This window comes from Sphingopyxis panaciterrae, assembly GCF_011762125.1.
Lineage (GTDB): Bacteria > Pseudomonadota > Alphaproteobacteria > Sphingomonadales > Sphingomonadaceae > Sphingopyxis > Sphingopyxis panaciterrae.
On sequence record NZ_JAASQN010000002.1, the window covers coordinates 800,932 to 858,602 of the forward strand.

The 57,671-nt window shown below is 61.4% G+C and carries 48 protein-coding genes and 2 pseudogenes (2 of these 50 only partly in view); 28 read left to right on the forward strand and 22 right to left on the reverse strand.

All coding sequences use genetic code 11. The annotated features are described in order from the left end of the window. Positions 1-798: the 5' portion of an amidohydrolase family protein gene (locus FHR22_RS11270; protein ID WP_166942111.1), read on the reverse strand. 330 nt of this gene lie to the left of the window's left edge; 798 of the gene's 1,128 nt are visible here — the first part of the coding sequence; the start codon lies at positions 796-798; the stop codon falls past the left edge of the window. 83 nt (positions 799-881) lie between these two features. Next, positions 882-1,328, reverse strand: a complete 447-nt coding sequence (locus FHR22_RS11275) for a hypothetical protein (protein WP_166942114.1) — start codon at positions 1,326-1,328, stop codon at positions 882-884. Positions 1,329-1,706: 378 nt separating this feature from the next. Here FHR22_RS11275 and FHR22_RS11280 point away from each other — a divergent pair, with 378 nt between their 5' ends. The 7 genes from FHR22_RS11280 to FHR22_RS11310 are packed head-to-tail and all read left to right on the forward strand — an operon-like array spanning position 1,707 to position 8,168. Beyond that, on the forward strand, positions 1,707-2,204 hold the full coding sequence (locus FHR22_RS11280) for a MaoC family dehydratase (protein ID WP_166942117.1): 498 nt from the start codon (positions 1,707-1,709) through the stop codon (positions 2,202-2,204). After that, the gene (locus FHR22_RS11285; RefSeq protein WP_166942120.1) at positions 2,201-3,355 is read left to right on the forward strand and encodes an acyl-CoA dehydrogenase family protein; all 1,155 of its coding nucleotides are present in this window, start codon (positions 2,201-2,203) and stop codon (positions 3,353-3,355) included. The genes FHR22_RS11280 and FHR22_RS11285 overlap by 4 nt, the downstream gene beginning before the upstream one ends. Then, positions 3,352-3,825 carry a MaoC family dehydratase gene (locus FHR22_RS11290; RefSeq protein WP_166942123.1) on the forward strand — a complete coding sequence of 158 codons (474 nt, stop codon included), beginning with the start codon at positions 3,352-3,354 and terminating at the stop codon, positions 3,823-3,825. Before FHR22_RS11285 ends, FHR22_RS11290 begins: the two co-directional genes overlap by 4 nt. Next, positions 3,825-5,048, forward strand: a complete 1,224-nt coding sequence (locus tag FHR22_RS11295; RefSeq protein ID WP_166942126.1) for a CaiB/BaiF CoA transferase family protein — start codon at positions 3,825-3,827, stop codon at positions 5,046-5,048. The genes FHR22_RS11290 and FHR22_RS11295 overlap by 1 nt, the downstream gene beginning before the upstream one ends. An 8-nt stretch (positions 5,049-5,056) precedes the next feature. Further along, positions 5,057-5,971 carry an HpcH/HpaI aldolase/citrate lyase family protein gene (locus FHR22_RS11300; protein WP_166942129.1) on the forward strand — a complete coding sequence of 305 codons (915 nt, stop codon included), beginning with the start codon at positions 5,057-5,059 and terminating at the stop codon, positions 5,969-5,971. 51 nt (positions 5,972-6,022) lie between these two features. Next, positions 6,023-7,366, forward strand: a complete 1,344-nt coding sequence (locus FHR22_RS11305; RefSeq protein WP_166942132.1) for an MmgE/PrpD family protein — start codon at positions 6,023-6,025, stop codon at positions 7,364-7,366. Positions 7,367-7,415: 49 nt separating this feature from the next. Continuing rightward, positions 7,416-8,168 carry an IclR family transcriptional regulator gene (locus FHR22_RS11310; protein WP_166942135.1) on the forward strand — a complete coding sequence of 251 codons (753 nt, stop codon included), beginning with the start codon at positions 7,416-7,418 and terminating at the stop codon, positions 8,166-8,168. Positions 8,169-8,202: 34 nt separating this feature from the next. Here the strand turns inward: FHR22_RS11310 and FHR22_RS11315 are convergent, their stop codons facing one another. The 3 genes from FHR22_RS11315 to FHR22_RS11325 form a co-directional block, all read right to left on the reverse strand. Continuing rightward, positions 8,203-9,024 (reverse strand): SDR family NAD(P)-dependent oxidoreductase, encoded by an 822-nt coding sequence (locus tag FHR22_RS11315; protein ID WP_166942138.1) that lies wholly within the window; start codon positions 9,022-9,024, stop codon positions 8,203-8,205. A gap of 161 nt (positions 9,025-9,185) precedes the next feature. Beyond that, a complete protein-coding gene (locus FHR22_RS11320) occupies positions 9,186-10,196 on the reverse strand; it encodes an aromatic ring-hydroxylating oxygenase subunit alpha (RefSeq protein WP_166942141.1) in 1,011 nt (336 codons plus the stop codon). Between the two features lie 206 nt (positions 10,197-10,402). Beyond that, positions 10,403-11,203, reverse strand: a complete 801-nt coding sequence (locus FHR22_RS11325; protein WP_166942144.1) for an enoyl-CoA hydratase-related protein — start codon at positions 11,201-11,203, stop codon at positions 10,403-10,405. Between the two features lie 241 nt (positions 11,204-11,444). Between FHR22_RS11325 and FHR22_RS11330 the strand changes: the two genes are divergently transcribed. The 7 genes from FHR22_RS11330 to FHR22_RS11360 all read left to right on the forward strand — a co-directional run bounded on the left by FHR22_RS11330 (position 11,445) and on the right by FHR22_RS11360 (position 19,505). Beyond that, the gene (locus FHR22_RS11330; RefSeq protein ID WP_166942147.1) at positions 11,445-12,617 is read left to right on the forward strand and encodes an acetyl-CoA C-acetyltransferase; all 1,173 of its coding nucleotides are present in this window, start codon (positions 11,445-11,447) and stop codon (positions 12,615-12,617) included. Positions 12,618-12,832: 215 nt separating this feature from the next. Further along, positions 12,833-13,594 carry an enoyl-CoA hydratase-related protein gene (locus FHR22_RS11335; RefSeq protein WP_166942150.1) on the forward strand — a complete coding sequence of 254 codons (762 nt, stop codon included), beginning with the start codon at positions 12,833-12,835 and terminating at the stop codon, positions 13,592-13,594. A 109-nt stretch (positions 13,595-13,703) separates the two neighbouring features. Next, positions 13,704-15,344 carry an AMP-binding protein gene (locus FHR22_RS11340; protein WP_166942155.1) on the forward strand — a complete coding sequence of 547 codons (1,641 nt, stop codon included), beginning with the start codon at positions 13,704-13,706 and terminating at the stop codon, positions 15,342-15,344. Between the two features lie 30 nt (positions 15,345-15,374). Then, entirely contained in the window at positions 15,375-16,520 is a 1,146-nt protein-coding gene (locus tag FHR22_RS11345) for an acyl-CoA dehydrogenase family protein (RefSeq protein WP_166942158.1), read from the forward strand. Next, positions 16,520-17,464: an acyl-CoA dehydrogenase family protein gene (locus FHR22_RS11350; protein WP_166942161.1), complete on the forward strand. Its 945-nt coding sequence runs from the start codon at positions 16,520-16,522 to the stop codon at positions 17,462-17,464. Before FHR22_RS11345 ends, FHR22_RS11350 begins: the two co-directional genes overlap by 1 nt. Positions 17,465-17,593: 129 nt before the next feature. Further along, positions 17,594-18,868 (forward strand): aminotransferase class I/II-fold pyridoxal phosphate-dependent enzyme, encoded by a 1,275-nt coding sequence (locus tag FHR22_RS11355; RefSeq protein WP_166942164.1) that lies wholly within the window; start codon positions 17,594-17,596, stop codon positions 18,866-18,868. Next, a complete protein-coding gene (locus FHR22_RS11360; protein WP_208417623.1) occupies positions 18,861-19,505 on the forward strand; it encodes an RraA family protein in 645 nt (214 codons plus the stop codon). The genes FHR22_RS11355 and FHR22_RS11360 overlap by 8 nt, the downstream gene beginning before the upstream one ends. 90 nt (positions 19,506-19,595) lie before the next feature. Here the strand turns inward: FHR22_RS11360 and FHR22_RS11365 are convergent, their stop codons facing one another. Both FHR22_RS11365 and FHR22_RS11370 read right to left on the reverse strand, forming a co-directional pair. Further along, positions 19,596-20,480, reverse strand: a complete 885-nt coding sequence (locus FHR22_RS11365; RefSeq protein ID WP_166942170.1) for a crotonase/enoyl-CoA hydratase family protein — start codon at positions 20,478-20,480, stop codon at positions 19,596-19,598. A gap of 48 nt (positions 20,481-20,528) precedes the next feature. Continuing rightward, positions 20,529-21,548, reverse strand: a complete 1,020-nt coding sequence (locus tag FHR22_RS11370; protein ID WP_166942173.1) for a bile acid:sodium symporter family protein — start codon at positions 21,546-21,548, stop codon at positions 20,529-20,531. A gap of 83 nt (positions 21,549-21,631) precedes the next feature. On the opposite strand from FHR22_RS11370, the gene FHR22_RS11375 reads away from it, so the two are divergent. Together FHR22_RS11375 and FHR22_RS11380 are read left to right on the forward strand one after the other, a co-directional pair. Further along, positions 21,632-22,558 (forward strand): LysR family transcriptional regulator, encoded by a 927-nt coding sequence (locus FHR22_RS11375; RefSeq protein ID WP_166942175.1) that lies wholly within the window; start codon positions 21,632-21,634, stop codon positions 22,556-22,558. Then, positions 22,548-23,717 (forward strand): phosphotransferase, encoded by a 1,170-nt coding sequence (locus tag FHR22_RS11380; RefSeq protein WP_166942178.1) that lies wholly within the window; start codon positions 22,548-22,550, stop codon positions 23,715-23,717. Before FHR22_RS11375 ends, FHR22_RS11380 begins: the two co-directional genes overlap by 11 nt. Positions 23,718-23,899: 182 nt before the next feature. On the opposite strand, the gene FHR22_RS11385 is transcribed toward FHR22_RS11380, so the two are convergent. The 5 genes and pseudogenes from FHR22_RS11385 to FHR22_RS11400 form a co-directional block, all read right to left on the reverse strand. After that, a complete protein-coding gene (locus FHR22_RS11385) occupies positions 23,900-25,576 on the reverse strand; it encodes a TonB-dependent receptor (RefSeq protein ID WP_243853652.1) in 1,677 nt (558 codons plus the stop codon). A gap of 255 nt (positions 25,577-25,831) precedes the next feature. Then, a pseudogene (locus FHR22_RS22770) lies at positions 25,832-26,287 on the reverse strand (TonB-dependent receptor plug domain-containing protein); the annotation flags it as partial. Between the two features lie 134 nt (positions 26,288-26,421). Next, a complete protein-coding gene (locus tag FHR22_RS11390; protein WP_166942184.1) occupies positions 26,422-27,375 on the reverse strand; it encodes an HpcH/HpaI aldolase/citrate lyase family protein in 954 nt (317 codons plus the stop codon). A 390-nt stretch (positions 27,376-27,765) separates the two neighbouring features. Then, on the reverse strand, positions 27,766-28,266 hold the full coding sequence (locus FHR22_RS11395; RefSeq protein ID WP_166942187.1) for a hypothetical protein: 501 nt from the start codon (positions 28,264-28,266) through the stop codon (positions 27,766-27,768). Then, positions 28,253-29,452 (reverse strand): FAD-dependent monooxygenase, encoded by a 1,200-nt coding sequence (locus tag FHR22_RS11400; RefSeq protein ID WP_166942190.1) that lies wholly within the window; start codon positions 29,450-29,452, stop codon positions 28,253-28,255. The genes FHR22_RS11395 and FHR22_RS11400 overlap by 14 nt, the downstream gene beginning before the upstream one ends. Before the next feature lie 183 nt (positions 29,453-29,635). On the opposite strand from FHR22_RS11400, the gene FHR22_RS11405 reads away from it, so the two are divergent. The 4 genes from FHR22_RS11405 (at position 29,636) to FHR22_RS11420 (ending at position 33,779) form a co-directional block, all read left to right on the forward strand. Beyond that, positions 29,636-30,268: a TetR/AcrR family transcriptional regulator gene (locus FHR22_RS11405; RefSeq protein ID WP_166942193.1), complete on the forward strand. Its 633-nt coding sequence runs from the start codon at positions 29,636-29,638 to the stop codon at positions 30,266-30,268. A 166-nt stretch (positions 30,269-30,434) separates the two neighbouring features. After that, the gene (locus FHR22_RS11410) at positions 30,435-30,857 is read left to right on the forward strand and encodes a VOC family protein (protein ID WP_166942196.1); all 423 of its coding nucleotides are present in this window, start codon (positions 30,435-30,437) and stop codon (positions 30,855-30,857) included. A 5-nt stretch (positions 30,858-30,862) separates the two neighbouring features. Continuing rightward, complete coding sequence (locus FHR22_RS11415; protein WP_166942199.1) at positions 30,863-32,476, forward strand: gamma-glutamyltransferase family protein; 1,614 nt, start codon at positions 30,863-30,865, stop codon at positions 32,474-32,476. A 52-nt stretch (positions 32,477-32,528) separates the two neighbouring features. Beyond that, the gene (locus tag FHR22_RS11420) at positions 32,529-33,779 is read left to right on the forward strand and encodes an MFS transporter (RefSeq protein WP_166942202.1); all 1,251 of its coding nucleotides are present in this window, start codon (positions 32,529-32,531) and stop codon (positions 33,777-33,779) included. A gap of 687 nt (positions 33,780-34,466) precedes the next feature. Here FHR22_RS11420 and FHR22_RS11425 read toward each other — a convergent pair. Beyond that, complete coding sequence (locus FHR22_RS11425) at positions 34,467-35,618, reverse strand: FAD-dependent monooxygenase (protein ID WP_166942205.1); 1,152 nt, start codon at positions 35,616-35,618, stop codon at positions 34,467-34,469. A gap of 83 nt (positions 35,619-35,701) precedes the next feature. On the opposite strand from FHR22_RS11425, the gene FHR22_RS11430 reads away from it, so the two are divergent. The 3 genes from FHR22_RS11430 to FHR22_RS11440 all read left to right on the forward strand — a co-directional run bounded on the left by FHR22_RS11430 (position 35,702) and on the right by FHR22_RS11440 (position 38,505). Beyond that, positions 35,702-36,370, forward strand: coding sequence for a TetR/AcrR family transcriptional regulator (locus FHR22_RS11430; RefSeq protein WP_166942207.1), 669 nt, complete (start codon positions 35,702-35,704; stop codon positions 36,368-36,370). A 448-nt stretch (positions 36,371-36,818) separates the two neighbouring features. After that, positions 36,819-37,673, forward strand: a complete 855-nt coding sequence (locus FHR22_RS11435) for a fumarylacetoacetate hydrolase family protein (RefSeq protein ID WP_166942209.1) — start codon at positions 36,819-36,821, stop codon at positions 37,671-37,673. A 22-nt stretch (positions 37,674-37,695) separates the two neighbouring features. Continuing rightward, entirely contained in the window at positions 37,696-38,505 is an 810-nt protein-coding gene (locus FHR22_RS11440) for a TetR/AcrR family transcriptional regulator (RefSeq protein ID WP_243853654.1), read from the forward strand. 129 nt (positions 38,506-38,634) lie between these two features. On the opposite strand, the gene FHR22_RS22660 is transcribed toward FHR22_RS11440, so the two are convergent. Continuing rightward, positions 38,635-39,822 carry an acyl-CoA dehydrogenase family protein gene (locus FHR22_RS22660; RefSeq protein ID WP_166942211.1) on the reverse strand — a complete coding sequence of 396 codons (1,188 nt, stop codon included), beginning with the start codon at positions 39,820-39,822 and terminating at the stop codon, positions 38,635-38,637. Positions 39,823-40,201: 379 nt separating this feature from the next. On the opposite strand from FHR22_RS22660, the gene FHR22_RS11450 reads away from it, so the two are divergent. Beyond that, the gene (locus FHR22_RS11450) at positions 40,202-40,642 is read left to right on the forward strand and encodes a nuclear transport factor 2 family protein (protein ID WP_166942213.1); all 441 of its coding nucleotides are present in this window, start codon (positions 40,202-40,204) and stop codon (positions 40,640-40,642) included. A 70-nt stretch (positions 40,643-40,712) separates the two neighbouring features. Here FHR22_RS11450 and FHR22_RS11455 read toward each other — a convergent pair whose 3' ends face one another. Continuing rightward, complete coding sequence (locus FHR22_RS11455; RefSeq protein ID WP_166942215.1) at positions 40,713-41,675, reverse strand: LysR family transcriptional regulator; 963 nt, start codon at positions 41,673-41,675, stop codon at positions 40,713-40,715. Positions 41,676-42,010: 335 nt separating this feature from the next. Here FHR22_RS11455 and FHR22_RS11460 point away from each other — a divergent pair. After that, a pseudogene (locus tag FHR22_RS11460) lies at positions 42,011-44,352 on the forward strand (transketolase). Position 44,353: 1 nt separating this feature from the next. Then, a complete protein-coding gene (locus FHR22_RS11465; protein WP_166942217.1) occupies positions 44,354-45,613 on the forward strand; it encodes a 2-oxo acid dehydrogenase subunit E2 in 1,260 nt (419 codons plus the stop codon). Between the two features lie 240 nt (positions 45,614-45,853). Here FHR22_RS11465 and FHR22_RS11470 read toward each other — a convergent pair whose 3' ends face one another. From FHR22_RS11470 to FHR22_RS11480, 3 genes are all read right to left on the reverse strand, one after another. Beyond that, a complete protein-coding gene (locus FHR22_RS11470) occupies positions 45,854-46,339 on the reverse strand; it encodes a flavin reductase family protein (protein ID WP_166942219.1) in 486 nt (161 codons plus the stop codon). 124 nt (positions 46,340-46,463) lie between these two features. Then, positions 46,464-47,117 (reverse strand): NAD(P)-dependent oxidoreductase, encoded by a 654-nt coding sequence (locus tag FHR22_RS11475; RefSeq protein WP_208417624.1) that lies wholly within the window; start codon positions 47,115-47,117, stop codon positions 46,464-46,466. Between the two features lie 279 nt (positions 47,118-47,396). Then, positions 47,397-49,856, reverse strand: coding sequence for a TonB-dependent receptor (locus tag FHR22_RS11480; RefSeq protein ID WP_166942222.1), 2,460 nt, complete (start codon positions 49,854-49,856; stop codon positions 47,397-47,399). Positions 49,857-50,221: 365 nt separating this feature from the next. On the opposite strand from FHR22_RS11480, the gene FHR22_RS11485 reads away from it, so the two are divergent. Next, positions 50,222-51,922: an FAD-dependent oxidoreductase gene (locus tag FHR22_RS11485; protein WP_243853655.1), complete on the forward strand. Its 1,701-nt coding sequence runs from the start codon at positions 50,222-50,224 to the stop codon at positions 51,920-51,922. A gap of 78 nt (positions 51,923-52,000) precedes the next feature. Here the strand turns inward: FHR22_RS11485 and FHR22_RS11490 are convergent, their stop codons facing one another. The 4 genes from FHR22_RS11490 to FHR22_RS11505 all read right to left on the reverse strand — a co-directional run bounded on the left by FHR22_RS11490 (position 52,001) and on the right by FHR22_RS11505 (position 56,651). Further along, a complete protein-coding gene (locus FHR22_RS11490; protein ID WP_166942225.1) occupies positions 52,001-53,167 on the reverse strand; it encodes a serine hydrolase domain-containing protein in 1,167 nt (388 codons plus the stop codon). A gap of 160 nt (positions 53,168-53,327) precedes the next feature. After that, the gene (locus tag FHR22_RS11495) at positions 53,328-54,530 is read right to left on the reverse strand and encodes an aromatic ring-hydroxylating oxygenase subunit alpha (RefSeq protein WP_208417625.1); all 1,203 of its coding nucleotides are present in this window, start codon (positions 54,528-54,530) and stop codon (positions 53,328-53,330) included. Positions 54,531-54,616: 86 nt separating this feature from the next. Continuing rightward, a complete protein-coding gene (locus FHR22_RS11500) occupies positions 54,617-55,522 on the reverse strand; it encodes a VOC family protein (RefSeq protein ID WP_166942231.1) in 906 nt (301 codons plus the stop codon). Positions 55,523-55,547: 25 nt separating this feature from the next. Further along, positions 55,548-56,651: an amidohydrolase family protein gene (locus FHR22_RS11505; RefSeq protein ID WP_208417626.1), complete on the reverse strand. Its 1,104-nt coding sequence runs from the start codon at positions 56,649-56,651 to the stop codon at positions 55,548-55,550. 590 nt (positions 56,652-57,241) lie between these two features. Between FHR22_RS11505 and FHR22_RS11510 the strand changes: the two genes are divergently transcribed. Further along, on the forward strand, positions 57,242-57,671 hold the beginning of the coding sequence (locus FHR22_RS11510) for an amidohydrolase family protein (RefSeq protein ID WP_166942237.1). 614 nt of this gene lie beyond the right edge of the window; only the first 430 of its 1,044 coding nucleotides appear in the window; it begins with the start codon at positions 57,242-57,244; its stop codon lies beyond the right edge, outside the window.

Below are 57,671 nucleotides of genomic sequence, written 5' to 3' on the forward strand. Positions count from 1 at the left end.
GGCCTCATTCTCCGCCGAGATGAACTTGAGCTTCGGGTGGCGCTCGAAGACGCCTCCGAAGATCATGTTCAGCATCGGCTTCACGAACACCTCATATTTCAGCGGCGACTTGGTCGGATTGCGGCCGCCCGAGGCCTGGATGAGGTTGGTCTTCTTGTTGCGCTCGCGCGCGGTGCCGGCATGGATGTTGACCGACATGTCGTTGGCGACCGCCGCCTCCCACAAAAGGTCCATGCCGCGCTCGTGATATTGCGGCACGCCCTCGCCCGCGACCGTCGGGATCATCACCCCGACAAAGCCCAGCTTCTTCGCGCGCTCCAGTTCCTGCACCGCCAGCGCCGGATCGTCGTTGGCGCGCATCGCGATGCCCTTGAACCGGTTGGGATGCGCCGCACAGAACTCCGCCAGCCAGTCGTTATACGCACGCAGCAGCGCCCATTTGAACTCGGCGTCGTCGATCCCGTAAAAGCCGAGGCCAAAGGTCGGGTACATCACCTCGCCCCAGATCGTGTCGCGGTCGATCTCCTTGATCCGCGCATCGGGGTCATAAGCCGACGGCGGGATATCCTCTTCCCAGCGCCCCGTCTGGCGCACTTCGCTGTTGCCGCGAAACACGCCCGCCGCCGTGCCGATCGGCGGCATCTCGATATCCTCGCACACCAGGCGGTCGCTGCCGTCGTCGTTGCGCACCAGACGCGGCGCCCGGTCCCGATACTCCGCCGGCAAACGCTCCTGCCACAAAAACCACGGCTCGATCACGTGCGAATCCGACGATATGATCTTGTAATCACTGCTCATAATTCTACCTCTGCCAGTTGGATAATGCCTCTCCGCCGATCGCGGATGGTCATGAAATCACGGTATAAATTCACAGTTCGGCGCTATTGCTTGAGCAGCCCGCCGTGCACTTCGTCCCAATAGGCCATCTCGTCGGGCTCGTCGTAATCGGGCTTGGCGCCGTGATGATCGCCGAACAGTTCGATAAAGATGCATCCGCCACCGGTGACGACGGCGTCGCCATAGTTGGTGCCCGAGGGGACGATTTTCGCCTGGCCGGGGCGCAGCCAGATCCCGTCCATGTACATCGCGCCTTGCACGACCAGATTGATCGCGTCGCAGGAATGCGAATGGCGCCCTCGCAAGGGATCGCCAGGCCCTTCGTTCAGCCAGACGAGCGCCGCGACGGGCGCGTCCTTGTCGCCATCGGGTCCCAATGAAATCGTGCAGGTTCGCGCGTTCAACCCGCGCTTCGACCATGGCAGATCCGGATCGCTGACATTGGAATACCAGCCGCGTCCTTCTTTTTTGGCTTTCTCGATTTCGCTCACCGAACCCTACTCCCGGTACATGGACGTTACATCGGTGCGATGCTCATCCCTATCTGGACCTGGCCGCATCCTGCTGGCCTCGGGCATCTGTAGAACCAATTGCCCCGTTTCGTCAGGGGGACGCCGGCGAAATTAGATATGTGATGGCGGACGAATCAAAGCCATCGATCCTAATATCGCGCAATCCGTCGCCACCCTTAGAGAAAAGACGCCGATCCACGTCAGTGGACTAGCGATAATAGTGTAATTCAATCTCGTTCTCGAACTGTCACAGAGATCACTCCATCACATACATGATCTTATTCCGCCTCGGGTTACAGGCGAGAATTACATGATAGATGGCAAATCACTGGTTGATTCTTATGAAAGTGACGGCGGATGAGCGACAGCGCGACGCATATAAAAGACTTTCCGATACGGCTGCGGGGCCATTCATTCGACGACTTTGCCGTCGACATGGTGTTCGATCACCATTGGGGCCGCACGATCGAACAGTCGGACAATATCCTGTTCTCGCTGACGACGCTCCAGTTCAATCCCCTCTTCTTCAATCGCGAATATGCCAGGGCCGATGGCCACGCGGATATTGTCGTCGCTCCGATGCTGGTTTTCGCGACGGTGTTTGGCCTGTCGGTCGAGGACCTGAGCGAACGCGGCGGCGCGTTTCTGGGCGTCGACGACCTGTCGTTCGAAGCGCCGGTGCATGTCGGAGATACGCTCACCGCGCGCTCGACCGTGCGAGCGCTGCGCCCGTCGAAGAGCGATGCCAACTACGGCATCGCCACCTGGCTGACCGAAGGCTTCAACCAGCGCGGCGACCGCGTGATCGTCTTCACGAGAAGCAATCTCGTACCTCGCAGGGATGCCAGCTTATGAGCTTCTCGCTAACCGACGAGCAATCGATGATCCAGAGCGCGGCGCGCGACTTCGCGATGAACGAAGTGCTGCCGATCGCCAATGAATATGATCCCGAACGGCGCGACATCCCGCAGTCGCTGCTCGCCAAACTTTCGGAAATGGGCTTTTTCGGCATCACCATTCCGCAGGAATATGGCGGGCTGGGGCTTGGCTGCCTTGAATATTGCCTCGTCACCGAAGAATTGTCGCGGGCGTGGATGAGCGTCAGCAGCATCATTCGCCCGATGCTCGGCTATCAGGCGATGACCGAAGCGCAGAAGCGCACTTACCTCCCCAAGATGGCGACCGGGGAAATGCTCTTCGCCTTTTCGATGTCCGAGCCCGGCACGGGATCCGATATATCGGGCCTGTCGACGCGGGCGGAGCGTGACGGCGATGACTGGCTGATCACGGGCAATAAATATTGGTGCACCAACGCCGACGGTTCCGACGCAATTCTTGTGCTCGCCCGAACCGAGTCGGTTGACAAGGCGAAGCCACATCAGGGCATTTCGGCTTTCGTGGTCGAAAAACCGCGCGGCGAACTGCCCCAGGGTTGTGCCGGCGCGCCGATCCCCAAAATCGGATATTTCGGGTGGAAGACCTGGGAACTGGCGCTCGACCAGTGCCGCGTGCCGCACGCCAATATGGTGAGCGAGCCCGGACGTGCTTTCTACCTCGCGACCAGCGGTCTCGAAGTCGCCCGCGCGCACACCGCCGCACGGGCGATCGGCCTGGCCCGCGGCGGGCTTGAAGATGCGATGCGATACGCGCTCGAGCGCGTGCAGTTTGGCCGGCCGATCGGCGAATTTCAGGCAATCCGCTTCAAGATCGCGCAGATGGCCACCGATATCGAGGCGGCGCGCCAACTGCTCTATTCGGTGTGCAGCAAGATCGATACCGGCGTCCGCTGCGATGTCGAGGCGGCGATGGTGAAGCTGTTCGCGACCGAGATGGCGGAACGTGTGACGTCGGAGGCGCTGCAGATTCACGGCGGCGCCGGATATACGACGCACCATGCCGTCGAACGCTATTGGCGCGACGCGCGCCTTACCAAGATTTTCGAGGGCACGTCGGAGATTCAGCTCCGCGTGATCTCTGACCGCCTGTTGGGGAAGCCAGCCGCATGACCATCGTAACACTTACCAGTCCCGACAGCTATTTCGAGGACTTCGCACCCGGCCAGCGCATGCGCCACGTCCGCGGAAAAACGATCGGCGAGAATGAGACTGTCATTCTGGCGCATCTGACGATGAATACCGCGCAGGGTCATTTCAATGCGCACGACATGGCGGTTTCCAAGTTCGGGAGGCGCATCACCTATGGCGGCGTGACCGCATCGATCGTTGTCGGCCTCGCCAGCGAGGACACATCGGAAAACGCGCTGACGGACGTGGCGCTCGACAAATTGCGGCTCAAAACACCCGTCGTCGAAGGTGACACGCTCTACAGCGCGACCGAGGTCTTGTCTTGCGGCCCATCCGACCGGGCCGATGCGGGGCTTGTCACCTTCAAGCACTACGGCTTCAATCAGCGCGACGAGTTGGTGTGCGAGGTCGAGCGCACCGTCCTTCTGCGCCGCCGCCCGAACGCGGCCTGATGCAGCCCTTTCCGCCAGGCGCTTTGGACGGCGTAAGGGTGATCGACCTCACCCAAGTGCTGGCGGGTCCGTTCTGCACGCAGATCCTGGCGGACCACGGCGCGGAGGTCCTGAAGGTCGAGCCGCTCAGGGGCGACGAGACGCGCAGGCTCGGCCCCTATCGCGCCGACGACGAATTACGCGCGATCAGCGGCTATTATCAGAGCGTCAACCGCAACAAGAAAAGCATCGCGCTCGACCTGAAATCTCCCGAGGGCCGCCAGGTTCTGCTTGACCTTATCGATGGCGCCGATGCGGTGGTCGAAAATTCGCGCGGCGGCGTGATGGAGCGGCTTGACCTCTCTTATGAGCTGTTGTCGTCGCGTAATCCCAAGCTCGTATACGCGGCAATCCGCGGCTTTGGCGACCCGCGCTCGGGCGAAAGCCCCTACGCCGCTTGGCCGGCCTTCGACATCGTGGGACAGGCGATGGGCGGGATGATGGGGATCACGGGTCCGGACGCCGACACGCCCATCAAGGTGGGGCCCGGCGTCGGCGATCTCATTCCGGGTCTGTTCGCCGTCATCGGCATCGTGATGGCGTTGATGAACGCCAGGCAGTCGGGTGCCGGGCAGTTCGTCGATGTCAGCATGGTGGACTGCGTCCTTGCGACCAGCGAACGCATCATCAACCAGTATAGCTATACTGGCCGCATCCCCTGCCCCGAAGGCAACAGGCACCCGCTCTTATGTCCCTATGGTGTCGTGCGCGCGGCGGATGGCTGGCTGACGCTGAGCGCACCGACCGATGCCTTCTGGCGCAAGCTGCTGACGCTGATCGCGCGGCACGATCTGGTGGACGATGCGCGATATGCGGCCAATGAGGCCCGACTCGCCAGGCAGGACGAAGTCTATGCGCTCGTCGAGGAGTTTACGCGTACGAAAACCAAGGCCGAACTGACCGAATTGTTCGGCGGTGTCATTCCCTTCGGCCCGATCTACGACGTGTCGGACATTTTCGCCGATCCGCATTTCCGCATTCGTGACATGCTCGTCGATGTCGACCAGCCGGGCTCGGCCACGCCTGTCACCGTCGCAGGTGTGCCGATCAAAATGAGCCTGACGCCGGGCCGCGTCCGGCACAGGGCTCCCCTGCTCGGCGAACATACGCGCGAGATACTCCGGACCGCCGGCTACGCCGGCGCTGCCGCCGACCGCCTCTTCCACAACAATATCGTCAAATAGGAACCATCATGACCTACCAGCGCCCTGTCCGTCGCCGCCGCGTGCAGCTTGCCGTTCCGGCCTCCAGCGAAAAGATGCTCGCCAAGGCGGCAGCGTCAAATGCCGATCATGTCTTTCTCGACCTCGAAGATGCGGTGACGCCGCGCGAGAAGGTGTCGGCCCGCGCAAAAGTGATCGATGCGCTGAACAACCTCGACTGGGGCGACAAGACGCGGTGCGTGCGGATCAACGATCTCGGCACCGAATGGTGTTATGAGGACATCATCCAGGTGGCCGAGCAGGCGCATGACCATCTCGACACGATCATGCTGCCCAAGGCGCGCTGCGCGTCCGATCTGCTGTTTGTCGATACGCTGCTGTCGCAGATCGAGAAGCGGCTGAAACTCGAAAAGAAGATCGGGCTCGAAGTCCTGATCGAGGAAGTCGACGGTATGCGCAACGTGAACGAGATTGCGTTCGCCACGCCGCGCCTGGAAGCCCTGATCTTCGGTTTCGGCGATTATTCGGCATCGATGGGGATGGATCCGGTCATCCTTTATGGAAAGAGCAGTTATCCCGGCGACCCGTGGCATTACGGCCGGTGGCAGCTGGCGATTGCTGCGCGCGCGGCTGGCGTGGATGCGATCGACGGTCCCTTCCCGGGCCTGAAAGATACCGAGACCTATCGCGAGGAATGCATTCGCTCGCAGCTGCTCGGCTTCATCGGCAAATGGGCCCTCCATCCGGTCCAGATCGACGTCGCGCTCGACGTCTACACTCCCGATGCCGAAGCTGTCCGCAAGGCGCGCGCCATGATGGAAGCCTATGCCGAGGCCGAGGCCCAGGGGTTGGGCACGATTTCGATCGATGGCCAGATGGTCGATGCCGGGACCGTCCGCATGCAGCAGGTCATCCTGCAACGCGCGCTGCGGGCGGGTGTTTAGACCCCGCCGGCGTCACCGCCCCCAAGCTGCTCTTCCCATGCGAGGTGTCCGATGGGCGAACTGACAAGAAGCGCGGGACGTTTCGCCGCCGAACTGCGCTACGACGACCTTCCGCCCGGCGCGGCGGCGACGGCGATGACCGGTATCGCCGATTGCGTATCGGTGATCCTGCTCGGCCTCGACGAGCCGGTGACTGCGATAGTCGCCGCGGGAGCGCCCCGGGGGGATGCGGCAAGCGCATTATGGGGAAAGCTGCGGACGACCGCCGACTATGCCGCGCTGATCAACGCGACGTCGGCGCATTCGCTCGACTATGACGATACCAGCGGCGAAAGCCATCCGAGTGCCGTGCTGTTCCCCGCCATTCTCGCGGTGGGCGAACCATTCGCCAGCGGCCAGGACATACTCGCCGCCTATGTTGCAGGCTATGAAATCTGGTGCGAACTTGTTTCGAGGGACCGGGACAAGCATCACGTAAAGGGTTTTCACCCCTCCGGTATTTTCGGTGCGATCGGGGCCGCCGCTGCCTGTGCGAACCTCTTGCGCCTCGATGCGCGGCAGACCTCCGCCGCCTTGGCGATCGCCGCCTCGATGTCGGCGGGCCTCGTTGCCAATTTCGGTACGATGACCAAGCCTTACCAACTTGGCCGCGCGGCGCAGAGCGGGGTGCTGGCGGCGCAAATGGCGGCCCGCGGCATGACCGCGGGGATGGACGCGCTCGAGCATCCCGGCGGCTTCCTTTCTGCCTTTTCGCCCGCCGGCCGGATTACCCACGAAACCGCGCCGCGCTTCGGCGACGAATGGCGCATTCTGAACGAAGGGCTGAACATAAAACTCTATCCCGTCTGCTATGCGGCGCATCGGCTGATCAATTCCGCGACGGCAATCGACGGGCTGGCGGGCCGCGTCGAGGCGATCCGGTCGATCCGTGTGCATCTGGGGAAAATCCAGTCCGGAATCCTGCGCTATCGCGAGCCAGGCGATGCGCTCGAAGCGAAATTCAGCGCTGAATTTGCCGTTGCGGCAGCTCTACTGGCTGGAAATGTCGGCCTTCGCGAACTCGACGACAGCTTTGTCAGGCGAGCCGATGTCCTCCGGCTGATGCGTTGCACGCAGCGGATCGAAAGCGATGAAGTCGATCCGGACCAGGCGCTTTTCTCGCCTGCGGACTGGGTCGAAATCATATTCGACGACGGGGAAATCCGCACCGGCCCGCCGGTCCGCTTCGCGGTCGGCCACGCCCGCAATCCTGTGGCAGATGCGAAATTATGGGCGAAGTTCGAAGAATGCACCGAAACGCGGCTGAACGGCGCGGCGCGCGAGGCCCTCTTCTTCCGTCTCAACACGCTACAGGATCTGGGAAAAATCTCGCAGCTCTATGATCGGATGGCGTAACGGCGGTGGCCGATCATCCTGATATGCGCCTGAGCGGACCGGTGCCGCTATGAACCAGACCGTCAAATCCGCGCGCCGTGTTCTGGAAGTCCTGGAATTTTTCGCGGAACGCCAGCGGCCCGCCACGGTCGAAGAAATCCGGCAGGCACTGGACTATCCGCAGTCGAGCACCTCCGTCCTCCTTCATTCGCTCGCGGCGCTGGGGTATCTCAGCCAGGAGACCGGCACGCGCCGTTTCCAGCCGACCATCCGCATCGCCTTGCTCGGCGCCTGGCTGATCGAGGATGCCGGGCGAACCCAGAATCCATCGACCATGATGCGTCGATTGAGCGCCGCGACCGGCGATATGATTTTGCTCGGAACCCAACAGAGCATGAATGCCGTCTACGTCAAGATCGAGCAGGCGACCAACCCGATCCGCTTCCATATGAAGCAGGGTGCGTGCCGCCCCCTATGCACGACCGCTATTGGCCGGGCCTTGCTCTCCGGCAAATCTGACACCGAAATCGGCGCGATCGTTCGCCGCGCGAACGCGGAAAGAGAAGCGGGCGATCCACTAGTCTCACCGACTGAGGTCATCGAAGCCGTAAGACAAGGGCGCACCCTGGGCTATTTCCTTACCAAGGGGATGGTGACCCCCGGCGCGGCGGTCATCGCGATGCGCCTGGACGGACCGGGCGACCACCCGCCGCTGGCTGTCGGCATCGGCGCGCCGGTCGACAGGATCGAAAGGGAGCTTTCGCATTTCGTCGAGTTGCTGAGAAAGGAGGTCGAGCAAGCGACGCCGCGAACGGCCGGATGATCTCGTCCTCTCGGCGCGTAGCCGATGAACACGCTCAGGGCCGTTTCAGCTGGCTTTGATAGAAGCCGTCATTGCGCCGAGCTTCGGCCATCTGCGGCACATGGTCGAGCAGCCCACCATCCACCTGCAGCAATTGCGCGGTGATATAAAAAGCGTCGTCGGATGCCAGGAACGCGACGATCTTCGCGATATCCTCCGGCACGCCGAGCCTCGGCAGCATGCAATGCTCGGCCAATTTATCGAGCGATTTCTCATCGGTGCGCGCCCGCGCTTCATCGCTGAGGTGGATGCCCGGCAGGACGGCGTTGCAGCGGATGTTCTGCTTGCCATATTGCGTTGCGATATATTTGGTCAGCACATTCACGCCGCCTTTCGAGGCGGCGTAGGCGTTCGACATGAGATAGCCCGCCATCGAGGCTGCCGATGAAATATTGATGATCGAGCCGCCGCCGCGTTCAATCAGATATGGAATGGCGGATTTGCTCGCCAGGAACACGCTGCGTAAATTGACGTCCATGGTGCGATCCCACAGCGCGGTCTCGAGGTCTGCGAGCTGGATCTGATGTTCCTGTCCGAGCAGCCCGGCATTGTTGACGAGGACGTCAAGGCCCCCACATTCCTTGACGGCGAATGCCATCAAATCGCGAACCTGATCCTCCTGGGTGACGTCGGTGACATGCGCGACCGCATCGCCGCCCCGCTCGTTGATTTCGTCGCGGCGCCGTTCGACGCCCGCCTTGTCGATGTCCGAAAGCACGATCCGGGCCTTCCGCGCGGACAGCAATTCCGCGATGCAGCTGCCCAGATTCCCTGCGGCGCCCGTCACGATGATCACTTTTCCCGATAATATTGTCATGATTATAAACCTGTGTTTCACGTGACGGACGGTGCCGCCGTATCGATCGCCCGGCCGCCTGCGTCGCGGCCCGGACCGCGCATCACAAACGTCACTCGCAGACGTCGCCGCCGCCAGCCACGGGCAAGACCCGTGGTCGGTCGCGGCCGGGCGGGTTCGGACTAGTCCAGTCTTGCGGACCGCTCGAGCGCCTTCATCGTCACCCGCGGATATTTGACGACCGAGCGCATGAAGCGGGTCATCGCCCGGTCAGAAGGCACGAGGAGCAATTCGTCGAGGCGCATGTTGTTCAGGATCGGAATATCTTCGTTGATGATCTGGGTGTGCATCGCCGCCTGCCGATCGAGGAATTCCTCCGCGCCGGGCCCATTGGTGGTGACAATGGTCAGAAAGAACTTCGTCCCTTCGCGAACCGAGGGAACGCTCCCCGCGATATACCATTTCAGCCGCCCGCCCTGATCCCCCTTGGTGCGCAGCGAATTCATGCCGTACACATCGATGTCCATCCGCAGGCCGCCGGCCGCCTTCGCGCCCATGTCGGCGACCCATGACATGCGGCGCCGGTAGGTATCGATCTCCTCGACGTCCGAATTGACGATATTGATCCCGTGGAGGAAGCGCAGATGCGCGATATCGAACACGTTGGTGGTGAAGATCCACGGCTCGCAATCGAGCTTGTCGCTGAGCTCAATCTCATACGAGCGCGCGACATGCTTTTCCTCATCGAAATCATCGAATGTCTGGATATCGTAGAGCGGCGTTTTGCCGAAAAAGACCCAGATGAGACCGAATTGCTCGCGCGAGGCGAATTGAAAGAGGTTGGCGCGCCTCGGGATCTGGTCGCCCGCGGGGATATTCTTGCACTGGCCGCCATCGCCATAGGCCCAATGGTGGAAAGGACACCGAATATTATTGCCCTGGACCTCGCCGCCCACGCTAAGGTCGGCGCCCATATGCTTGCAATAGGCGGACATCGCGCGGACTGCGCCATCTTCGCCGCGATAGACGATGATCCGCCCGTCGCCGATTTCGCGGCCGATGACCTTGCCTGTCGGCACGCTCGAAGAGAGCGCCACGGGATACCAGCATTCATGCGCGCCGGGGCCCAGATCAAAGATGGGATTGCGCCCTGATGGGCTTTCAGCCGGGCCGGTCTTTTCGAGCGAATCCATTAAACTCTCCTCTGGGCAGCCGCGTTCGGGAGTTTCTGCCCGCTGTCCTGATCCGCCGCGTCTCTCCGGCAGCTGGACATTGTTGCTGGTGAATGGCGAGGCATTCACGGTCTTATCCTCATTGGGGGCAAAGCGTTGCGGGACAAGCCATTTCCCTCCCCGCCGCGCTGTCGGACCCAAAGTATCACATTCCTGATCGAGCGCGGTCAGCTCGCGCCCGTAAAATTCCCGTCCCGCTTTTCCAGCACCGCGGCGATAGCCTCGAGATGATCCGGCTGGAGATGGAGCGTTGCTTGCATCTGCGCGGCCTCGGCCAGCCCCTGGTCGAAGCCGCTGCTCTCCATTTTGCGCAGCAGCTGCTTCGTTCCACGCAGCGCATTGGGCGGCAGCGCAGCGATCTGCTCCGCCATCCGCGTTGCGACCTCGATCAATTCGCAGCGATCCGCGACGGCGTTGGCCAGCCCCCAATCGAGCGCCTTCTGCGCGCCGACCGGCTGGGCCGTGAGCATCATCTCCTTGGCGCGCGCGAGACCGATCACGCGCGGCAGGAACCATGATCCACCGTCGCCCGAAATCAGCCCCACGCGCACGAAGCTTTCGGCGAAAGAGGCGTCGGGCGCTGCAATCCGAATGTCACACATCGCCGCGAGATCGCAGCCCGCCCCGATCGCATGGCCATGGACCGCCGCGATCGTGACCACGTCCAGTCCATGGAAGGTCGCGGGAATTCGCTGAATTCCCATCTCGTACCAGGACGCAAGTTGCGCGTGCGTGAGCTTCTGCGAGACCGTCAGTCCGCGAAGCTCGTGCAGATTGCCCCCCGCGCAAAAGCTCGCGCCATTCGCTGCGATGATCACGCAGCTCACCGATCTGTCGGCATTGGCCTTTTTCAGTCCATCGATCAGCGCGTCGACCACATCCGCCGACAGCGCATTGCGGGTCTCGGGCCGGTTCAAGGTCAGGGTCACCACCCGTCCCGACTGTTCGTAAAGAACCGGCATTTCCATCCTTCCCCTTCCATCCAAATTTGCGAGCACGCGCGTCCATCCCGGTTGTCGCGCGTGCCGCGCAGGAAGAAGCCCCCGTCCAATCGCCCATTTGCAGCCTCCGCACAAACAGGCCCGGGCAATGATCGGGAATGTGATATCGCGCGGCGGCGGGCGGCAATTTCTTTCGCCTTTTCCCCGATAGTGCCATTTGCACCTCCATTCCCGGCTTGGCGCCGGGGTCTTCGTTGAGGAGTATCTGATGCCCGAGGCCTATATCGTCGCCGCAGTCCGTACCGGCGGAGGCCGCAAGGGCGGGCGTTTGAGAGAGTGGCACCCGGTTGATCTTGCCGCCAAGGTGCTCGGCGAGCTTGTCCGCCGAACCGATACCGATCCGGCGCTGATCGACGACGTCATTCTAGGCTGTGTCGGCCAGCTGGGCGGACAGGCTGCGAATGTGGCGCGCAACGCGGTCTTGTCGGCGGGATTTCCGGAGACCGTCCCAGGGACGACGGTCGACCGGCAATGCGGTTCGTCACAACAGGCGCTACACTTCGCCGCCCAGGCAGTGATGAGCGGCACGATGGACGTCGTCCTCGCGGGCGGGGTCGAAAGCATGACGCGGGTGCCGCTCAGCTCCGCAATCAGTCTTGCCGTCGCGAATGGCTACGACCATCCGGACAGCCCGCGTATCAAAGCGCGTTATGCGGGCGCTGAACTGAATCAGTTCGCCGGCGCAGAAGTCATTGCAGCGAAGTACGGGCTGACGCGCGAGACGCTTGATCGCTTCGCCCACGACAGCCACAGCCGAGCCGCACAGGCGACGGCGTCGGGCGCATTTCGGGCGGAAATCCTGCCGCTGCCCGGCGTGGAGAAGAGCGGCGACCCCGTAATTCACGACAGCGACGAAGGCATCAGGGCGGACGCGAACCTGGCTGACATGGCCACGCTCAAACCGTTACGCGAAGGCGGCAATCTCACCGCCGCGACATCGAGCCAGATAAGCGATGGAGCGTCCGGCGTGATGGTGGTGTCGGAGGCGGGTCTCAAAAGGCTGGGCGTGCCGCCTCTCGCGCGAGTTCACCATATGACGGTCATCGGCGCCAGTCCGGTCACAAGGCTCGATGCGCCCATTCCGGCGACGGTTCGCGCGCTCGAACGCACCGGCCTGAACATCGGCGACATCGACCTCTATGAGGTAAACGAAGCCTTCGCCTCCATCCCTCTTGCCTGGCTGCGGGCGATGGAGGCCGATCCCGACCGTCTGAACGTCAACGGCGGCGCGATTTCGCTGGGCCATCCGCTCGGCGCTTCGGGCACCAAGCTGATGAGCACGCTCATCTACGCGCTCAAGGCACGCGGCGGCCGTTACGGGCTTCAGGTGATGTGCGAAGGCGGCGGACTTGCCAACCTGACCATCGTCGAGCGCCTCTAAATGCCGCCGCTCCTCGGCTAGCTCAGGGCGCGAGCTCCAGATGATCGCCGCCGATCGGGACGTCGCTGCAATCTAAAAAGGTAGATCCCGGAACATCACGACTCTGATGTTCGCAGGCGCGCTTTACACGATATATTCTAACAAGTAGGTTTTTAACAACAAATGCTGCCGCGCCGGGCGGCCGCGGGTGTCGCGGAGCAGGAGAGCTTGAGCGCATGTCTTTCGAAGATATCATCGTTACGAACAGAGGCGCGGTCCGGACCATCACGATCAACCGCCCCGCAAAGCTGAACGCCATCCGCGGGCTGACGATCGAGGAACTCGAACAGGCCTTTCGCAGCGCCGGAGCGGACAGCTCGGTTGGCGTGATCGTTCTCACCGGCGAAGGCGAACGTGCCTTCTGCGCCGGTGGTGACGTCGAGTGGGAAAAGGACGGCGGGCTGGAATCGCTGGACTGGCAGCTCGGCAACATCATCCTTGATTGCCCCAAGCCCGTGATCGCGCGCGTGAACGGCTACGCGATCGCGGGGGGCAACCACCTCGCCTATTGTTGCGATCTGACCATCGCGTCGGAGCATTCGATCTTTGGACAGAATGGACCGAGGGTCGCATCACCGGCGGGCGGGTATCCCGTTGCGCATCTTGCCGGCATAATCGGGCACAAGCGGGCTCGCGAGGTCTGGATGCTCTGCCGTCGGTACAATGCGGCGCAAATGCTCGAATGGGGTCTCGTTAATGCCGTCGTCCCGAAGGAGGCGCTGGACGCGGAAGTCGCGCGCTGGTGCGAGGAGTTGCTCGAGATGAGCCCGACGGCGCTGAAAACGATCAAGCATTCCTTTGGCCGCATCATCGACCGGACCGGTATCAAGGAAGTGGTCGAAGCGGTGGCGCCGGCCTTCTTCCAGACCGGCGAACAGAAGGAAGGCGCTACCGCGTTCCTCGAAAAGCGCAAACCCGATTTCGCGGCCTGGCGCTAGCGGACAAGCAAGCGCCAATCGATCCCGCCCGGTTGCGATCGCCCACATTCTCGACCTGAAGCCGGACTATCGGTGCCGGCCGTATCCACAACCTCGAAACGGTGCTGCCATGCAACGAATATCCGAAACAGAAAATCATCCTTTCAAGGAGCGCAACGGCCGCGCCGAGACGCTACTCGACGATTTTCTGCGTCTGGCGCGGGATTCGCCTGACAGAATTGCATTGGTCAGCTATTTTTCCGACAAGCCCGAACCGGTCCGGCTGACCTATGGGCGCATGGCCACCCTCGTCGACCAGCTTGCATTCAAGCTCCTGGAATTCGGCGTCCGGCCAGGCGATTTCGTCTCCTATCAGTTTCCCAACAGATGGGAGTTCGCGATCGCCCATCTCGCGACGATCCGCGTCGGCGCGATCTCGAACCCGATCATGCCAATCTATGGCAAACGGGAAATCCGTTTCATGCTCGAGCGAACGAGGAGCCGCGTCTGTATCGGACTGAAGACGTACCGGCGCACCGAGCCGGGCAAGATGCTCGAAGCGCTCAGGTCGGAACTGGACGATCTGGAGCATTTGCTGCTGATCGACGACGAGAATGAGGCGGGATCCCTTGAGAGCCAGCTCGGCGGCATTATCGTCGACGAGCGCGCCCGCCGCCAGCTCGACGCCCGCAGACCCCACGCCTACGATCTGGAGATGATCCTGTTCAGCTCGGGCACCACCGGCGAACCCAAAGGTGTTTTGCACAGCTTCACCTCCGCTTATCTCGCCACGTCCAATTCCTTCGATGTCATGGGGATGAGCGACGCCGACGTTGTCCTCATGTTCTCGCCCGTCGGCCACGCTACGGGTTTCCTCTATGGCGTCAATATGCCGCTTTATTGCGGGTGCAAATTCGTCTTCCAGGAAAGCTGGGATCCGGCCGAGATGCTGCGCATCGTTGAAGCCGAACGCGTGACCTGGACGATGGGAAGCGCGGCCTTTGCGAGGGACGCCTGCGACGCGGCGGAAGCGGGGCAGTATGACGCCTCGTCCTTGCGCTGCTTTGCGAGTGGCGGCGCGCCCATTCCTCCTAAGCTGGTGGGCCGGACGTCGCGGCTGCTCGGGGCCGCACTGGTCCCGTGCTGGGGCATGACGGAGGCGGGCATCGCCACCATCGGCCGCCTGACCGACAGCGAGGAGAAACGCGCATCCAGCGACGGGGCGCCCGTACCCGGCGTCGAGGTTCGCGTCGTCGATGACGAAGGGGTCGTCTTGCCCCCGAACACGCCGGGCAACCTCCAGCTCAACACCAGCGGACAGCATGTCGGCTATTTTATGCACGACACGCTCTACGAGACGTCGTTCCAGGATTACTGGTTCAAGACCGGCGACCTCGGCCAGCTGGACGACGACGGCTATGTCCGGATCATCGGGCGGTCCAAGGACATCGTCATTCGCGGCGGCGAGAATATCCCGATCATCGAAATCGAGAACATGCTGCTCGATCTGCCCGGGATCGCCGATGTCGTGATCGTCGGCGTGCCCGATGCGCGCCTCGGCGAACGATGCCACGCCGTGATCAAGCTAAGCGCGGCCGCGGCGCGGCCAAGCCTCGCCGACCTGACGCATCACCTCGAAAAGCTTGACGTAACCAAGCAATATTGGCCGGAATTTCTTTCGATCGTCGAGGAATTCCCGCGGACGGCGACCGGAAAGATCCAGCGCTTCGCGGTGCGCGAGGCGATCGTCGGCGCATCGGGCGCCGCTTAGCCTCTCCTGCAAAATACGAAAGAGACGTCAGTGAGCCAGTTCAGCTTCCCGATCGCGCCGGAAACGCCGGAAGAGCGATCGCTTCGCTCCCGCATCCGGGCATTTCTCGAAGCAGAGCGCGCCGCGGGCGGATACCAGTCCGTTGCCGACTGCTGGGTCAGCGGCGTCTCGCCGGCGTTCAGCCGCAAGCTGGGCGCGATGGGCTGGATCGGAATGACCTGGCCCGAGCGATATGGCGGCCAGGCGCTTCCCGCGCTGCACAGGCTCGTCGTCACCGAAGAGCTGCTGGTCGCCGGCGCGCCCGTCGCGGCGCACTGGATCGCCGATCGCCAGACGGGCGCCCAGATCCTGAAATTCGGGACCGAAAGGCAGAAGCAATCGATCCTGCCGCGCATCGCCGCAGGCCGCTGTTATACCTGTGTCGGAATGAGCGAGCCGCAGGCGGGCTCGGACCTCGCCGCAGTCACGACAAAGGCGACCAAAACTTCGTCTGGCTGGAGCCTGAGCGGACGAAAGATCTGGTCGACTGTCGCGCATATTTCGAACTACATGATCGTGCTGGCACGGACGTCGCCTGCCGAGGGAAAAAACCGGCACGCGGGCCTCTCGCAATTCCTCGTCAACCTGACGCTGTCAGGGATCGGGATTTCCGGTATCCGCGATATCGCCGGCCACACGCATTTCAACGAAGTCGTGTTCGACGATGTCAAATTGACGCGCGACGACCTGCTCGGCGAGGAAGGCAATGGCTGGGCGCAATGCATGGGTGAGCTCGCCCTGGAACGCTCGGGACCCGAACGGTTTCTTACGACCTTCCTGCTGCTCGAGCAGGCGTTGGCCGAACTGCCCGCCGCCTTCCCGCCTGCGATCGTCGGCGAGCTGATCGCGCGGGTGACCACCTTGCGGATCATGTCGCGCGGCATCGCGCTCCGTCTGCAGGCGGGCGAGCATCCCGACACCGAAGCCGCACTGGTTAAGCAGCTTGGCAACGCCTTCGAAAAGCATCTGTTCGGCGCCGTCCGGGGTGTTATCGCCGCATATCCCGAGGCAGAGATGCCGGCCGGGTTGCTGCGCCTGCGCGACGAGGTTCAGCTTCGCCTGCCCGCCAGCACGTTGCGCGGCGGAACGACCGAAATCCTGCGCGGTGTGATCGCTCGCCAGCTGGGTGTACGCTGATGGACGCGACGCTCGAACGCACGGCCGCACGCATCCTTGCCGATCACCGCGATGCGCCGGATGCGGCATGGACCGTGCTCGATGAAAATGGCCTCACGCGGCTGTGGGTGGGTGAAGCGCATGGCGGGTTCGGCATGTCGCCGGCCGAAGGTTTCGGCCTGGTGAGGCTGGCGGGCGCATGCGCACTGCCCGCGCCGATCGCCGAAACCCTGATCGGAACATGGCTCCTGACCGAAGCCGGTCTGGAACCGCCGCCGGGGCGGACGAGCATTTTCATCGAAGGATGGCAGCGCGGCGTGCCATTTGGCGACAGCGCCGATCATGTCGTCCATGTCCGGGACCGGTCGCTCTCGCTACTCCGCGGGCCGCTCGCCGGGAGCCGTGCCGCGGTCGGGCTCGACCCGCTGAGCGATGCTGCGTGCGGCCTCACTGGCAGCGTCGCCGCGACAGGCGAGATGCGCCACTGCATCGCCCTGCCCCTCGCCGCCCTCACCCGCGCGGCCCAGATGTGCGGCGCGCTCGAAGCGGTGTTGGCCCTTACCATCAGCTTTGCCGAGCAGCGAATTCAGTTCGGGCGTGCCCTCACGAAATTCCAGGCGATCCAGCATATGCTGTCCGAGATGGGCGCCGAAGTCGCAGCGGCCAGCGCGGCGCTCGATGCCGCGGTCGCCACTGCCGATTACAACGCCCCGTTCGACCGTCAGGCGGTCGCCATCGCCAAATTCCGCGCAGGACTGGCAGCCGGCATTGTGGGCGAACATGCGCATCAGATCCACGGCGCGATTGGATATACCGAGGAATATCCGCTGGCCCGCCTTACCCGCCGCCTCTGGCAGTGGCGCGACGATTTCGGCGGCGAAAGCTATTGGGCTGGCGAGCTCGGGAGCGCGGCGCTTCGCGAGAGGACACCGCTTTGGCCGCGCCTTGCGGGAGCCGGCGGATAATCGGCGGGACGCCGGTTCGGCGCATGGCCGGCGGGCGATATGAGCGTGTGAAGCCTCTGTTCGAGACTTGACAATAAGATCCAGTAACGTATCTTATATCGGTTCACACAGCAGCCTATGGGAGAGCAAATGCAGCCGCTTCTGACGATTTCGGACCGCGCTGCGACGATGAAACCTTCCGCCAGCATCGCGGCGAAGAAGATCGTCGCCGATCTCCAGGCAGCCGGACATCAAATTGTCGATCTCACGATCGGCGAACCCGATATCGCGACGCCGGCGCACATCATCGACGGGGCGATCTCGGCAATGCGCGCCGGGGCGACGCATTATACGGCCTCGGCCGGCGAACCGGCGTTAAGGCGCGCTATCGCGGCGGCCATCGAGCGGGAAAAGGGACTGGCGTGCGGCCCCGACAATATCGTCGTTGGGTGCGGGGCCAAGCAGCTGATCTTCGAGGCCTTCGCCGCGACGCTGAACCCGGGCGACGAGGTCATCATTCCTGCTCCCTATTGGGTCTCCTACCCCGATATCGCCTTCTTGCACGGCGGCCGTCCGGTGATCGTGCGCTGCGGGCAGGATGCCGGGTTCAAGCTGACCCCCGCGATGCTGGAGGCCGCCATCACGCCCCGCACGCGCTGGCTCGTGCTGAATTCCCCGAACAATCCGACCGGCGCGGTCTATTCGCGCGAGGAAATCGGCAAGATCGCCGAAGTGCTGCATCGCCATCCGCATGTCTGGGTGATGACCGACGAGATTTACGAGCATCTCTGCTATGACGGCGCGCGCGCCCCCAGCCTCGTCGAGGTCGCCCCCTTTCTCTTCGAGCGGGCACTCGTCATCAACGGCACATCGAAAGCCTATGCGATGACCGGCTGGCGCATCGGCTACGCCGCCGGCCCCAAGCCGTTGATCGATGTCATCGTCAAGATGATCAGCCAGAGCACCACCTGCGCCAGCTCGGTCGGCCAGGCAGCGGCGCTAGTCGCGCTGACCGGCGATCAAGCCTGCGTCGGGGAGGCGACTGCAATGTATCGGGCGCGGCGCGACCGGATGCTCGCGATCCTGGCCGACGCGCCCGGGCTTGATCTTTATTCACCGTCGGGCGCCTTCTATCTTTATGTCGGCGTATCGGGCTTGCTCGGCCGCACGACGCCGGCAGGGAAGCTTATCGAAACCGACCTCGATTTCTCCCTCTATCTTCTGGAAGAAGCGAAGGTCGCGGTGCTCGACGGCGGCGCCTACGGCCTCTCACCCTTCCTGCGCCTGTCATTTGCAGCGTCGCCCGCCGCGGTCGAGGCGGGGAGCCGGGCAATCGTCGCGGCGTGCAAGGCCCTGATCGGGCAGCCCGGGCTCGCGGCGATAACCGCGCAAGCCGCCGCATCGGAGGATGTCGTCAATGGATAGAAGCTCACCCGGCGCTACCGATTCCGGAACGCTCGCAAATTTGGTCGCAGCGTTCAAGCGCAGTTCGACCGCGATCATCAGCGACAATCTCGACAGATTGCCTGGCGCCATCGGCATTCGGCCCTTTCATCGGGTTAAGGATGTCATGGCCGGTCCCGCGCTGACGGTCCGGGTGGCCGCCGGCGACAATCTGGCGATCCACAAGGCGCTGGATCTCGTTAAGCCTGGCGATGTGGTCGTTGTCGATGGCGATGGCGATATCGGCCGTGCCTTGGTCGGCGAGATCATGATGACGATCGCTCAGGTCCGCGGCGCGGCGGGCTTCGTCATCAACGGTGCGATCCGCGATCGCAATGCGTTCACGCAATCGGGCTTCCCGTGCTTCGCGCGTGCCGCCATCCATCGCGGGCCATTCAAGAACGGCCCCGGAGAAATCCACGCGAAGGTGTCGATCGGCGGTCTGATCGTCGAACCCGGCGACATCGTCGTCGGCGATGACGATGGCGTCGTCGCGTTTCCGCAAGCGATCGCAGCGGACCTCCTCAAGGCCGTGCACGCGCAAGAAGCCCGGGAAGAGCAAATATTGCGCAGCATCCGCGACGGAAGCTACACCGGCGCCTATGGCAAAAAGTCGTAGCGGCGAAGCCTGGCCGCCGACTGACCGCCCCGGCAAATGCTCGCCGCTTACGGTCTGAGCCTAGCCGGGCATCGCCTGTTCGAGGCGGTATCAGCGGTAGGTCTCTTCCTCCCACCAGGGGAAATAGTCTGGCATGTCGCGCGTGACCAGGTCCGGAAAACGGGCTGCGCGTTTCTCGAAGAACGCCGCAACGCCCTCGGCGGCGTCGTCGCTGTTGCTGCGTGAAAACACGCCGCGGCTTTCGACGCGGTGCGCCTCCATCGGGTGGCTCATCCCCAGGCCGCGCCACAACATCTGCCGGGTCAGCGCGATCGAAACCGGCGCCGTGTTGTCCGCGATCTCGCGCGCGAGGGCGTGAGCCGATGCCAGCAGATCCTCTGCGCGATGCAGCCGCGATACCAGCCCGCCGTGCAGGGCTTCCTTTGCATCGAATATCCGGCCCGTGCAGCACCATTCCAGCGCCCGGCCGATACCGACTATCCGCGGAAGAAAATAGGATGACGCCCCCTCCGGCACGATCCCGCGCCGCGCGAATACAAATCCGAAGCGTGCGGTTTCGCTGGCCAAGCGGATGTCCATGGGCAACAGCATCGTTGCGCCAATGCCGATCGCAGGCCCGTTGACGGCCCCGATGACCGGCTTCTTCAGCTCGAATATCCGCAAGGTCATGCGCCCGCCGCCGTCGCGCATCGCATCCGAACTATAATCGATACCTCCATCGGGTGTCCGCAATTCGGAATCGACGCCGACCTTGAAACCATCGACGCCCTCGCTGATGTCCGCACCCGCGCAGAACGCCTTGCCGTCCCCCGTGACGACCACCACGCGAACATCGTCGTCCGCATCGACGCGGTCGAACGCATCGATCAGCTCACGCATCATTTCGGCGGTATAGGCATTTAATTTTCCGGGACGGGAGAGAGTGATCGTCGCGACGCCCGATGCCACATCATATCTGATCGTGTTGTACGCCATTGCGTTCTCCCTTATGGCTGGCTTCGAGCGGGCGAGTGAACCGAAGTTTCATGATGTTGCCGGCGCGGAGCCCGCGAGCGCGGGCGCGTCTTGGGACGCACGTTGATCTGCCTCGGCACCGTAACGCCTGGCAAGGACCGCGCAGGCGATCAGTTGGATCTGGTGAAACAGCATCAACGGCAGCAGGACGAGGCTCAGCTGCGGTCCCGGAAAAAGCAGGCTCGCAATCGGCAAACCGCTGGCAAGCGACTTCTTCGATCCGCAGAACTGCAAGACGATCCTGTCCTCGACCGGCAGCGACAGCAGCCGCCGCCCGATGAAGCCGGTCAGGATGAGGATGGTAGCGAGCAGAAGCGTCAGCAGGACGATCAGGGCCGACAGGTCCGACAGGCCCACCCCGCCCCAGACATTCTCGACCATGCCCTTGGAAAAGGCGACGTAGATGATCAGCAGGATCGAACCGCGGTCGGCGTAACCTAGGATTTGCTTGTGGCGCTGGATCCATGCGCCGATCCATGGCCGGAAGAGCTGGCCTGCCACAAACGGCGCCAGCAATTGCAGCATGATGTCACCGAACACGTCGAAGGACAGCGCGACGCCGCCGGTCTGGAGAAGCCAGCCCACCAGCAGCGGGCTGATGAAGACGCCGAGGATGTTCGATAGCGAAGCGGCACACAGCGCGGCCGCGACATTGCCGCGGGCAACCGATGTGAACGCGATCGACGATTGCACGGTCGACGGCATCAGACACAGGACCACCAAACCCGTCAGCAACGCCGGCTGGAGAAGATCCGCCATGAGATGACCGAGACCGACGCCGAGCAGAGGAAACAGCGCGAAGGTGCATAACAGAACCGCAATCTGTAGCTTCCACTGGATGAAACCCGCGACCGCCGCCTTCGGCGAGAGCCGCGTGCCGTAAAGGAAAAACAGGAAAGCGATCGCGATATCGGTCGTCGTCGCGGCGATCGCCGTCCCTCTTCCGTGCACCGGCACCGCCGCAGCCAGCGCGATCATCGCCAACATGAGTGCGATATAGGGATCGAACAGTTTGAGCATCTTCTTCATCGCTTGTCCGCTCGCCCAAATTCGGTTAATTGTAAATGGCGATAACTGAGGTTACTGTTATCGGATTATGGAATGATCGGGCAATGTTGGATTCCCTTTGGCTGCAGAGCTTCGTTGCCGTTGCGCGGACGCTCAATTTCACGCAGGCAGGCGCGAGCCTGAACTTGCGGCAGTCCACCGTCAGCGAGCATATCCGGAAACTCGAAGTGGCCTGCGGGACGCGGCTGTTCATTCGCGACACACATTCGGTGAGGCTTACGCTCGACGGCGAAGCGATGGTCGGCTTTGCCCGGACGATCCTCGACACCAACGACAGGGCCTTGCGCCATTTCGCGCGCGCAGATCTCAGCGGATCGGTGCGGCTGGGCGTGACCGAGGATGTGGTCCTCGCGGGGTTGCCCGAGCTGTTGCGGCGCTTCACCGCCGAACATCCTCGCGTCCGTCTCGAACTGACCGTCGGTCTCAGCGAGAATGTGCGGCAAGCGCTGGAACTCGGCCTGCTCGACCTTGCCTTCGTCAAGCGGAGAGCTGGCGAGCAGAAAGGGGAACTCGTCTGGCGCGAGCCGCTGATCTGGATCGCCGCGCCCGGTTTCGACTGGGATCCGGCGCAGCCGGTTCCGCTGGTCCTTCTGGTGCCGCCCGCGATCACCCGGACCGCTGCGCTAAACGCGCTCGAGAGCGTCGGCAGCAGCTGGCAGGTTGTCTGCACCAGTGAAGCCCAGAGCGGAGTCCATGCCGCTCTCGCGGCCGGCCTGGGGATCGCACCGCATGCGCGGTCGCTCGTACCGCCGGGCCTGACCGAAATTTCATCGAACGAGTTGCCCCCGCTCGGTAATGTCGAGTTCGTGGTGTTGGCCGGGGTCCAGGGACGCCGCGATCCGGCGCGCGCATTGGTCGATGCGATCAAGCAGAATGGGTCGCTGCTACGCCGCACAGGCGGACGGGCCCGAGATTCCGGCAGGCAAGATGCTGGCCCGGCGGATCGCATGATGCTGCAGCATGAAGAATGAACGCATGCCCCGAACATTTGCGCCGCCGCCCCGCATCCATTTCTCGGGCCAATCTCCCTTCGGCACCGCCCGGGAAGCGGAAGAAATTTACAGTCTCGTCTCATCGGTTCTGGCCAGCGCGCTCGCCGGCATCGACCATTCCCTGCTCGGGATCATCAAGCTCGAGACGCTGAGCGGAGGGCGTAGCGGCGCTTATGTCTTCAAAGCCACACCGCTGGCGACTGATGGCCGCACGCGCGGCGGCGTCCCGGCGGCGGTCAAGGTAGCACCACTCGATGCCGGAACATCCGAACGGGCCAACTACGATCAGTTCGTCCGGCCACTCCTGCCGCCCCCGTACCGGCCCGATCTGCGCGGCTTTGCCACAGCGCATCATCGCGCCGCGCTGTGCTATTCCTTCGTCGGAGATGGCGAGAGATCGCAGACGCTGACCGATCGCCTCGCTGCCGGGGATCTGGCGGCCCTTGACGTGGTCCTGTCGTCCACGTTCGAAACGCTGCGCGAATGCTGGTACGATGCCAGCCAGGTTCAAAAGGCGGGCGTGGCGCGATATTATCTGGAGCGCTATTTCGGGAACCTCGTTTCGGCGACCGCAACCGAAACGATCCTGTTCGGTCATGCCGCGCGATATTTCGATGCGCAGCAGCGCGCCGGAGGATATCGGATAGACAAAATCATCTTCCCTTCCATCTGCGACGCGCTCCTCGCGGGCGGCGACATGCGTCCCTGTACGAGCTGCATTCTTCACGGGGACCTGAACTCGGATAATGTCGTCCTGGATCGCGGCGGGACGCTCGCGGCACTGGTCGATTTCCAGCGCACCGGATACGGACATGTCTTCCAGGACCTTGCGTCACTCGAAGCGAGCGTGCGCATCAACTATCCTGCGCCTGCCAGCTTTGGCGACATCCTGGAGATCGAACGGCTGATCGCTCGCGACGACCCGGCCATACGCGGAAACTCCTATGCGATGGCGATACGCGGCATCCGCGATACCGCCCGTCGGTACTTCCGCCTCGAAGAAGCGGCTGGCACTTACCAATGCGCTGTGGCGGCGATCGGGCTGAGGTTGATGAAGGCCACCGACCTGACCGATGCCGCGCGTGCCAGATTGGTCGCCAGCACGCTGTGGTCCGCGCGGATGCTTGTGCAAAACTGAAATATCCCATTTACCAGCCGGGCTTTGGGTGAGCCGCAAGCGCATGGGACAGGGATGGGCCCGTTTCATCTCTCAGCCCCTCTCCCCGCCGGCGCGCTCACCGCAAAAGCGCCGCGACCACAAGGATCATGCACCCCTTTGCGGCCCAGGAGCGGGACCGCAAAGGGATGAGACGCCATCGATCAGAATGAGGCGCCGAACTTCAGGCCCCACAGCCGCGGTTCAGCCTGCTGCGTGATCAGCGCGCCTGCACCGATGTTGGAGTCGCTGATCCCGACGAAATAGGCCTTGTTGAAGACGTTGGTCACAAATGCCTGGACATTGTAGCTCTTGTCCTTCGATTCCCATAGGAAGCGGAAATTGACGAGACCATAGGATGGTATCGTTGCCAAGGGATCGTTGTTCAGTCCGGAATTCTGCTTCGCCTGCGCGCGCGCTTCAGCCTGAAGCGTGAAGACGCCGAGGTCCCCTGCCGGAATATGATGCGCGATCTGGGCACTCAGATTCCATCTGGGCGTCGAAGGGAGCGGCCGCCCTTCCAGCGGGACGATGCCCAGCCGCGGCGTGCTGAAGACGATGTCGGAATCCGTAATTTCGGTATACAGGAGCCCGCCCGACAATCCGAAATCCCACCGTTCACTCGGCGCATAGTTCATCTCGAGCTCGGCGCCGTAAATCTCGGCCTTGCCGACGTTGAGGAAGCGCGTATTCAAAATCGGCGTCTGTGGCTGGCTGGGATCCGGATATTCCACGACCGTCAGCAATTCCTGCTTGCCGTCGAACAGATAATAGAAGCCCGCCAGATTGAGCGTCAGCGTCCGATCAAAGAACCGGTTCTTGCTGCCGATTTCAAAGGCATCGACATGTTCCTGACCGACCGGACCGGTCTTGGCGGCATTGATGGCGGCACTGCCCCCGGTGTAAAACACGCTGTAACCGACGCTCTTCGCGCCGCGCGAATAGCTTGCGTAAAGACTGTTGTCGGAGGTCGCTTCCCAGGTCAGGCTCACCCGGCCTGTCACGTCTTTCGTCACCGGGTCGGGGTCGGCAACCGCCGCCCGCACATCGACGACGGGACCTGGTCCGACCGGGCCGAGCCTCGCCTCCACCAGTTCCCGGTTCTCGATCGTATAACGGGCACCGACCGACAGGGTCAGTCGATCGGCGAATTTCCAGTCGGCCTGACCGAATACTGCTCCCGACTTGGTGTCGATGCGTGCATTTGAAGGGATCCGAGCCGCGGTCGCACCCGTATCGGTACGAATATTGAGGATGCTGGTACTCTTCTTTTCGTCCTGATAATAAAAAAGCCCCGCAACCCAATTGACCGCGCCGGCCTCGCCCTGCAGCCGAAGTTCCTCGCTGAATTGCTTGGATTCGTTCTGAAGTTGCACATAGACGCGCTGGGCAAGGGTGCTGGGCGTGGACCCGCCGTCGCCGTCGACGCCGATCCGGGATTTGAACTGCGTATAATTCGCTACGTTGATCAGCGACACGCCACCCAGATCGGTTTCGAATTTCGCGGTGATCGAAGTCAAATTTTGCCTGATCGCCAGCTCGTCGCGATTCAGTTCAGTGATCGCGTCGCCGGCGCGGCGCCCGTCCAGCGGCGGCTGGCCACTCTGGACAATCCGGTCGAAGCATTTGGCGGCCAGGATGTCGGCACGCGCGCAAATCACATTCTGCGTGCCCGGCGGAGGAGCCGTCCGGCTCTCCCAGATGCCCAGTCCATAATTCGGCGTCGATTCCGAATCGGTTTCGGAATGCGTCACCTGCAGGCGCAGTGACGTTGCCTCGCCAATATCGAAATCGGTCGTGCTGCGCAGGCTCCAAACCTCCTTGCGTCCCAGCTTCTTCAACGCGCCAGGCAGCGTCGCGCGGTTCGTGTAATGGCCGTCATGCGTTTCGAACTGCCCGGCAAGCCGGGTCCGGACATTGTCGCCGAGCGGACCACTGATCGCGGCGTTGACCGCCACCCAATTGTCCGAGCCGTAGAGCACACTGGCCTTGCCGGTAAGATCTGCGGTGGGCGATGCCGAAACGAACTGGACGAGGCCCCCCGTCGTGTTGCGACCGAACAAAGTCCCTTGCGGGCCGCGCAGTACTTCGACGCGCTGGACGTCGAACATCTGTCCGGCGAGACTGTTTTCGTCGCCGAGATAGATATCGTCGACGTAGACGGCGACCGAGCTTTCGTTCATGCGCGCTGTCGAGCCGTCCCCGCGGACGCCGCGGATGCTCAGGTCCGGCGCCGCATTGGCGCCGCGCTCGAACGTGATATTGAAGTTCGGCGTTTGCTGGCCGATCGAGGTAAAGGTCGACAGGTTAAGATTCTCGATTTTTTCCGCGCTCACCACGCTGACCGAAATCGGCACGTCGATCACGGCCTGTTCGCGCCTCTGGGCAGTGACGACGATCTCGCCGCCATCCTGCACGCTGCTTTCCTGGGCGGATGCCTGGCCGCCGCCGGTAAGCGACGGGAGGGCGATTGTCGCTCCCGCGAGAAGTGCCGCAATTATTTTACGAGATGAACGGCTCTTCGAACCAGTTTCCAGAAAAATCGGACTCATGATACCTCCCGTTTATTATATATACTTCAGATATATGTTATATTGACCGTACAGAATTAACGTACCGGGCCTTGTTTATCGTATTATTTGAACGCCTATTTGCCGTCACCTGCGCCGATCCACCCGAAAATGCATCAAACCGTCGCGCGACCCTGATCGCCGATCAGCTCGGCCTCGGCCGCCTTGACGATTCCGCCAACCTGTTCGACCTGCATCGTCCGCCCCTCGGTCCTCGGATGGACACCAAAATGAGCCGCGAGCTCGATCCGCAATGCCCCCCATTTGGACTTGTTGCGGACGTACCATTTTCCATCGATCTTGATGTCGTCGTCATACTGCTCCTGCAGCGCGACGATTTCGCCCCAGAAGTCGATCTCCTCCTGTGGCGGTGTGAAGACCCGGTTGACCAGTTCGATATATTTCGGCTCGGGCGTACATAGCGCGCCGAAATATCCGAAACTCCTGTTCTGTATCAGGAACTGCTCCAGACCATCCATGTCGTGCATGGCATTCCAGTTCGAACAGATCGGCCACTGCATCCCGGCAGCTCTGGTATCGAGTACGATCTTCTGCCGGATATACAGCGTTTCCGTGCACTCCCGCGTCCATTGATAGCCGATCGACCGCGCCGGATCGCCGTTGGTATTCGTCGCGGACAGCATATATTCGACGCGCTCGCTGGCCTTGACGATATCGTAGGCGAACCGATGCCCGCTCGCCGATTCCGGCAGCGGAAGAATACAGATCTTTCCAGGCTCCAACCCCGCCCGCGCCTCGAACAATGTCAGCAGATAGTCGACACGTTCGATCTCGGCGGCGCTCTCGACCTTGGGCAGCATCACGCCGTAAAGATTAGGGCAGACGATCGCCTCGAGATCGGCAAGAATAGCAGGGTCGTGCGCGGTAGCTGTCCGCACGAACGTGGGCTTGAGGGATCCGCACTCGTCGATCACCTGGCGAATATTCTTTCGCGCCACGGCTTTCAGATGGTCGGGGCAATGGTCTTCAAGCTCGTGAGTCACGGCGTCCGAAGCGGAGAGATAGGCGGTTTTCAGTTCTTCAAGGCTGTCACCCTCCTTGAGATTCAAGCAGACAGATCTCAACGGACGTCGGTTTCGGGCCATATTATTGACCCCTGCGCCGCGACTGGGGGTTCGCCTGCAAGGAACAGCGCTTTTCGGCCGGATGCGAGATCCGCTCGTTACGCCGTTGCCCAAAGATAACCATGATCGTTGTCATAACCTGCACAATCTCCGCACCTGATGGTCAGCACCCGATGCATTGATGACGTATCACCGTAAATGGCAATATATATTGCAGTTAAGATCGCACTATATTACATATATGATGCCACTTAATTTCTATACTTTTCCTTATATATCGTCTGATTTGATTTTCAGAAAACAATATCAATCTATACCATATAGATACTTATATCGATATGGTGAAATCTTTAAATTGAAATGAAGGAATGAAGTCTATTCCTTCGTCCAATATTCCATCGCGTCGCCATTGAAATCGGGGTCACCGGCCAGATAGAATGCATCCCATTTGGGTCCATTCGACAGCTCCCAATGCTCGACGGCGATGCCATCTTCGAACCGCCACGCTCCCATTCCGTCGCGCTCCCAGACATGGCCGTCGCGCGTCGTGCGCGACCGGAAGTGGAGAATACCGTAGTTGTCATCCGCCAGAATCTGATGGATCGCGATGATCGACACGTCGCCGCCGTCGCTCAGGGACGAGCGGCGACGGGCATAAGCCTGCATGAATGCCATGCCCCCTGTCGTGGCCAGGCGCACGCCGCCGGTATGGACGATAAGGTCCGGGGACATCCGCGCCATATATTTGGCGACATGCTCGGCGTGACGGCGATCTCGTTGCTCGGTTGTCAGGCTTGCATCTGCAGGATCGGATTGTTGGTCGATCCCGTACATCTCGGCAAGCCAGAGCGCGTTGGGATGGTCAGGTGTCAGCATGATAGTCCTTGATCTCAAGTCCGTTGTGAATGGCCCGCTTCTGCTCCATTGGCGCGGCCGGTAAGCCGCTCTCCCGCAGGCGCAGGTTACGCTGACATTCGCTTTCGGGGTCGGTCGGAATGAATTGCCAGCGCTTGCCTGCGAGGTTCTGGTTCGCCTCCGCAAAAGGACGATATTCCGCCTCGTAGCGGGCGAAGGCAGCGGCAGGATCGTCGAAGTGGCGCGCCAGTTCGCCGGCGAGGACATAAGCCCCGGCCAGGGCGAGGCTGGACCCCTGTCCCGTTATGAAGGACGGCGCATGAGCAGCGTCGCCGGTCAGGGCGATGCGTCCCTTCGACCAAGCCGGCATGCGGATCTGACTGACCGTGTCACAATAGGCGTCATCCGCGCGATCGAGCTCCTCGAGCAGGCGTGGAATATGCCAACCGTCCTCCCCGAAATGCGCCCTGAACCGCCGCCGCTGGAAATCGACGTCGCGTTCGGCCGCCGAGGGCATTTCATCGGCCGCCACGGTCAGCAAGGCCGCGATGCGATCGTTGCTTCTGAGGCTGCTGAGGCCCGCCATACGACCGACCGTCGAGAAGACCTGCTGCTCGCGATCGAGGCCAAAGATGTTCGGGAGGGTGAATCCGATGAAGAAATAGCCGAGATGGCGAACGAATGCGTCCTCCGGCCCAAGCGCGAACCCCCGCGTCGAAGAATGCAGCCCGTCCGCGCCAATCACATAAAGATAGCGCTCCCGCCGGCCGGACTTGAACTCGACCTCGACCGCGTCGCCGCGGTCGTTGAGAGCGACGACATGATCGTTGAAGTGATAGGTGCAGCGATCGCGCGTTCGCTCATAGAGCAGCATCGCCAGGTCGCCACGCGGCACTTCGACGTCAAGGCCCTGGGTCCCGCCGCTGAACTCCTCGGGGCGGAGCGCCACGATCGCTTCTCCGCCACGATCGAACAGCGTCAGTGCCTCGATATCGAGATGGGCGCGCCGCAACTGGTCGGTCATTCCCATCCTGTCTGCGACGATCATTGCCGAGCCACGAAGATCGATGGGATAACCTCCGCCGCGCACTTCGGAAGAACGCTCTACGATCTCGACGTCGAAACCATATTCGGCGAGCCAGTAGCCGAGGGTCGGACCCGCGATGCTCGCCCCGGAGATCAGAATTTTCGAACCACAACTCGGCACGCCTGGTCACCTTCGATCCGTCAGTCCGCAGCCATCCGGCGGCGGACACCCGCGACGACCATCGTCGCACTTGCTCCTGCGCACAGGCAGCGAAGCAGGGCTTGCCCTTCGCTTCCCGCGCGCTATCCTCTGATATAAGAGTTGCTAGTGCATCTTATTTCAATCGTCAACTAGGATACTTGAATGAGTCTTAAATCGGTCACCGAGGCGAAGGAAGCAGGAGATCCCGTCGTCAAAACGCGGCGCCGGGGTGTGGCGCTCGAAGGCGCGCTGCTGGAGGCAGCATGGGCCGAGTTGCTCGACGGCGGCTATTCAGCCTTCACCATAGAGGGCGTGGCGCTGCGGGCGCGCACCAGTCGCCCGGTCATCGCGCGCCGCTGGTCCAGTCGCGGCGATCTCGCCATGTCGGCATTCCGGCATCATATCGAGAGCCACCCGCTGACGGTCCCCGACGAAAGCGATATCCGCACTGAACTCGTCCATTATATCGTCGAATTATACGAGCGCGACTTTCCGCTTGCGATGATCATGTGGACACAAATGGACGAATATTATCGCGAGCAAAAATCCTCGCCCGCGCGCTTTCGCGAGACCCTGCTCGCGGGCCGGGTGTCGGCGGTCCGATTCCTTTTGGAACGAGCGGCTGAACGCGGCGAGGTCGATGCCGGCAAGCTGACCGAAATGGTCATGTCCATCCCTGCGGCATTCCTCGCCTATATCACGGCGACACAATCCGATATCGCCATCCGCGCTGCGGTCGAGGAGATGGTCGACAGCATCCTTCTCCCGCTGGTGAGGACGAAAAGCCAGCCGTGACGAGGACAAGGTGACGGATGTTTAAACGGCAACTGGCAGCGCAGAAGGCGGCTCCGCGGCACCCCGGGGTCGGCCTTCTGGCCCGAGGCGCAAAGCCAGTCATCATCGTGAGGCCTTGACGATAAGATTCCTTAATGTATCTTATTGCGCACACATGCTGCACGGGATGAGATACACCGAAATGCCCCCCCTTTGCCTTGACCATGTCACGCTCAGCAGCGGAGACATTGAAAAAACCGTCTCTTTCTATAGCGACATCCTCGGACTGCGGCCCGGCTTCCGGCCTCCGCTCGAAGCCAATGGCGTCCGGGTCGGGGGCGTGTGGCTCTATCCCGACGGCGGCACTTATCCGATCCTGCATATCATCGATCGCAAGCCCGAGGACGGACCGACCGGCGCTTTCCATCATTTCGCGTTTCGCGGCACCGGGCTGCTCGCTTTCCTCGACCATCTTCGCGGCCGTGCGGTCGAATTCAAGGCTGCGCCCGTCGCCGATACGGCCGATACCCAGGTCCATTTCTTCGACCCCAATGGCGTCAAGATCGAGATGATCTTCGCCGATCGTGTCGACCCGTCGCTGCTGAGCTGACCGGCATGACCGCCGGCCCGGACTTGCTGTCCCTCGATTATGCCCTGCCCTATCCGTCGCGTCGCCCTCCCGCGATGGGCCGTGCCGCGATCGCTACGTCGCACCATCTCGCGTCGATCGCGGGCATGGACATGCTGGCGATGGGCGGCAATGCCGCGGATGCAAGCATCGCCGCCGCGATGGTCCTTACCGTGGTCGAACCCACCGGGTGCGGGATCGGCGGCGATGGCTTCGCCATCTTGTGGGACGGCAAAGAACTGCACGGTCTCAACGGCTCGGGGCGATCGGCGGCGGGCTGGACGCCCGAATATTTCCAGGGCCTGACGGCGATACCGGAGCGCGGCTGGAATTCGGTCACCGTCCCGGGTGTGGTTTCGTGCTGGATCGCGCTGTGGGAGCGGTTCGGCTCGCTGCCGCTCGAAACCATCGCGGCGCCCGCGATCCGCCATGCGCGCAGCGGCTTTCTGGTCACACCGACCATTGCTCGCCTGTGGGCCCTCGGCGGGCAGATGCTGAGGGAACAGCCGGGCTTTGCTGCATGTTTTCTTCCCGGTGGCCGCGCCCCTCGGGCGGGCGAACTGTTTCGCTCCGCCGCCCATGCCGCGACGCTCGAGACGATCGCCGCGACCCGGGGGGAGGCATTTTATCGGGGGGCGCTCGCCGATCGCATTGTGGCCGACGCCGAAGCACATGGCGCTGCGCTCAGCCTCGCCGATCTCGGGGAACACCGCGCCGAATGGGTCGGCACCATTTCACAGCGCTTCGCCAATGGCATCGTTCACGAACTGCCGCCAGCCAATCAGGGTCTGGCAACATTGATCGGCCTCGGCATTCTGGAAGCGGCCGGCTGGGAGCCGTCGTCACCCGACGATCCGCATCAGCTGCATCTCGCGATCGAGGCGACCAAGCTGGCGTTGGCCGACGTCTATCGACATCTGACCGACGTCGATGCGATGCGATTGGCACCCGAGGCGTTTCTCGACCCGGCGTATCTGCGCGAGCGCGCGAAGCTGATCGATCCCGATCGCGCCAGCGATCCCGGCCATGGCGAACCGCGGCCCGGCGGCACGGTCTGTCTCGCGGCGGCGGATGACAGCGGGATGATGGTGTCGTTCATCCAGTCCAACTACAAGGGTTTCGGATCAGGCATCGTCGTTCCCGGTACCGGCATCGCGCTGCAGAACCGCGGCGTCGGCTTCACGCTCGAGCCAGGACATGTGAACCAGGTGGCGCCGTGCAAGCGCCCCTTCCACACGATCATTCCGGGCTTCGCCACGGATCTCGAAGGCGACCCGCTCATGGCGTTCGGTCTGATGGGCGGACCGATCCAGGCGCAGGGCCATCTACAACTTGCCCTCAGGATTCTTGGCTATGGGCAAAACCCCCAGGCCGCCGCCGACGCGCCGCGCTGGCGCATCGATGCAGGGCGCCGGGTCGGTATCGAACCGGGCACCGATCCGGCGCTGATCGAATATCTCCGCGCCCGCGGGCACGATATCGTCAGCGAAGAACTGGACGCCACTTTCTCCTTCGGCGGCGCCCAGATCGTCCTGAAAACGGGCGATGGTTATGTTGCGGGATCCGATCCCCGCAAGGACGGCCAGGCCCTTGCGCGCTGAAGGGCGCTTCTTCCGACAGCCTCCCATTCCTCATATCCAAGGATTCGGTATCGTGACAATTGCTCCCCCCGCACGCACCCAAAGCAGATTATATGGCTGGTATGTCGTGGCGGTGCTGATGCTTTGTCAGACACTCGGCGCGATGGACTCCAAAATCCTGTTCATCCTCGTCGAGGCTCTCAAGCGCGACCTTCTCCTGAGCGATACCCAGATCGGTCTGATCACCGGGCCGGCCTTTTCGCTCACCTATGCGATCAGCGCGATACCGATCGCCAAACTCTCCGATCGCGGCGTCCGCGTCCACGTCATCGGCGGCGCGATCGTTTTCTGGAGCGCACTGACGGCGATCGGCGGCCTTGCGACGGGCATGAAGTCATTGCTCCTTAGCCGTGTCGGCGTCGCGGTCGGCGAAGCGGCGCTGACGCCCGCGGCCCACTCGATCATCGCCGATTACACCGACAAGGGGTCGCGGCCCAAGGCCATTGCCATCTATTCGATGGGGCTCGCGATCGGTACCTTCCTCGCGCTTTCGCTCGGCGGCTACCTCAACGACCAGATCGGATGGCGCAACACGCTTTTCATCGTCGGCGCCACCGGCATCGTCCTGTGCATATTGTTGCTCACCACCGTCCGCGAGCCCCTGCGCGAGCAGGCGACCGGCGCGCGGGAGCTGCCCAAGGGCAATCTGCGCAGCCTTCTCGGCAACAAACCCGTCCGCAACCTGATGCTCGGCGGCGCCGTGCTGGGGATCAGCTCGGGAGCGCTGGGCAGCTGGGCACCGGCCTATGTGATGCGCACCTTCGGGCTCAGCGCGACGGAGACGGGCGCCTCATTCGGAGCGGTTGCTGGGGGGGTCGCGATTCTGGGCATATTGGGCGGCGGCTTCATCGGTGGGTGGCTGGCGAAGCGCGGTCCCCGCACCGCGTACAATGTGCTCGCAGCCGCCTTCGTCGTCGCGATGATTGCCCAGATCGGCTCGCTGCTGACGAGCAACTATCAACTGTTCATCGTGCTGACGGCAATCAGCATCTTTCTGGTCGCATTCTACCTCGCGCCGACCTACTCGACGATCCAGTCCGCCGTGGACCCAAGCGCGCGGAGCTTCGCCGCGGCTGTGACGATGTTCTTCATCAGCGGCGTGGGCATGGCATCCGGCGCGTTCGTCTGCGGTTTGCTCAGTGACCTGTTCCAGCCCTATTACGGCGCAGACTCACTGAAGGCCGCACTCCTGATCCTTTCACTCTTCAAGCTCTGGGGTGCGGTACATTATGTCCTGGTCGGTCGTCATTTGGTCGACAGTTGAGCTGCGCGGGCAGCCCGTATACGCGGCAACCCTCTTTTGCATCGGCATAGCGGCGAGGTTCATTGCGCCGCCATCGAAAGGCCTTCCGATGCCTGGAGAGCTCGAGCTAACACAGCGCCCAAGCCGACGTCCCCGTTGGCAGCGCACAAAGTGCAATGGTTCTTGGTTGCCAAGGGAGTTAGCGATGAGCGGTTATAATAGTCCGAATCCAGGAACGCGGTGAACGGGTTCCGATCGGGAATTCTTAGGTATACCGCCGCATCGAGATGAAACGTGTCGCGTCCGCATGTCGAGACCGCCGACGTTGAAAGATGGCCGTAACCGCGCCGTTCCCTTGAGGGCGGTTTAGGGCCGAACCGGTTTATCTTCGATGCACAGTTTTGCCTTCCTCTCCTCAAAACGATATCCCCCCACGAAGCTGGCCGGGCCCTCATGGCTGCGCTACGCTTTTGGTCCGCTGTTCCGGAACAGCGTCGACGATCAGGTACGCCGGGCCGCTCGTGCCGAAAACGGCACTGGCAACCGGCTCTCAAGCTGGCGTTAGCCGAGACCCATACGCCGCACCGGCAATCATTTTCGATCGCCCACCGACTGAACATTGGTACGCTGGTTACAGTCACGGCCGGCAGTTTCCAGCATTGGTCACCGCGCCGAATAAGGCGCGGGGTACAGCGCCGGTTACGGATATTACGCAGTCGATGCGGACGAGAATTGCTCGTTTCTCGCGCGAATGGCTTCCTCCGAGCTGGGCACAAACGTATCCAATCCGAACGCGACGGCGCCCTGCTGGACCTCCGCGATGAAGCGCCGCAGCCCGTTGTTGTACGCTTCGAAGGCGAGAGCATGGTCATCACCATATTGTCCTAACGCCTCGGCCAGGGCGGCGGCCCCGATGATTGCCAGCGACCCGCCCATTCCTGAAGCGGGAGAGGCGCAGTACGCTGCATCGCCGACCAGGGCGACGCGCCCCTTCGTCCAGGACGGCATCTTAACCTGCGAGAGCTTGTCGAAGTAGAAATTCTCCGAGGATTTTACCTCCTCAAGCAATTCGGGGGTCCGCCAGCCCATGTCGGCAAAGCGGTCAAGAATGACGCGCCTTTTATGGTCCGGATCCCGCTGATCGGCGATGGTATCGTTATCGGTACGAAAGCATAGCACAATGTCGGTCTTGTCCTCATATGAGTTCAGCATCACCGTTCTACCAGGAACGCTGTAGACCTGCGTTGTATTTGGCTCGATAATGCGCTTGGCCACGATCGAGATCGAAAAGCAGGCCCCCAGGAACTGGCTGTATTGCGACTCCGGACCAAAAATCATGGTTCGAACCGCAGAATGATTTCCGTCGCAGCCGAGCACGAGAGAGAAGGCGCGCTCGGTCCCATCGGCAAAGCGCGCGCGCATTTCCTCTCCGCTGTCTTCGAGGCCGGCGACGGTCATTCCGAAACGTATGTCGATCCGCCCCTCTACTTCCCTGAGCAAGATGGCGAGCAAGGCATCGCGATCGATCTCATAACCGTCCATGCCACCGTCCTTGGCGACCGAGGCGGGCGGGAGCGACGCCTCGGTCACGTCGTTCGCATTCTTGAATTCCGTCGCTCTCGGCGGCAGGCTCTGCGCCTTGATGGCATCGAGAATGCCCATCCGCGCCGCGATATCGATCGTGCGATCGCGAATGTCCACGGGCGTGCCCCCGAGCCGCAAGCCGGTGGCGATTTCGACGATCGTGACGTCATAGCCGAGCCTGCACATCCAATATGCCATCGAGAGGCCCGCAAAACTTGCCCCGACGATCAGCACATTTCGGCCGGCGGCCGCGATCGCGTTATCTTGCTTTTTCATAAAGCCACTCACAATATATTCGATAAATGATCATATCGAATCAATATATGTACTCAGTACGTATTGAAGGTGACAGTTAGCTCATGTCAACGTCTTTCGACCGTCGAACCCGCAAGCGCTTGGCGACGCGCCAGAGCATCTCGGACGCGGCAACCAGGCTGTTCAACGAACGGGGGTTCGATAAGGTCACGGTGGACGAGATCGCGGAGGCCGCCGATGTCGGGCGCATGACCGTCTTCAATCACTTCCCGCGAAAAGAAGACATGTTTTTTGATCTCAATGACGAGGGATATGCGGATTTGCGCGCTGCGCTGCGGCAACGCGATCCCGGCATCAGCCCGCTAGAGGCTCTAAGGCTGTTTGCCCATCGGATCATCGCGGAGGGCCGGCCTTATATTTGCTTTTTCGATGGAAGTGAAAGGTTCATGCAGACGATCGCGGGAAGCGAAACCCTGAAAGCCCGGGGCAGAGCCATACGCGACGAACTTACGGCCCTTGTCCAGGTGGAGCTCGCAGAGGCCGTTGAGCGCGATCGAACGGATCCCGACGTACATCTGACCGCCGCTCTGCTGCTGGCGACGTGGGCGGCCGCCTTCATGGAGGCGCATCGGACGTTTGCACAGAAGCACGATAGCGAGGAAGCGCGAAAAACCTTCCTCGCCATCGTCGATCGGGGAACCCGCGGCGTCGAAGCTGCCGTATCGGATACACCCTATAGTCGGGTTGAGGCGCGTCGGGCAGCGACGAGCTAGCGCCATTTTGTGGAAGAGATGCCTCGATTTTTGCGGCGCCGCGCGGAACAGCGAAAGTGTCTCGAACGATCTGCCCATGTTCGCCCGAAAAAAGAACGCCGTGGCCCGGCGCATCCACCACGCGCTGGACGCGCTTTGCGCCCCAGGGCTCGCGAGCTTTCCGATAGAGGACGGGGCGTCCACCCTGCCATATTCCCATAAGAAGCTTGGATCATTGGTATAGATAATTATGAATATACCGAAACTTGACACTGAATAACCGTCCATTCAACAGCGAACCAATAGATCGGGCAGCGCGATGTAAAAGATGCGCCACCAAGGCATTTCGGGGTTTGACTGTCGGTAGGTCAGCTTGGCGTCGAAACACTGCCAGCCCGGGAAGCCATCAACCCGGCCGGACGCCGACACCGGGTCAAGGCCCTCCCATCCAGCAAAAGGTGAAACCGTCATGAAATTCGTGCGCTTCCTTCTGGATATTCCGCGTATCGGCGCGGTGAAGGATGACGGCATCGTCGATCTCGTGGCTGCCGGTTCGCGGTGGCAAACCATTCGCGAGATCGCCGGGGCCGGAAAGGACGCCATCGACGAACTCGCCGATCTGGTCGCGAACGCCGATGCGTCGCTTCCGCTGGCGGATGCGACGCTGCTTGCGCCGATCGAGCGTCCGGGCAAATATCTTGCCATCGGAATGAACTATGCCACGCATCTCGAAGAGGCCGCCAAGCTCGGCATCGCGCGCTCCGAACACCAGATATGGTTCAACAAGCAAACGAGTTGCATCGCCGGTCCGTTTGATGAAATCGATCCGGGCGTCACCGAAAAGCTCGACTATGAGGTCGAACTCGCCGCGGTGATCGGCAAGTCGGCGAAGGGCGTCACCAGCGCCGAAGCGCTGCAGCATGTTTTCGGCTATTGCGTCGCGAACGACGTATCTGCGCGCGACTGGCAGTTCCACGCCCCTACCTTTACCATGGGCAAATCGTTCGATACGCATGGCCCGATCGGTCCTTGGATCGTCACTGCGGACGAGGTTCCGGACCCCCAGGGCCTCGCCCTTCGTTGCTATGTGAACGGAGAGCTGCGCCAGGAGAATAATACGATCGCCATGATCCACACGCTTGCCGAACAGATCGCCTATCTCTCGACCGCCTTCACACTCGAGAGCGGAGATCTGATCGCGACCGGAACCCCCGAAGGCGTCGGCGTTGCGCGCGAGCCGCCCGTCTTTCTCGCGCCGGGCGACGTCGTGCGATGCGAGATCGACGGGATCGGGGCAATTGAGAACCGGGTGGCGCAGAATTGACCGAAACCCAAGGAGCAAGCACATGGCGGTTCAGGCAATTATCGCGACTACGCTCGCACTTCCCGATGTGGCGCCGGGCACCGACCCGCTCGCGGGCCCGACTTCGCGGGTCAGCAGCGGCGCACCATTCCCTCCGCACGCTGCCGAGGCTGCGATGACAGATTCCGCCGGCTGCCCCAGTCCATGCGTTGCGGTCAACCGACGCAAGACTTTCATCGATGCCGGGCGTGAAGCGTTCTTCGCTCATGGCTATGCTGGCGCGACGATGTCGTCGATCGCGGCGACAGTCGGCGGATCGAAGACGACGCTCTGGACATATTTCCCATCAAAAGAGGAGCTCTTCACAGCAGTCGTCGAGGATCTCCTGAAGCAATATGGCATGCCCCTGTCGAAGGACCTTCCGCTCGACGAACCAGTGGCCGATGTCCTCGCCCGGTACGCAGAGACGTTGATGTCGATGCTCATGTCCCAGCCGATGCTCGATCTCTACCGACTTGTCGTTGGCGAAGCAGCACGCTTTCCGCACCTTGCCCAGACCTTTTACGAGCTTGGTCCGAAGCGCGGCAAGGAACGGCTTGGCGTCTATTTCGCCGCGCTGATGGAGCGCGAAGTGCTGCGCCGCGGACTGCCAGCGACCGCGGTCTCGCAGTTCATCGGGTTGTGCCAGCCGGCGCGCTACCAACTTGCCATACTTGGTCTCGAAGCGCGGGAAGCGCCCCTCCCACCGCGCGAGGAACTCGCAGCCGCGATCGAGACGTTCCTTCATTACTGGGGCGCACCCGGCGCCAAACCGGCAGGACCCCGTCCAAGCTCGGCCAGTCGAGGTCAATAGCGCTTCAAATAAGTCAAATAAGCTCGATCAGAAAACCCGGCAGACGCCGGCTTTCGGCTTTCATGATGTCGACAATCGGCTCGCCGACTCCGCGCCAAAGCTGGAGAATTCCTGCCGGCGCTCGCCCCCTCACCACAAAGCCGAGTTCGGCTCCAGGCCCATTCGGACCCGACCATAGGCTTCCGCTTGCTCGTCCCAATTTGCGGCGACCTGCATGGAGCCGGCGTGAACGTCGCGGACAAATCGCTGAATGGGATTCGATTCGAATAGCGAGGAAGCGCCGGCGGCGCGGGCAATCATCATTGTCGTGTTGAAGCATGTGTCGACGACATAAGCGTGATTGCGGCGAAAGCGAACGCGGTCATCCTTTGTCAGTATGTCTCCCGTCTGGCCGCGCCGGATGATTTCCTCAATGTCCTTCCTGACCAGCGCTCTGGCAGCGTCGAGCGTCGCAGACGCCTCGGCGATGCGAAGCTGAGGCCCAACCATTTGCGCCATGGGCTTGCCGTCGAATGCCGTGCACCGGGTGCGATTGGTGCTTTCATATGCGTTCAGCGCACCTTGGGCCATGCCAATGACAGGTATCACAACGCCCAAAGGTGCGATCGAAGCCATTGGTACTCGGTACGACCCGCTCTGGTTGGCGGCCAGATTGTCGGGTGCACCCGGCAGGATGTAGCGGTGAGCAGGAACGAAGACGGGCTCGTCGATCACAACATCGTGACTTCCCGTGCCGCGCAGACCGGACACATGCCAGGTGTCTTCAATCCTGAAATCGCCTTTCGGGACGATCAACAAAATGGGGGCCGGGATTTCCTCGATCCTGGCTCCCAACAGCGCCCAGTCGGCATGGCACACCCCACTCGAATAACGCCACCGTCCGGATAGCATCCACCCTCCCTTGACGCTTTCCACCTTCGCGCCGCCGGGGTTGAACGCCGAACAGGACAATGGATCGGGTCTGGCGTAGAACTCCGCCTGTGCCTCATGAGGGGCGAAGCTTATTTCCCAGTTCTGCACGGCTGACTGCGAATATACCCAGCCCGTCGATCCACAGGCAGAGGAGATGCGCCAACAAATCTCGAAATAGGCATCGAAGTCGAGACCATATCCGCCCCATCGCACCGGCTGCATGACGCGATTGAGACCCGCCGCCCGGATGTCCTGAATGGTGGCATCCGGCAGGCGCCGATCGCGTTCCGTCTGCTGTGCGCGTTCGGCAATGGCAGGCAATATGGCGTCGGTACGACTAATCAATTCTTCAATACCGATTTCGAATATTTCGCTCTGTTTCGTGCTGTCCATTTTGCTCTTCACATCTGAATTCCTACACCATGAAGGGTGCTTCTCATGGACTTGAACCACAGCCGCATGGAGCCGACAAATACCGATTGCAGATAGAGCTGATCAGAGAAATTTATGCGTGCCGAGATCACCTTGATCCATGATCGCCGCGCGATTTCGCCCCTCCCCTGTTCGCGCACGCGACCAACTGGATGCGGATACAACCGGACGATATCTGCGCCGCCTTCCCCTTATGAAGCCTGGCAGAGAGGCGACCGGCGCATAAATTCCGCTGATATCGGCTAACGATAAACGCTATTTGCCTGATGCCGATGGAACATGATCAGATGCGGCAGCGCCTGGACGCGAGCCCTGTCCTCACGGGCTCGAGCGCGAACGCGAGGTCGAAAAAATGGTCGAAGTCTCATCTATTGTCGGCGCCTTGCCCGAGACGGGCCTCGACGTCTGTCAAAGCCAGGTTCTACGCCGAGAGCTTGACCGCGGCACCGCCCTGATTTCGCGGGACGTCGAACAACTGGATACGCTCATTGCCGACGACCTGATTCATATCCATGGCAATGGACAAATCGAAGGGAAGCCTGAATATCTGGAAGGCATCCGCACAAAATACCGTTTCTATCGCGTCGATCGCACTGGTCTGGCGATACGGATCTACGGGTCTGTTGCCGTCCTGACGGGCCCTATCCTGCAAGTCTTTTCAATCGCGGGCGATGACAGGAAATTCGAGACCGAGGGTCTTCTGACGCAGGTCTGGCTTAAGGCCGATGCAGATTGGAGGCTGAATACTTACCATATGCAATTCCTCAAGATGGACGGAAGACCCGTCTCTTAAATCAGGAGGGCGAAACTCGGCTCGGCGCTCGCCGCCCTTAACCCGCATGCGAGCAGCCCGCCGATCCTTGTCAGGCGGCCTGCAGGTCAGGCAGTTTCGCCGATTTGTCGCTGTCGGAATTGGCAATCATCGTGAGCGTTTGCCGGAACCAGCGGTGGCCGCTGTCGATGTCGTTTCGCTTGTGCCAGAAACATCTCTGCTCAATGCGTGGTAAACTTATTGGCGGCGCGATCTTGCGCAGCCGAAGCGTCTCCTTATGAAGTTCGTACAAGCGCGTCGGGACAATAGCGACTGCCTTCGTTGACCCGACGGCCGCGAGCACATTCTGCGAGGTCTGCATCCAGGCATTGACTGTCGGTCGCTTCTCCTGACCGCTCAAGACGATGTCGGGCAAGCTGCGAAAATTACCGTTGAATAGAAGTTCGACGTACGGCTGATCGCAAAACTCGTCATATGTGATCGTGCTTTTCAAGACCGTGTTGTCCCTCGACGCCACTATGGTGAAATTGTCGAAGAAGAGATGCTCGCTCTGCAAATTGCTTACGTCATTGACGGGATTTTCGAGCACGCGCTCCGATATGGTCAGACACAGATCGAGATCGCCTTCCTCCACTCGTTTAAACGAGTCGACGGCCAGATCGACGATCTGGAAGCTGATGCCCGGCGCATGGCCGATGAGATAACGGACGAGGGGCACGCCGACGAGCTCTGCCATGTGCGCGGACATCGCGACGCGGAAAGTGCGCTTATCCTCGGCCGGGTTAAAATTCGGCGTCGTGTTCAGCGCTGACTCGATGCGAAGCAAGATTTCTCGCACGGGCACCGCGAGATCCCTGGCACGCTGCGTCAACTCCACCTTCCGTCCGTTCCGTTCCAGCAAGGGATCGTCCAGATATTCCCGAAGGCGCTGAAGGGCAGCACTGATCGCAGGCTGGGTGACATTCAGTCGTTCCGCAGTCTTGGTGACGCTCTTTTCACGCAGCAGCGCGTCCAACACGACGAGCAGATTCAGATTCAAGCCTTTGAGATGCATGTCCCCTCCTCGATTTTGTTGGGGCGTCGCGGCGTCGCGCGATTCGAACCGGCCACTCATACGCATAAATGAAAGTGATGCCATGAGCAAGAAAAACGCCCTTAGCGCTCACTCATGAAAGATGGATTCGAATTTGACCGATTGCATGAACGCCGCTTCGCGGGCTCGCAAGCGTTGCACCCAGCACAGGTCAAACAGCCTGCCACGCTTCGCCAACCAGCGTTGCCTCAAAATATCATAAGCATCGCTTATGTTGCTTATAAGGAATAACGCCACGACGACGGGCAGGTTCGCCGCTAGTCCGCCACAAGATTTAACCCAAGGACAGCCAACCCGTGGCAGCTTCAGTTTCTACAGATCGGCAGAACAAGATCGCTGCCCTCGAGGCGCTCAATACGCGCCTCCTCTGGTTGGCGTCGTGGATGATCCACAACGCCAACCACATTCGCGAAAAGCGCGACGGGCTCAAGGTAGGGGGGCACCAGGCGAGTTGCGCATCGATCACCGCAATCATGACGGCACTCTATTTTCACGCGCTGCGTCCGAACGACAAGGTGGCGGTGAAACCGCATGCCGGCCCGGTGCTCCATGCCATGCATTATCTGCTAGGCGGCCAATCGCTCGACCGCATGCGGGCCTTTCGCGGGCTGGGTGGCGCGCAAAGCTATCCCAGCCGGACAAAGGACGCCATCCCCGTCGATTTCTCGACCGGCTCGGTCGGCCTTGGCGTCGCGGTCACCGCCTTCACCTCCTTGGTCCAGGATTATCTCATCGCGCACGGCCGTGTGCGCGAAGAGGATGCCGGCCGCATGATCGCGCTGATGGGCGATGCCGAACTCGACGAAGGCAATATCTACGAATGCCTGATCGAAGGCTATAAGCACAACCTCCGGAATTGCTGGTGGATCGTCGACTATAATCGCCAATCGCTCGACGCAACGACCGCCGATCGCATGTTCCGTCGCTTCGACGACATCTTCGAGACCTGCGGATGGCGCGTCGAGACGTTGAAGCATGGCAAGCTGCAGCAACAGGCCTTCTTGCGGCCGGGCGGAAAGGCGTTGGAGGAATGGATCGACAAATGCCCGAACGCCGATTTCGCCGCGCTCACCTATCAGGGCGGCCCGGCATGGCGCGAGCGGCTGCTCGCCGATATCGGCGACCAGCCCAATGTGAAGAAGTTGCTCAGCGGTTTCGACGATGATGCCCTTGCCCGACTGATGACCAATCTCGGCGGCCACTGCATGGAATCACTCATCGACGCGTTCGACAGAGCCGACGACGACAACCCGACAATTTTCATCGCCTACACCGTCAAGGGATACGGCCTGCCGCTGGCAGGGCATAAGGACAATCATTCGGGAATGATGAATCCCGCCCAGATGGACCAGTTCCGAACCAGCCTCGGCATCGAGAAAGGCCAGGAATGGGAGCCTTGGGGCGGTCTCGGCGACAATATCGCCACGCAGCTTCAGGCCTTCGTCAAGGCAAGTCCGATCGCCGGCGGGCGCACCGAAGCGCACGCGCCCGCTGTTGCGGTCCCGCCGCGCCTGCCGGTCCCCGAAGGCGCCGAACAATCCACTCAGGCGGCCTTTGGCCGCATCCTGCTTGATCTTGCCAAGTCGGGCAGGAGCTCGCGGACCGCATCGTCACGACCGCTCCCGACGTAACCCAGACGACGAATCTGGGCGCCTTCGTCAATCAGCGCGGGCTGTTTCGGCGGCAGGAGCTTGTCGACGTTTTCCAGAAGGCGAAGATTCCGTCGGCGCAAAAATGGGCGCAGCATGCGGCCGGCCAACATATCGAGCTCGGCATCGCGGAGAATAATTTCTTTCTCCTGTTGGCCTCGCTTGGCCTTGCCGCGCCGCATTTCGGCACGCGGCTGCTTCCGGTCGGGACTGTCTACGATCCGTTCATTTCGCGTGGGCTCGATGCGCTGAACTATGGTTGCTACCAGGATAGCCGCTTCCTGCTGATCGGCACGCCATCGGGGATCAGCCTTGCCCCCGAGGGCGGCGCGCACCAGTCGATCAACACGCCGCTGATCGGCATGGGCCAGGCGGGCCTCGCTTATTTCGAACCAGCCTATGCCGACGAACTGACGGCGATGATGCGCTGGGCGTTCGAATATATGCAGCAGCCCGACGGCAGCTCGGTCTACCTGCGGCTCACGACGCGTTCCATTCCCCAGATTGCGCGGGATAATGACGACTGGGAAGCCGATGCGCTGAAGGGGGGCTATTGGTTGCATGAGCCGGGTCCGGGCACCGAAGCGGTGATCGTCTTCACCGGCGTGGTGGCGCCCGAGGCGCTGGCGGCCTGGGAGCAGCTGGCCGACGATATCCCGGGACTTGGCCTCCTCAATGTCACGTCGCCCGATCTTCTCCATCGCGGGTGGTCCGCGCGGCGTGCTGCGCGTTGGACGGGGCGCAGCGCGCCGGATTGCCATGTCGAGACGTTGCTCGCGCCCCTGACGGCGGGCTGCGGGCTGGTCACGATCATCGACGGATCTCCAGCGGCCCTGTCCTGGCTGGGCAGCGTGCGAGGCCATCGCGTAGCCCCGCTCGGCGTCGAACGGTTCGGCCAAACCGGCGACCTGCTCGATCTGTATCGCATGTACCGCCTCGACGTGGATGCGATCGTCGAGGCGGCCGCCGAACTGTTTCTGGGAAACTGACATGGCGATCGAGTTGAGGATGCCCGCGCTTTCGCCGACCATGGAAGAGGGGACGCTCGCCAAGTGGCTCGTCAAACCAGGCGACGTGGTGAAGGCGGGCGATCTCGTGGCCGAAATCGAAACCGACAAGGCGACCATGGAACTCGAAGCCGTCGGAGGCGGACGGATCGAAAAGCTGCTCGTGCCGGAGGGGAGTGAGGACATTGCGGTCGGTACGGTGATTGCCCTTCTCGTCGAGGACCAGGCCGTCCCCGCGCCGGCCACCGCGAACGCCGCTTCCACAGCCGGCGATGAGAAGCTCGCGGAACCGCTATTTTCGGCGGCATCGCGCCAGACCGGCGCTTCGACGCATCATAGGCCGCCTGCCCCGACCCTCGGCGAACCTGCCGGACGGCTCAACGCGACGCCATTGGCTCGACGGATCGCGGCGGCCAAGAATATCGACCTAGCCGCAATCAACGGCTCCGGTCCACGCGGCATGGTTATGAAAGCCGATCTCGGGTTGCTGCCCATCATTCCGCAGTCGGCAGGAATTCCCACTCCTTCCGCGAGCACGGCTCCGCCGAGAGGCACGCGGGATGAAGCCCCCGGACGCAACCCGCCGCAAACCTCGAGCGCGCCGCGCCGCATCGAGAGCATGGGGCATGTGCCGCACCTCTACCTGACCGCGCGCTGCAACATCGATCCGCTCCTCGCCTTGCAGGCGGACCTCAACGCCGAGCTATGCACGCGCGGAATCGAACTCAGCGTCGACGACATGCTGATGAAGGCCCTGGCGCTGACCTTGAGAGCCGTACCCCAGGCTCATGTCGAATATGGCGGCGACATTCTCCGCCGGCTCGACAGCGTCGACATTTCGATGTCGCTCCAAAGCGATCATGGCCTGGTCGCTCCCGTCATTCGTGGCGTGGATACATGCTCCTTGTCGGCGCTCGCGCTCGCGGCGAGAGCGGCGGCGGCCAAGGTGCGCGAAGGCCGGCTCGCGCCCGAAGATTATGAGGGCGGATCGGCATCCCTATTCAGCCTTGGCATGTTCAAGATCGACGAGGCATTTCCGGCCATCACCCCGCCGCAAGCCCTGAGCCTCGGAACCGGGGCGGCCATTCGCCAACCCTGGAACGTCGACGGCGAACTTGCGCTGGCTACGGTGATGGCAGCCACCGCCGTATTCGATCGTCGTGCGATCGACGGCGCCACCGCGGCCGAGTTCATGGCGGCATTCCGCCAACATATCGAAAACCCGTTGATCCTCCTTTCCTGAGAATGGCGGCGGCCGCTCAGCCGGGCGTGCCACCCTCCCCGTCGCGGGATGAAAGAGCAAAGCCGCTGCGATGCAGGCTATCGCGGGAGATCCAGGCTCGGCATCTCCTCCCCTGCCAGCTGCCGCGAACTATCCCGGCTTTAGGGGGAGCGGAGGGTGGTCGCCGAGCCCTTTCTCGCCGCCGCGCGCGGCACCGTCCTGGCAGAGTGAGGCCGCCGAAGCCCGGCATGCATCTCCCCATCATGCGGCGGCAGCAAATCGCCCATATTCACCGCGGCAAAAAATGAGGGGCGGCGCGTCGCGCTTTACTTCCATCTCGACCACCCGCCCAAGCACGAGATCATGATCGCCCGCATCATAAGTGGCGTAAAGCTCGCACTCGATCCAGAGGATGGCCCCGGGCAGGACCGGCAAGGCTCCGCCCGAATGTTCGAAAGCGATCGCGTCGAACTTGCGCTCGATCCGCGACGCGAAATGACGGCAGATATCGGCCTGGTCCGCTGCCAGGACATTTACGCAGAAACGACCGCTGCTTTCGATCATCCGCCAACTCGCCGAATTCTTTTGCGGACAGAAAGCGACGAGCGGCGGATCGAGCGAAACCGAAGTGAACGAGCCGATCGCCATTCCGCACGGCAAACCGCTGCGGGCGATCCCGGAGATGACGCTCACACCCGTCGGATAATGACCAAGCGTTTTTCGGAATGATTGCGGACAGACGGTCATTCGAATTCTCCGAAGCTCATTCGGGACGGCGGCGCCGCGCCTCTGATCGTCCGTCCCGCTCGCTCACCGACCGCTCCCTCCACGGGACCACGCCAATCGCGTGGCCGACGCCAATATCTTTCGGCTAACGCTTATAGACGCTCATGTCGTACGTATGAACCGCAGCGGGATCATTCAGAGCATTATAATTATATGTCGCGGTGTCTACAAAGGACGCCATGCTGACCCGATCTTTCGATCTGACCAGAGTACCCTTGGACGGACCATCCGAAAAAATTCCGGCGCGATGTACGACCCAGTCAATATCCGGAGCTTCTTCGACAAGATATTCTATAACGGCTTCATTGTCTCTATGCTGCCCAAGAAGTCCTGACATTCTGACAAGCGTGTTTTTGAGCAGCCATGTGCCGAAAGGAAGATTCTCTTTATATGGCTTGGTGGCCCCTCCCGCCTGATAGAGAAACTTTTTGACATCCTGCCGCCGCATGGCCGGTATCAGTTTCTTGACGAAGGCAGTGTTCACATTCTCCTTGCTTTGCATTTTCGCGTCGCCAAGCATGCAAACGACCGATTCAGCGCCTTCCAGAAGCTCGTCCAGATTTGCCCCGTCGACGATTGAGCCCTGCCGCAAATCGAGATTCGGGTTGCGGATCGCAAGCTTTGCCGGATCGCGGACCAGCGCCCGCACCTTATGTCCTTTTTTCAGAGCAATTTCGACAAAGTGCCGGCCGGTTCTGCCGCTTCCTCCAAACACCAAAATGGTCGACTTTGAACTCATGATTAAATCTCCAATTGGCTTCTGCAAGATGACCGGGGCGTGGGTGCACTTTCCCAGCGTATAAGCGCAAATTCAGAATTTAGATCAGCGGTATAAGATAAAATTATATAACCTTGTAACGGCGCGATCATGCAGACGCAAAAGCCAAAGCGATCCCGGCGCATTCCGCCTGCCGCCCATCGCAATGCCATGGTTCGGCAACGGTCCGATTTGGGCCAGCCGGGCCCGGGGGACCGCTGACAAATCGGGAAGGAAGACGCCGCGATCGTGATCGTGCCTTTACCTGAACTTGACCGAAAAGGTCACGCCATAGGTTGCAGGCATGCCGGTGTAGCGGGTCTTCGCTTCGGACTGGTTGCTCACATTGACCCAATAATATTTGTTGAAAACATTCTTCCCGAAAACAATCACCTTCCAGCCGCGGCGATCCTCGTACCCGGCTCGCAAATCGACCAAGGCATAGGGGTTCGTCTTGTAGGGATAAGTGATGCCCGGCGGGAAGATGGTGGTGGGCGACACCGGATAGGTGAAGCTGTCGCCGCCGATAACCGTGTCCTGGCTGGATTGTCCGTGAACGGTCGCCCCCAGAATGGCTTTGCCGTTGGTCCCTATGGGCGGGCTATAATTCGCGTCGACGCTGTAATTCCATTTGGGTGCGAACGGCAGATCGCTGCCGGCAAAATCGACCACCGTCGGAACACCGTCGAAGCCCGTATATTCGCGGATACGCGTATCCAGATAGGTCAAGGCCCCAGTGAGCGTCAGGTCGCGTGTCGGCTGCACCGTAAGATCGGTGTCGATGCCGAATATCCGGGATTTGGGCACATTGACGAGAACGCCCTGCGGCCCGAAAGGAGGGAATAACGCACGACCGATAACCTGTTTGTCTTTATAGTCGTAGTAAAAGGCCGCGAGGTTGAGATGGGCCCGGCGGTCGAACATGTCTGTCTTGAGCCCGATTTCATAAGCCAGCACCGATTCCTGCGTAACCGGCCTGTACTGCGCCTCGATCACGGCACCCTGGACCGGGAAAGTGCCCCCTTTATAGCCTTTTGAAATATTCGCATAAAGGAGCGTTTGGGGCGCGAAACGAAAATCGAGCCCGGCACGCCACGACACATTGTCTTCCGACAGCGTCCGGAGTGTCGGCAGTACGGAGGGAAGTCCGGCTGCGTTCAACGAGGCACAGCGCTGGTTCAGCGGCCCGGACGATCCGATCGGGACGAATGGCTTTCCCGACAGGCTAGCCAGGAAATTGACGTAAGCGGCAGCGCTGCCGTCGCCGATGTCTCCCGTGCAGTTATCGGCGTTGTTGCGCGAGTTGGTGTACCGAACGCCGGCCTTGAACGTAAGCGCCGGCAGGATATCGAACTCGCCGTTGCCGAAAAAGGCGTAATTGCGGATATCCTGACGGGCATAGATCGATGTTCCCTTGAAGAACAGCGCGACGGAATTCTTGGGATATGTTTCGTCGATCTGATCATAGGTGTGACTGTCCTCGTAATTCGCGCCGACAATCCAGCGAAACCGGTCCGCGGGGTTGTTGGCGAGGCGCAGCTCCTGGGTAAATGTCCGGATGTTGCCGCTCTCGAGAAGATTGTCGATTTCCTGCGCCGTGCCATCGACGTCAAGGACGATGGCCTGGGTGAACCGGATATAGGAGGTCAGCGATGTCAGGGTGAGCGAATCGGGAAGATCAAAATCCCCGCGCAATGCGATATGATAAAGATCGCGACGACCGCGCAGATCCTGAATGCCGATGCCCCAGTCGGCCGCCCGCGGCGTCTCGGGCGGGAAGGCCAGAGGGAGCACTCCGGCCGGAGTTCCACCGGGAACCGAGGGATAATAGCCGATCAGCTGCGGCGCCTGCGGCGGCGAACGATCGATCCAGCCATTCGCATTGAGGGAGAAGCGCGCCCATTCGGCGGCATCCCAATCGACAATCGCGCGACCGGCCAAATAGCGGGTTGCCCCGTTCTTGTCCTTCGGTCGGGTGAGGCTCGTCTGCCAGTCGCCCCCTTCTGCGCCGCTGATTGCTATTCGACCGCGAAGGCTATCCGAAAGCGGACCGCTGATATAGGCGTTGCCCTCGAAACGGTTGAAGCGGCCATAGGTGATATCCCCGCCGGCTTCCGGCGAGCTCGTCGGCTTCGCGGCAATGAAGTTGATCGCGCCGCCGGTCGCGTTCTGCCCGAACAGCGTACCCTGCGGGCCCTTGAGCACCTCGACCCGCTCGAGGTCATATGCCTCGTGAAGCGCCAGAACGGGGAACGGCAGCGGCTGCTGATCGAGGTAGACACTCACCGAGGGAGTGGCACCCAGATTCCGCGAATCGAAGCCCACGCCGCGGATCGTCAAGATAGGCGTGTTGCTGGGGCTCGTCGTGAAATTAAGCCCCGGCGACGCCGACGCGATTTCCTGGAGCGAAGTCAGGTTCCGCTCCGCAAGCGCCTCCCCCGATATGGCCGTAAGGGTGAGGCCGACGCTGTTCAACGATTGCTCACGCTTCTGCGCGGTGACGATTATCTCCTCGATACGCGCTCCGCCGGCCGCGTCCTGGACACCTTCAGCTTGGTCCTGCCCCTCGGGCCTCGACTGGGCCGAAGCCGGCTGCGAGCAAACGACGATCGCCGCCGTTGCCGCTGCGCATAGTAATGTTGACCTCATCACGACATCCCCCTCATAACTTGTTTTGATTCTGGTGGACCGGAAAAAGACGCAATCGTCGCCTCTATGCAAACGCAGAGTTTTTATGCGTTACATAAACATCTGTTATGCGATGGGCCGGCCGACGCTGCGGACCGCCCTGTCATGTGGGCCCCCAGACCTTCCACCGCAGCGTGCCAAGCATCATTCCCGTCACGATGCGCATTGGAAATGGCGTTGTCCAACCGACACCCCATAAAATCCATCTATGATACTCATCTCCATTATTAATTGGATTGCCGATTCACGCGCTGGCAGAAACTCGGGCGTGGGCGTGACTTTCAAGAATGCCCCTCTCCGCGACCGATGACGCCGCAAATAATTTTGATAAACTGTCCCGTAATATTCTAGATAAGATAGTCCAATGTTCCTATTTTTACTTTTATTTGACTTATAATATGATGGATAGCGACATCGTGGACGAAGCCTTCGATTTTGTCGTCGTTGGCAGCGGGGCAGGGTCGATGTGTGCGGCGCTCTGGATGCGCGCGATGGGCAAAAGCGTGGTGATCGTCGAGAAGGACGCCCTTATCGGGGGGACGACCGCGCGTTCCGGCGGAACCATGTGGATACCCTGCAATCGCTTCCTGGCCGAAGATGGTGTCGTGGACAGCGACGACCTCGCCATGGCGTATCTCGACGCGACAGTCGGCCTGTCTGAAAACGCGCCCGCGGCCAATCGCGAACGCCGGCACACTTACGTCGTCGAAGCTCCCCGGATGCTGGAGTTCCTGATCGACAGCGGCATCCGCTTGCATCGATTGAAAAACTACCCCGATTATTACGACGAACGGCCGGGGGGACTGGCCGAAGGCCGTGTCGTTGTCGCCGATCTGTTCGACATATCGCGCCTCGGTCCCTGGGCGGACAAGTTGAGGCCGGGATTTCTCCCTGTCCCCGCCTCACACGAAGAAATATACTGGCTGCCGATGGCGATGCGCTCATGGCGGGGGTTGAAGGCGGGACTGAAGCTCATGGCCAGAATGGTGGCCGCCCGGATGCAAGGCGCGCGCTGGGTGACCGCCGGCGCCGCCCTTCAGGGCCGGATGCTTGAAGCCGCTCTCGCCAATGGCGTCGATATCCGTGTTGCCAGTCCTGTCTCTTCTCTTGTCGAGAAAAATGGCAGGATATGCGGCGTTGTCGCAACCTCTGGCGAACACCAATTCACTATCGGCGCCCGGCTTGGCGTACTCGTCAATGCCGGGGGATTCGCGCAGAACTCCCACATGCGCCGCCGTTACATGGCGGACGGTTCGGCGCGGTGGACCGCCGCGGGCGCCATCGACAGCGGAGAAATGATCGAGGAAATGCAAAGGCTCGGCGCTGCCGTGGCGCAAATGGATGGATTGCTTGGCTCTCCGATGGGCATTCCTTCCGGCGCCGAAAACAGGGGAGACGGCGTCGACATTCTGAAGGCCAGCGGACAGCCGGATCTGGCAAAGCCGCACGCCATCGTCGTGGACGGAACGGGCGTCCGTTACATGAACGAGGGCGGCTCCTACGTCGAAACCTGTCAGAACATGCGCGATCGTCACCGAAAGACGCCAGCCATTCCAAGCTGGCTCATTGTCGACCGGCAATATATGCGCAAATATATGCTCTGCGGGACGATCCCGCGAACCCGCGCACGACGCCGGCTGCTCGCCACCGGTTTCGTGCGGCAGGCCCCCACGATCGAGGCGCTGGAAGCAAAGATCGGTGCGGAACCCGGCCATCTCGTCGAAACGATCCGGCGTTTCAATGCGGATGTTCGAAAAGGAAAGGATACGCAATTCGGCCGCGGCGCGCGCATATTTGATCGTTGGTCGGGAGACGCTCTCTCGCGAACGTCGCCCGCGCTCGGCACGATAGAACGCCCGCCCTTCTACGCGATAGAAATAGTTCCCGGCGACGTCGGCACGTCCGGTGGAGTGGTCACGGACGCCAGCGCACGCGTTTTGCGCGACGACGGATCGCCCATCGACGGCCTCTACGCCACAGGGACGAGCGCGGCGTCGGTCATGGGACGATATGCTCCCGGCGCGGGATCGAGCATAGGCCCCTCCCTGCTTTGGGCGTATGTAGCGGCGAAACATGCCTGCGCAGACCCATCGCGCTAGCTGCAAAGTTTCAGCAGGTTGTCAGCCAAAGCAAAAGAATGAAACGGTGTCGCCAGCTTGCCTATGGTATTGGTGAGTTCAGTCGACCAAGGCGGCCATAACCAGATCCGACAGCATCGCGGAGCGTTCTAGGCTGTGCGTTTCTTCCAGCAGACCTGTCGTCAGCAGCGCGTAGGACAGGTCATGTTCCGGATCGATCCAGAACCCTGTCGAGCCGCCCCCCATATGGCCGAAGGTTCCCGGCGAATTAAGCACGCCGAATGGACCAGGGCCGATGCCCGTGCCGCGAACGCGGAAGCCAAGACCGATGTTATCGGGAAAACGGCTCCAGCCGCGAGTTGAAAGGGCGGGGTCCCACACCAGGTTCGGCTTGTCACCAATCCAGTTGCGGGCCGCCAACCGTATCATGGCTGGTGAAATCAGACGAACGCCATCAATCTCTCCACCCCGGCGCAACATTTCCGCGAAGCGATGGAGGTCGCCAATCGAAGTGATGGCACCTCCGGCCGGCATCTCGGCGCCAGGCGCGAGCATGACATGCTCGACGAGTTGGATGAAAGGGTCGACCGCCTCGGCCGGGGTCCCCGCTGCCCCGCGCACGGGGCAAAGGCGCGGCGCCAGATCGTCGCGCATGCCAAGGCTTGTGTCCTTCATCCCCAGCGGCTCGAATATCTCGTCGTTCAGCATCTGGCTGTAGCGACGCCCGCGCCCATCCACCCGCAAGCACATCGCAGCCATGATCGAGTGCGCCACAAGCATCGAATAGCTGACGCGTTCGCCGGGAAGACATTCGGCGGGCATGTTCCCCAGCGCCTCGACAAGCTTTTCGATATTGCCGAGTATCTCCGGCGACAGGCTTGGAGCACCTGACATCATCCCGGCGGTGTGGGTCAGCAGGTGAAAAAGCGTGATGGTTTCCTTACCGACCTTGCCAAACTCCGGGATAATGTCTGCGACGGGATTGTGCAGCCTGAGCAACCCTCGCTCCACCAATCCCAGTACGAGGATCGCCGTAAACGGCTTGCACGCGGATAGTGTGACGAACACGGAATCAGAATCCAGCCGCCGCCCCGTCGCCTGCTCCGCATAACCATCCAGGAAATCCACGACGATCTTTCCCCGCCGGCTCACACGCATCGCCGCGCCATGGATGTAGCCGGAGTCGATCTGAGATTTGAGCGTATCGCTCAACCGACTCAAACGCGTGGGATCAAAACCCAGCTCAGCTGCATTTTCGACAGTCATTGAAAACTCCTACGATCTAGTTTGATATTACTTATGGAATGACGAGGCGCGGGCATGTCTGGAGCCGTTCGTGATCGAGAGCGGCGCGGCGACCGAATGCACGCGGGCCTGCCTATGGTATTTGCGATGACAGGCGGCCAAGTCTCGGACTATCGGCCGATCAGGATACGCTCTGCGATTGCAGAACCTGCTGAATCGCCATTCCGGCGGGCACGCGGTCCAAACCGATCCGGCGATCGATTTCCTCTTCCAGCCAATATGGCGTCCTTTCCTGAAATCCCATCATGATATCGGGGGCCGCACCGCTCTGTACGCCATTCTGAATCCCTTGAAACAGCCGGAGATCTTCCGCCGCGATGCAGTCCATGACCTTTCGCATCTCGCTCCAATATTCGGGACTGGACGGCGCCGACTTCGGGCCGACGACATGGATGTCCATAACCGATTTGGTTTCGCTGACGGGCCAGAAACTCTGTATGGCAAAGCCGTTGGGGTCGAGCGCAAAGAAGTTGTTGGGAAAACATCCGATCGAGATCGCATATTGCTTGAATACATCAGAGACTGAATCGGAAGCGCCATTATCGGTCGAATAAAGGGACGCCTGCTTCGACTTTCGCACCGCAATCCGCGCGTGCCCATGGTCGAGAAGCGAGACGGTGAAGCTGCGGGGCAGAAGATAGGGCGCAAGTGTATTGGGGTGCACGGTGGTGGTATGATAGCCCTCCAGAAAATTATGCAGCGCCAGCTTCCAGTTGCAGTCTATTTCGATGGAATAACGATCATATACGATCAGATCCTCCAGCGGGAACCCGGCCGTCTGGGCGGCCAGCGGCGCCAAGCTTTCCGCCAGCGGACGGGCATTCGGGTCCAGATTGATAAAGATCATGCCACGCCATGTTTCGCACCGCACCGGGACGAGACCGCGTTCCGCTTTGACCAGGCAATTGAAATTATGCTTCTCGGGCACGGACAAAAGCGCGCCATCGAGCCCATAGCTCCACGAATGATAAGGGCAGACGAAGCGCATCGCCTTCCCCTTCGGCTCTTGCACAATGGCGGACGCGCGATGGCGACAAACATTGTGGAACGCTCGAATGACATCGTCCCGGCCGCGACTGACGATGACGGAAACACCACATCGCTCGAACAGCACATAGGCGCCGGGTTCAGCCAGTTCGTCGGCCAGACAGGCTAACAGCCATGTCTTTCCCCATATCTCCCTTCTCTCGAGCTCGGCGAAAGCCGGGGAGTTGTAGCGCCCCGTCGGCACCGGCGGCAGGTCGGGAAAATCTGCTGGATATGCCTTGCGGGCAAGCTGCTCCTCGATCTCGATCGTGATCGATTCCAGATCTATCTCGCTCATCATAACATCCTCATGTAAGAGCTGATCCGACGGGAATGCAGCCATCCGGCGCCTGCTTCTGGTCGCGCCGAACAGGCCGCCCGCGATCAAGCGCCTGCCTTTTCCCGCTGCGCTGCCGCTTCCCGTTGATGGTTGCGCAGCGCCGCCCCATGTCCCCATGCCCTTCGACGCCGATCCTCGCGCTGCTCGATCCAGTCGTCACCGCACAAGACGCCGTCGAACCCGATCTCCATACCGAAGCCGGACGGCGTTTCGACATAAAAGGACACCATATGGTCGGTGCGATGCCGGCCGAGCGGTTGAAGGAGCTTGTAGCCGAGCACCTCGCAGCGGTCCATCGCACGTCCCACGTCATCGAGCTCGTTCATTTCCGCCATGATATGTTCGAGGTGGAGGGGCCGATCGCCAAAGGCGGCAAGGCTGTGATGGCGCGGATTGCAGCCGTAGAAATGCCCCTGAACATTGGGTGCCGAAATCTCTTCGCGCAAGGTCATGCCCAGCGCCCCCAGCATCAACCGATCCATGGCGGCAATATCCGGAACGAGCCAGGCGGTGTGGCCCAGCCCACCCTCCCCCGTAACGTAACCGGTCACGTCGCCGGCAGGCCGATATGGAGTTCCACCGCCCCGGCCATGGACGATCTCGTGCGAGATGCCGTTGTGGCAGACGAAGCGCAGCCCGCCAGCCGCCTGCCGGAGCCGAAGATCGGCTTCGGCGAGCGGTACGGCGGAAATCGCAAGATCGCCGAGCCGGGCCCTGATCACATCGAGGGTCTGCGCGTCGGCGGTGAGCCACCCCAGGGTCGGACACGAAGAACCGCCTCTGTGCTCCAGCACGAGATAGCGCGGCGGCGACTCATCCATCTTCATCGTCAATGCCGGGCCCTGCCGCTCGACTTCGAAACCAAGCAGCTGCGTTCCGAACCCCGACCAAGCCTCGATGTCGGCCTGCTCGATTGCAATATAGGCCAGTTCCTCGATCAAGGACGCCATCGGCAAACCCTTCCTTCCCTCGTCTTCAAACGAAATAATCGTCGAGCCTGAAGAGAGACTTCGCGTTCAACCCCTTGATCTTGTCGGCCGACTTCTGGTCGAGTTCCATTTCGTCGACCGACTTGAAACCATCGACCGAGTCCATGCCGCCATGATTGTCGCCGACGAGGAGATTGTCGGCCCCCATCCACTTGACGAGATATTTGCGGGCATCGAGTTCGTGGATCAGCGTATCGAAATAGAAATTCTTGAGATATTCGCGGGGCGGCTTTTTGCAGCGGACGCCGCTGATCACATTCACGAATGTCTCGATCCGGCCAAACTGATAGGGTATGAAACCGCCGCCGTGGCTGACATAGACCTTCAGGTCCGGAAAATCGTCGAACACGCCGCCCAAAATCAGATTGTTGACCGCCCGCGTGCACTCGAACGGATAATCGAGCAGGAGGCTCGTGTACCGGTCCTTCGCCTTGGCGTCGCCGATCTCCGCCGGATAGGGGTGGATGAAAAGCGGCAGGCCCAGTTCCTCGAGCACGCTGTAGAGCGGCCACATTTCCGCGTCGTAGAGTTCCTTCCCGGCCAGGTTTCGGCCGCCCATGTTGACCCCCCGCGCGCCGCGCGCGGCGGCGCGCCTGACCTCGGCGATCGATGCATCGATATCCTGGAGGGGCAGCGAAGGCATGAAAAAGAACCGCTTGGGCGCCGCGGCGCAATAATCGGCCAGCGCGTCATTGGCGGCCGTGCAGAAAGCGATCGCCTGCTCGCGCTCGATCCCGTAGAAATAGAATAGAGGCGGGATCGTGACGCCCATCACATCGATGTCGAGGGCGTCCAGTTCGGCCACGCGGCTATGCGGGTCGCCCATCGCGAAAATGATCTTCTCCTGCTGGGCCCTGCGATCGACGCCGCCCTTTTCGGCCTCTTTTTTGGCGGCAACCGTCTCGCCGCGCAGCTTATAGTCGCCGGCGCGGATGATGATGACGCCCTCGTCATCGACCATGATGTCGGGACCATGAGGTCCGGCCTTGCCCAAAATCGCTGGAGGAATGACGTGAGCGTGGATGTCGATACGCGGTTGTTCGACCTTATTCCTTGTGACCATCTGATCCTCTTCATTATATGAGTGCACGCCGCCTCCTGCCGGCCAAACCGACGCCGATGCATGCGGCGCCCTATCGACCGTGGACGGCTTCACGCTGTCTGGATCGCTAGATCATATTCCGTTCGGGCCGCACAAATCTTCGTTTTGGATGCCGTTCATCAACGAGATTTATAGAGCCGGACGGGAACGATCGGCGAAACCCGCCTATCCTGCAGCCCGACGCACAGGTCGGGCCGGCCCCGGGATCTGGCTCGTCGTCGATTAACCCGGGACAGGCCGTGGCCTGCTCCGGCCCGCAGCGCGGGCGGCGTCTGAAGGGGTGAAATCGAAGCTCGCGAGTTTCCGACGGCCGGTCCCCTGTGGGGCGCGAACGCCGGCCTTCGCGTTCAACGCGAACCGCCGGAACGCCAATCCCCGATCGGGATACCCGCCGGCTCGAAAATCGCCATACATAAGGCCGCATTATGTTGGCGATCCAAATCATCGATTTGTGCCGCCACTCCCTTCAATCTATTTCATCCTCATCGCTCGTCCTTCGGATGAAGGATTTTCGAACAATATAAGCTCGGCTCTCCCCCAGATTCGAAGCATATCCGCTTTCCATAGGCACAGCATTGATGACCAAGAATATCAATATCCACGCCCATCTGATCTTGCCGCAGGTGATGGGGAAGGCGGGCGCCGCTGGCCCCGAAATCATTTGGCATGACGATGGACGTGCCAGCTTGCGAATAGGTTCGCGATTCACGAAACTGGTGTCTGTCGCCTCCCGCATTGACGAAGAATTGATCGGCAAGCGCGCGACGATCGAAAAACTTCTTCGGGGTTCGTCCGACCCGCATATTCGCCTGGCCGAGATGGACCAGAAGGGAATCGACATTCTGGTCGTCTCGAACAATGCCCAGATGTATTTCTATAATATCGATGCGAACCTTGCGATCGATTTCCACCGGACCGCGAACGATGCCCTGGCCGAATATTGCGAAGCGGACCCCGACCGCCTGTTCTTCATGGCGATGCTGCCTCTCCAGGACCTGGAAGCCTCGT

Bases quoted from the DNA above. Each gene is read 5' to 3' on its own strand.
- FHR22_RS11280 (WP_166942117.1), top strand. From the start codon at position 1,707: ATGAGCGACAGCGCGACGCATATAAAAGACTTTCCGATACGGCTGCGG.
- FHR22_RS11285 (WP_166942120.1), top strand. From the start codon at position 2,201: ATGAGCTTCTCGCTAACCGACGAGCAATCGATGATCCAGAGCGCGGCG.
- FHR22_RS11290 (WP_166942123.1), top strand. From the start codon at position 3,352: ATGACCATCGTAACACTTACCAGTCCCGACAGCTATTTCGAGGACTTC.
- FHR22_RS11295 (WP_166942126.1), top strand. From the start codon at position 3,825: ATGCAGCCCTTTCCGCCAGGCGCTTTGGACGGCGTAAGGGTGATCGAC.
- FHR22_RS11300 (WP_166942129.1), top strand. From the start codon at position 5,057: ATGACCTACCAGCGCCCTGTCCGTCGCCGCCGCGTGCAGCTTGCCGTT.
- FHR22_RS11305 (WP_166942132.1), top strand. From the start codon at position 6,023: ATGGGCGAACTGACAAGAAGCGCGGGACGTTTCGCCGCCGAACTGCGC.
- FHR22_RS11310 (WP_166942135.1), top strand. From the start codon at position 7,416: ATGAACCAGACCGTCAAATCCGCGCGCCGTGTTCTGGAAGTCCTGGAA.
- FHR22_RS11315 (WP_166942138.1), bottom strand. From the start codon at position 9,024: ATGACAATATTATCGGGAAAAGTGATCATCGTGACGGGCGCCGCAGGG.
- FHR22_RS11320 (WP_166942141.1), bottom strand. From the start codon at position 10,196: ATGGATTCGCTCGAAAAGACCGGCCCGGCTGAAAGCCCATCAGGGCGC.
- FHR22_RS11325 (WP_166942144.1), bottom strand. From the start codon at position 11,203: ATGGAAATGCCGGTTCTTTACGAACAGTCGGGACGGGTGGTGACCCTG.
- FHR22_RS11330 (WP_166942147.1), top strand. From the start codon at position 11,445: ATGCCCGAGGCCTATATCGTCGCCGCAGTCCGTACCGGCGGAGGCCGC.
- FHR22_RS11335 (WP_166942150.1), top strand. From the start codon at position 12,833: ATGTCTTTCGAAGATATCATCGTTACGAACAGAGGCGCGGTCCGGACC.
- FHR22_RS11340 (WP_166942155.1), top strand. From the start codon at position 13,704: ATGCAACGAATATCCGAAACAGAAAATCATCCTTTCAAGGAGCGCAAC.
- FHR22_RS11350 (WP_166942161.1), top strand. From the start codon at position 16,520: ATGGACGCGACGCTCGAACGCACGGCCGCACGCATCCTTGCCGATCAC.
- FHR22_RS11355 (WP_166942164.1), top strand. From the start codon at position 17,594: ATGCAGCCGCTTCTGACGATTTCGGACCGCGCTGCGACGATGAAACCT.
- FHR22_RS11360 (WP_208417623.1), top strand. From the start codon at position 18,861: ATGGATAGAAGCTCACCCGGCGCTACCGATTCCGGAACGCTCGCAAAT.
- FHR22_RS11365 (WP_166942170.1), bottom strand. From the start codon at position 20,480: ATGGCGTACAACACGATCAGATATGATGTGGCATCGGGCGTCGCGACG.
- FHR22_RS11370 (WP_166942173.1), bottom strand. From the start codon at position 21,548: ATGAAGAAGATGCTCAAACTGTTCGATCCCTATATCGCACTCATGTTG.
- FHR22_RS11375 (WP_166942175.1), top strand. From the start codon at position 21,632: ATGTTGGATTCCCTTTGGCTGCAGAGCTTCGTTGCCGTTGCGCGGACG.
- FHR22_RS11380 (WP_166942178.1), top strand. From the start codon at position 22,548: ATGAAGAATGAACGCATGCCCCGAACATTTGCGCCGCCGCCCCGCATC.
- FHR22_RS11395 (WP_166942187.1), bottom strand. From the start codon at position 28,266: ATGCTGACACCTGACCATCCCAACGCGCTCTGGCTTGCCGAGATGTAC.
- FHR22_RS11405 (WP_166942193.1), top strand. From the start codon at position 29,636: ATGAGTCTTAAATCGGTCACCGAGGCGAAGGAAGCAGGAGATCCCGTC.
- FHR22_RS11410 (WP_166942196.1), top strand. From the start codon at position 30,435: ATGAGATACACCGAAATGCCCCCCCTTTGCCTTGACCATGTCACGCTC.
- FHR22_RS11415 (WP_166942199.1), top strand. From the start codon at position 30,863: ATGACCGCCGGCCCGGACTTGCTGTCCCTCGATTATGCCCTGCCCTAT.
- FHR22_RS11425 (WP_166942205.1), bottom strand. From the start codon at position 35,618: ATGAAAAAGCAAGATAACGCGATCGCGGCCGCCGGCCGAAATGTGCTG.
- FHR22_RS11430 (WP_166942207.1), top strand. From the start codon at position 35,702: ATGTCAACGTCTTTCGACCGTCGAACCCGCAAGCGCTTGGCGACGCGC.
- FHR22_RS11435 (WP_166942209.1), top strand. From the start codon at position 36,819: ATGAAATTCGTGCGCTTCCTTCTGGATATTCCGCGTATCGGCGCGGTG.
- FHR22_RS11440 (WP_243853654.1), top strand. From the start codon at position 37,696: ATGGCGGTTCAGGCAATTATCGCGACTACGCTCGCACTTCCCGATGTG.
- FHR22_RS11450 (WP_166942213.1), top strand. From the start codon at position 40,202: ATGGTCGAAGTCTCATCTATTGTCGGCGCCTTGCCCGAGACGGGCCTC.
- FHR22_RS11455 (WP_166942215.1), bottom strand. From the start codon at position 41,675: ATGCATCTCAAAGGCTTGAATCTGAATCTGCTCGTCGTGTTGGACGCG.
- FHR22_RS11465 (WP_166942217.1), top strand. From the start codon at position 44,354: ATGGCGATCGAGTTGAGGATGCCCGCGCTTTCGCCGACCATGGAAGAG.
- FHR22_RS11470 (WP_166942219.1), bottom strand. From the start codon at position 46,339: ATGACCGTCTGTCCGCAATCATTCCGAAAAACGCTTGGTCATTATCCG.
- FHR22_RS11475 (WP_208417624.1), bottom strand. From the start codon at position 47,117: ATGAGTTCAAAGTCGACCATTTTGGTGTTTGGAGGAAGCGGCAGAACC.
- FHR22_RS11485 (WP_243853655.1), top strand. From the start codon at position 50,222: ATGATGGATAGCGACATCGTGGACGAAGCCTTCGATTTTGTCGTCGTT.
- FHR22_RS11490 (WP_166942225.1), bottom strand. From the start codon at position 53,167: ATGACTGTCGAAAATGCAGCTGAGCTGGGTTTTGATCCCACGCGTTTG.
- FHR22_RS11495 (WP_208417625.1), bottom strand. From the start codon at position 54,530: ATGAGCGAGATAGATCTGGAATCGATCACGATCGAGATCGAGGAGCAG.
- FHR22_RS11500 (WP_166942231.1), bottom strand. From the start codon at position 55,522: ATGGCGTCCTTGATCGAGGAACTGGCCTATATTGCAATCGAGCAGGCC.